Origin of the sequence: Pseudoalteromonas sp. THAF3 (assembly GCF_009363775.1) — a bacterium.
GTDB lineage: Bacteria > Pseudomonadota > Gammaproteobacteria > Enterobacterales > Alteromonadaceae > Pseudoalteromonas > Pseudoalteromonas ruthenica.
In genome coordinates this window covers 1,613,564-1,669,917 of record NZ_CP045418.1, presented here as the reverse complement: position 1 = coordinate 1,669,917, position 56,354 = coordinate 1,613,564, and the positions used below count along the sequence as shown (strand labels likewise).

Annotated in this window: 62 protein-coding genes and 1 pseudogene (2 of these 63 running past the window's edge); 18 read left to right on the top strand and 45 right to left on the bottom strand. The window is 47.2% G+C overall.

What is annotated here, in order from left to right:
• Positions 1-622: pseudogene (locus FIU82_RS07705) on the bottom strand (IS110 family transposase); it reaches 330 nt to the left of the window's first position.
• Between the two features lie 294 nt (positions 623-916).
• Between FIU82_RS07705 and FIU82_RS07700 the strand changes: the two are divergent.
• From FIU82_RS07700 to FIU82_RS07690, 3 genes are all read left to right on the top strand, one after another.
• Positions 917-1,654 carry a hypothetical protein gene (locus FIU82_RS07700; RefSeq protein WP_022946111.1) on the top strand — a complete coding sequence of 246 codons (738 nt, stop codon included), beginning with the start codon at positions 917-919 and terminating at the stop codon, positions 1,652-1,654.
• 28 nt (positions 1,655-1,682) lie between these two features.
• Positions 1,683-2,141 (top strand): hypothetical protein, encoded by a 459-nt coding sequence (locus FIU82_RS07695; protein ID WP_152440767.1) that lies wholly within the window; start codon positions 1,683-1,685, stop codon positions 2,139-2,141.
• 112 nt (positions 2,142-2,253) lie between these two features.
• Entirely contained in the window at positions 2,254-2,964 is a 711-nt protein-coding gene (locus tag FIU82_RS07690) for a polysaccharide deacetylase family protein (protein ID WP_216651811.1), read from the top strand.
• A gap of 384 nt (positions 2,965-3,348) precedes the next feature.
• On the opposite strand, the gene FIU82_RS07685 is transcribed toward FIU82_RS07690, so the two are convergent.
• The 15 genes from FIU82_RS07685 to FIU82_RS07615 form a co-directional block, all read right to left on the bottom strand.
• Positions 3,349-3,843 (bottom strand): hypothetical protein, encoded by a 495-nt coding sequence (locus FIU82_RS07685; protein WP_152440766.1) that lies wholly within the window; start codon positions 3,841-3,843, stop codon positions 3,349-3,351.
• 403 nt (positions 3,844-4,246) lie between these two features.
• Positions 4,247-4,744: a hypothetical protein gene (locus tag FIU82_RS07680; RefSeq protein ID WP_152440765.1), complete on the bottom strand. Its 498-nt coding sequence runs from the start codon at positions 4,742-4,744 to the stop codon at positions 4,247-4,249.
• A 225-nt stretch (positions 4,745-4,969) separates the two neighbouring features.
• Positions 4,970-5,302: a zinc ribbon domain-containing protein gene (locus FIU82_RS07675; RefSeq protein ID WP_138588128.1), complete on the bottom strand. Its 333-nt coding sequence runs from the start codon at positions 5,300-5,302 to the stop codon at positions 4,970-4,972.
• 276 nt (positions 5,303-5,578) lie between these two features.
• On the bottom strand, positions 5,579-6,364 hold the full coding sequence (locus FIU82_RS07670) for a nuclease-related domain-containing protein (RefSeq protein WP_152440764.1): 786 nt from the start codon (positions 6,362-6,364) through the stop codon (positions 5,579-5,581).
• 517 nt (positions 6,365-6,881) lie between these two features.
• On the bottom strand, positions 6,882-7,805 hold the full coding sequence (locus FIU82_RS07665; RefSeq protein WP_152440763.1) for a GyrI-like domain-containing protein: 924 nt from the start codon (positions 7,803-7,805) through the stop codon (positions 6,882-6,884).
• Positions 7,806-7,933: 128 nt separating this feature from the next.
• Complete coding sequence (locus FIU82_RS07660) at positions 7,934-8,269, bottom strand: zinc ribbon domain-containing protein YjdM (protein ID WP_045978814.1); 336 nt, start codon at positions 8,267-8,269, stop codon at positions 7,934-7,936.
• 120 nt (positions 8,270-8,389) lie between these two features.
• Complete coding sequence (locus tag FIU82_RS07655; RefSeq protein ID WP_152440762.1) at positions 8,390-11,179, bottom strand: pitrilysin family protein; 2,790 nt, start codon at positions 11,177-11,179, stop codon at positions 8,390-8,392.
• Between the two features lie 214 nt (positions 11,180-11,393).
• Positions 11,394-12,053: a CoA transferase subunit B gene (locus tag FIU82_RS07650; RefSeq protein ID WP_045978812.1), complete on the bottom strand. Its 660-nt coding sequence runs from the start codon at positions 12,051-12,053 to the stop codon at positions 11,394-11,396.
• A 12-nt stretch (positions 12,054-12,065) separates the two neighbouring features.
• Positions 12,066-12,767, bottom strand: a complete 702-nt coding sequence (locus FIU82_RS07645) for a CoA transferase subunit A (RefSeq protein WP_045978811.1) — start codon at positions 12,765-12,767, stop codon at positions 12,066-12,068.
• A gap of 23 nt (positions 12,768-12,790) precedes the next feature.
• Positions 12,791-13,696, bottom strand: a complete 906-nt coding sequence (locus tag FIU82_RS07640) for a hydroxymethylglutaryl-CoA lyase (RefSeq protein ID WP_138547293.1) — start codon at positions 13,694-13,696, stop codon at positions 12,791-12,793.
• A complete protein-coding gene (locus FIU82_RS07635; RefSeq protein ID WP_152440761.1) occupies positions 13,696-15,648 on the bottom strand; it encodes an acetyl/propionyl/methylcrotonyl-CoA carboxylase subunit alpha in 1,953 nt (650 codons plus the stop codon). Before FIU82_RS07635 ends, FIU82_RS07640 begins: the two co-directional genes overlap by 1 nt.
• Before the next feature lie 3 nt (positions 15,649-15,651).
• On the bottom strand, positions 15,652-16,428 hold the full coding sequence (locus FIU82_RS07630) for an enoyl-CoA hydratase-related protein (protein WP_152440760.1): 777 nt from the start codon (positions 16,426-16,428) through the stop codon (positions 15,652-15,654).
• 9 nt (positions 16,429-16,437) lie between these two features.
• On the bottom strand, positions 16,438-18,045 hold the full coding sequence (locus FIU82_RS07625; RefSeq protein WP_152440759.1) for a carboxyl transferase domain-containing protein: 1,608 nt from the start codon (positions 18,043-18,045) through the stop codon (positions 16,438-16,440).
• 8 nt (positions 18,046-18,053) lie between these two features.
• Positions 18,054-19,229, bottom strand: a complete 1,176-nt coding sequence (locus FIU82_RS07620; RefSeq protein ID WP_022944556.1) for an isovaleryl-CoA dehydrogenase — start codon at positions 19,227-19,229, stop codon at positions 18,054-18,056.
• 5 nt (positions 19,230-19,234) lie between these two features.
• Positions 19,235-19,642: a MerR family DNA-binding transcriptional regulator gene (locus FIU82_RS07615; protein WP_045978805.1), complete on the bottom strand. Its 408-nt coding sequence runs from the start codon at positions 19,640-19,642 to the stop codon at positions 19,235-19,237.
• Positions 19,643-19,935: 293 nt separating this feature from the next.
• Between FIU82_RS07615 and FIU82_RS07610 the strand changes: the two genes are divergently transcribed.
• Genes FIU82_RS07610 through FIU82_RS07580 form a run of 7 tightly spaced genes read left to right on the top strand, consistent with a single transcriptional unit; the run spans position 19,936 to position 27,484 of the window.
• Positions 19,936-21,129, top strand: coding sequence for an acetyl-CoA C-acyltransferase (locus FIU82_RS07610; protein WP_053911616.1), 1,194 nt, complete (start codon positions 19,936-19,938; stop codon positions 21,127-21,129).
• Positions 21,130-21,188: 59 nt separating this feature from the next.
• Positions 21,189-22,679, top strand: coding sequence for a CoA-acylating methylmalonate-semialdehyde dehydrogenase (locus FIU82_RS07605; protein ID WP_022944553.1), 1,491 nt, complete (start codon positions 21,189-21,191; stop codon positions 22,677-22,679).
• A gap of 53 nt (positions 22,680-22,732) precedes the next feature.
• The gene (locus FIU82_RS07600) at positions 22,733-23,890 is read left to right on the top strand and encodes an acyl-CoA dehydrogenase family protein (RefSeq protein WP_022944552.1); all 1,158 of its coding nucleotides are present in this window, start codon (positions 22,733-22,735) and stop codon (positions 23,888-23,890) included.
• Positions 23,891-23,899: 9 nt separating this feature from the next.
• The gene (locus FIU82_RS07595; RefSeq protein WP_022944551.1) at positions 23,900-24,679 is read left to right on the top strand and encodes an enoyl-CoA hydratase; all 780 of its coding nucleotides are present in this window, start codon (positions 23,900-23,902) and stop codon (positions 24,677-24,679) included.
• Entirely contained in the window at positions 24,679-25,812 is a 1,134-nt protein-coding gene (locus FIU82_RS07590) for an enoyl-CoA hydratase/isomerase family protein (protein WP_152440758.1), read from the top strand. Before FIU82_RS07595 ends, FIU82_RS07590 begins: the two co-directional genes overlap by 1 nt.
• Positions 25,813-25,820: 8 nt before the next feature.
• Entirely contained in the window at positions 25,821-26,708 is an 888-nt protein-coding gene (gene mmsB, locus FIU82_RS07585) for a 3-hydroxyisobutyrate dehydrogenase (RefSeq protein WP_152440757.1), read from the top strand.
• Positions 26,709-26,710: 2 nt separating this feature from the next.
• A complete protein-coding gene (locus FIU82_RS07580) occupies positions 26,711-27,484 on the top strand; it encodes an SDR family oxidoreductase (protein WP_022944548.1) in 774 nt (257 codons plus the stop codon).
• 50 nt (positions 27,485-27,534) lie between these two features.
• Here the strand turns inward: FIU82_RS07580 and FIU82_RS07575 are convergent, their stop codons facing one another.
• Entirely contained in the window at positions 27,535-29,268 is a 1,734-nt protein-coding gene (locus FIU82_RS07575) for a hypothetical protein (protein ID WP_152440756.1), read from the bottom strand.
• 160 nt (positions 29,269-29,428) lie between these two features.
• Between FIU82_RS07575 and FIU82_RS07570 the strand changes: the two genes are divergently transcribed.
• Both FIU82_RS07570 and rmf read left to right on the top strand, forming a co-directional pair.
• Positions 29,429-31,246 carry a protein kinase gene (locus FIU82_RS07570; RefSeq protein WP_151172757.1) on the top strand — a complete coding sequence of 606 codons (1,818 nt, stop codon included), beginning with the start codon at positions 29,429-29,431 and terminating at the stop codon, positions 31,244-31,246.
• A 455-nt stretch (positions 31,247-31,701) separates the two neighbouring features.
• Positions 31,702-31,872, top strand: a complete 171-nt coding sequence (gene rmf, locus FIU82_RS07565) for a ribosome modulation factor (RefSeq protein ID WP_026111006.1) — start codon at positions 31,702-31,704, stop codon at positions 31,870-31,872.
• A gap of 61 nt (positions 31,873-31,933) precedes the next feature.
• Here the strand turns inward: rmf and fabA are convergent, their stop codons facing one another.
• Entirely contained in the window at positions 31,934-32,449 is a 516-nt protein-coding gene (gene fabA / locus FIU82_RS07560) for a bifunctional 3-hydroxydecanoyl-ACP dehydratase/trans-2-decenoyl-ACP isomerase (RefSeq protein ID WP_152440755.1), read from the bottom strand.
• A 238-nt stretch (positions 32,450-32,687) separates the two neighbouring features.
• On the opposite strand from fabA, the gene FIU82_RS07555 reads away from it, so the two are divergent.
• From FIU82_RS07555 to FIU82_RS07545, 3 genes are read left to right on the top strand one after another with little or no spacing between them, the layout of a single operon-like run.
• Positions 32,688-33,551: a 6-carboxytetrahydropterin synthase gene (locus FIU82_RS07555; protein ID WP_152440754.1), complete on the top strand. Its 864-nt coding sequence runs from the start codon at positions 32,688-32,690 to the stop codon at positions 33,549-33,551.
• A complete protein-coding gene (locus FIU82_RS07550) occupies positions 33,544-34,404 on the top strand; it encodes a M23 family metallopeptidase (protein ID WP_152440753.1) in 861 nt (286 codons plus the stop codon). Before FIU82_RS07555 ends, FIU82_RS07550 begins: the two co-directional genes overlap by 8 nt.
• Positions 34,394-34,828: an acyl-CoA thioesterase gene (locus tag FIU82_RS07545; protein ID WP_022944214.1), complete on the top strand. Its 435-nt coding sequence runs from the start codon at positions 34,394-34,396 to the stop codon at positions 34,826-34,828. The genes FIU82_RS07550 and FIU82_RS07545 overlap by 11 nt, the downstream gene beginning before the upstream one ends.
• Before the next feature lie 90 nt (positions 34,829-34,918).
• Here the strand turns inward: FIU82_RS07545 and FIU82_RS07540 are convergent, their stop codons facing one another.
• From FIU82_RS07540 to FIU82_RS07515, 6 genes are read right to left on the bottom strand one after another with little or no spacing between them, the layout of a single operon-like run.
• Positions 34,919-36,001 (bottom strand): hypothetical protein, encoded by a 1,083-nt coding sequence (locus FIU82_RS07540; protein ID WP_152440752.1) that lies wholly within the window; start codon positions 35,999-36,001, stop codon positions 34,919-34,921.
• Between the two features lie 44 nt (positions 36,002-36,045).
• Positions 36,046-37,365 carry a Na+/H+ antiporter family protein gene (locus tag FIU82_RS07535; RefSeq protein WP_022944212.1) on the bottom strand — a complete coding sequence of 440 codons (1,320 nt, stop codon included), beginning with the start codon at positions 37,363-37,365 and terminating at the stop codon, positions 36,046-36,048.
• 3 nt (positions 37,366-37,368) lie between these two features.
• Complete coding sequence (locus tag FIU82_RS07530) at positions 37,369-39,309, bottom strand: DUF3488 and transglutaminase-like domain-containing protein (protein WP_152440751.1); 1,941 nt, start codon at positions 39,307-39,309, stop codon at positions 37,369-37,371.
• A complete protein-coding gene (locus FIU82_RS07525) occupies positions 39,306-40,283 on the bottom strand; it encodes a DUF58 domain-containing protein (RefSeq protein WP_172972719.1) in 978 nt (325 codons plus the stop codon). The genes FIU82_RS07530 and FIU82_RS07525 overlap by 4 nt, the downstream gene beginning before the upstream one ends.
• A gap of 1 nt (position 40,284) precedes the next feature.
• Positions 40,285-41,193: a MoxR family ATPase gene (locus tag FIU82_RS07520; RefSeq protein ID WP_253946303.1), complete on the bottom strand. Its 909-nt coding sequence runs from the start codon at positions 41,191-41,193 to the stop codon at positions 40,285-40,287.
• An 11-nt stretch (positions 41,194-41,204) separates the two neighbouring features.
• On the bottom strand, positions 41,205-41,585 hold the full coding sequence (locus FIU82_RS07515) for a response regulator (protein WP_022944208.1): 381 nt from the start codon (positions 41,583-41,585) through the stop codon (positions 41,205-41,207).
• Between the two features lie 474 nt (positions 41,586-42,059).
• Between FIU82_RS07515 and FIU82_RS07510 the strand changes: the two genes are divergently transcribed.
• Entirely contained in the window at positions 42,060-42,536 is a 477-nt protein-coding gene (locus FIU82_RS07510; RefSeq protein WP_053911629.1) for a hypothetical protein, read from the top strand.
• A 141-nt stretch (positions 42,537-42,677) separates the two neighbouring features.
• On the opposite strand, the gene FIU82_RS07505 is transcribed toward FIU82_RS07510, so the two are convergent.
• The 17 genes from FIU82_RS07505 to FIU82_RS07435 form a co-directional block, all read right to left on the bottom strand.
• Complete coding sequence (locus FIU82_RS07505; protein WP_152440749.1) at positions 42,678-43,091, bottom strand: hypothetical protein; 414 nt, start codon at positions 43,089-43,091, stop codon at positions 42,678-42,680.
• Entirely contained in the window at positions 43,088-43,231 is a 144-nt protein-coding gene (locus FIU82_RS18640) for a hypothetical protein (protein ID WP_157576504.1), read from the bottom strand. Before FIU82_RS18640 ends, FIU82_RS07505 begins: the two co-directional genes overlap by 4 nt.
• A gap of 3 nt (positions 43,232-43,234) precedes the next feature.
• A complete protein-coding gene (locus FIU82_RS07500) occupies positions 43,235-43,636 on the bottom strand; it encodes a hypothetical protein (protein WP_152440748.1) in 402 nt (133 codons plus the stop codon).
• Entirely contained in the window at positions 43,629-44,027 is a 399-nt protein-coding gene (locus FIU82_RS07495) for a virion protein (protein ID WP_253946302.1), read from the bottom strand. The genes FIU82_RS07500 and FIU82_RS07495 overlap by 8 nt, the downstream gene beginning before the upstream one ends.
• Before the next feature lie 62 nt (positions 44,028-44,089).
• On the bottom strand, positions 44,090-45,547 hold the full coding sequence (locus FIU82_RS07490) for a hypothetical protein (RefSeq protein WP_152440746.1): 1,458 nt from the start codon (positions 45,545-45,547) through the stop codon (positions 44,090-44,092).
• Complete coding sequence (locus tag FIU82_RS07485) at positions 45,547-46,314, bottom strand: hypothetical protein (protein ID WP_152440745.1); 768 nt, start codon at positions 46,312-46,314, stop codon at positions 45,547-45,549. The genes FIU82_RS07490 and FIU82_RS07485 overlap by 1 nt, the downstream gene beginning before the upstream one ends.
• The gene (locus FIU82_RS07480) at positions 46,314-46,667 is read right to left on the bottom strand and encodes a hypothetical protein (RefSeq protein ID WP_152440744.1); all 354 of its coding nucleotides are present in this window, start codon (positions 46,665-46,667) and stop codon (positions 46,314-46,316) included. The genes FIU82_RS07485 and FIU82_RS07480 overlap by 1 nt, the downstream gene beginning before the upstream one ends.
• The gene (locus FIU82_RS07475) at positions 46,667-46,894 is read right to left on the bottom strand and encodes a hypothetical protein (RefSeq protein WP_152440743.1); all 228 of its coding nucleotides are present in this window, start codon (positions 46,892-46,894) and stop codon (positions 46,667-46,669) included. Before FIU82_RS07475 ends, FIU82_RS07480 begins: the two co-directional genes overlap by 1 nt.
• On the bottom strand, positions 46,894-47,019 hold the full coding sequence (locus tag FIU82_RS18790) for a hypothetical protein (RefSeq protein WP_301539931.1): 126 nt from the start codon (positions 47,017-47,019) through the stop codon (positions 46,894-46,896). The genes FIU82_RS07475 and FIU82_RS18790 overlap by 1 nt, the downstream gene beginning before the upstream one ends.
• A gap of 2 nt (positions 47,020-47,021) precedes the next feature.
• Positions 47,022-47,336 carry a hypothetical protein gene (locus FIU82_RS07470; RefSeq protein WP_152440742.1) on the bottom strand — a complete coding sequence of 105 codons (315 nt, stop codon included), beginning with the start codon at positions 47,334-47,336 and terminating at the stop codon, positions 47,022-47,024.
• 11 nt (positions 47,337-47,347) lie between these two features.
• Positions 47,348-48,157 (bottom strand): major capsid protein P2, encoded by an 810-nt coding sequence (locus FIU82_RS07465; protein ID WP_152440741.1) that lies wholly within the window; start codon positions 48,155-48,157, stop codon positions 47,348-47,350.
• 475 nt (positions 48,158-48,632) lie between these two features.
• Entirely contained in the window at positions 48,633-48,830 is a 198-nt protein-coding gene (locus tag FIU82_RS07460; protein ID WP_152440740.1) for a hypothetical protein, read from the bottom strand.
• Positions 48,831-48,838: 8 nt separating this feature from the next.
• On the bottom strand, positions 48,839-49,498 hold the full coding sequence (locus tag FIU82_RS07455; RefSeq protein WP_152440739.1) for a type IV secretory system conjugative DNA transfer family protein: 660 nt from the start codon (positions 49,496-49,498) through the stop codon (positions 48,839-48,841).
• On the bottom strand, positions 49,455-49,901 hold the full coding sequence (locus FIU82_RS07450; protein ID WP_053911641.1) for a hypothetical protein: 447 nt from the start codon (positions 49,899-49,901) through the stop codon (positions 49,455-49,457). Before FIU82_RS07450 ends, FIU82_RS07455 begins: the two co-directional genes overlap by 44 nt.
• Positions 49,898-50,221 (bottom strand): hypothetical protein, encoded by a 324-nt coding sequence (locus FIU82_RS07445; RefSeq protein ID WP_053911642.1) that lies wholly within the window; start codon positions 50,219-50,221, stop codon positions 49,898-49,900. Before FIU82_RS07445 ends, FIU82_RS07450 begins: the two co-directional genes overlap by 4 nt.
• Entirely contained in the window at positions 50,214-50,435 is a 222-nt protein-coding gene (locus FIU82_RS07440; protein ID WP_152440738.1) for a hypothetical protein, read from the bottom strand. Before FIU82_RS07440 ends, FIU82_RS07445 begins: the two co-directional genes overlap by 8 nt.
• A 930-nt stretch (positions 50,436-51,365) precedes the next feature.
• The gene (locus FIU82_RS07435; RefSeq protein ID WP_152440737.1) at positions 51,366-51,644 is read right to left on the bottom strand and encodes a hypothetical protein; all 279 of its coding nucleotides are present in this window, start codon (positions 51,642-51,644) and stop codon (positions 51,366-51,368) included.
• Between the two features lie 252 nt (positions 51,645-51,896).
• On the opposite strand from FIU82_RS07435, the gene FIU82_RS07430 reads away from it, so the two are divergent.
• On the top strand, positions 51,897-52,175 hold the full coding sequence (locus FIU82_RS07430) for a hypothetical protein (protein ID WP_152440736.1): 279 nt from the start codon (positions 51,897-51,899) through the stop codon (positions 52,173-52,175).
• Between the two features lie 256 nt (positions 52,176-52,431).
• Here FIU82_RS07430 and FIU82_RS07425 read toward each other — a convergent pair whose 3' ends face one another.
• Positions 52,432-52,962 (bottom strand): cold shock domain-containing protein, encoded by a 531-nt coding sequence (locus FIU82_RS07425; protein ID WP_152440735.1) that lies wholly within the window; start codon positions 52,960-52,962, stop codon positions 52,432-52,434.
• A gap of 254 nt (positions 52,963-53,216) precedes the next feature.
• Here FIU82_RS07425 and FIU82_RS07420 point away from each other — a divergent pair, with 254 nt between their 5' ends.
• Entirely contained in the window at positions 53,217-53,450 is a 234-nt protein-coding gene (locus tag FIU82_RS07420) for a hypothetical protein (RefSeq protein WP_152440734.1), read from the top strand.
• A gap of 39 nt (positions 53,451-53,489) precedes the next feature.
• Here FIU82_RS07420 and FIU82_RS07415 read toward each other — a convergent pair whose 3' ends face one another.
• From FIU82_RS07415 to FIU82_RS07405, 3 genes are all read right to left on the bottom strand, one after another.
• Positions 53,490-53,882, bottom strand: coding sequence for an MAPEG family protein (locus FIU82_RS07415; RefSeq protein WP_022944205.1), 393 nt, complete (start codon positions 53,880-53,882; stop codon positions 53,490-53,492).
• Positions 53,883-54,033: 151 nt separating this feature from the next.
• Positions 54,034-54,747 carry an SIMPL domain-containing protein gene (locus FIU82_RS07410; RefSeq protein WP_172972718.1) on the bottom strand — a complete coding sequence of 238 codons (714 nt, stop codon included), beginning with the start codon at positions 54,745-54,747 and terminating at the stop codon, positions 54,034-54,036.
• A 100-nt stretch (positions 54,748-54,847) separates the two neighbouring features.
• Positions 54,848-56,354, bottom strand: the 3' portion of a protein-coding gene (locus tag FIU82_RS07405; RefSeq protein ID WP_045978789.1) for a SulP family inorganic anion transporter. It continues 50 nt past the right edge of the window; 1,507 of the gene's 1,557 nt are visible here — the last part of the coding sequence; its start codon lies beyond the right edge, outside the window — the gene reads right to left on this strand; its stop codon occupies positions 54,848-54,850.

Here is a 56,354-nt window from a genome sequence, read left to right as displayed (position 1 = left end):
CAGCAGCGATTTTACCTATGCCGGGCATGCTCTGTAAAATGTCGCTTTTTGCCTGATAGTCAGGACAGCTTGTGATCAGCGCGGCAATTTTATTTTCTATTTTTTCAATCTGATTTTTAAACGCTGTCAGGATAGGTTTGATGGTCATCGCCAGATATTTAGGCATGATGTTCAGGCGGTTCTTTTCCATCGTTTGCATGGTCAGTAGTTGGTTTCGCCGTGTCACCAAGTCACTCATAGCCTGCATGGTCTCTGGCTTGAGTGCTGACAAATTGGGTTGAATGGCTTCGCCGTAATGGGCAATCAACTTGGCATCGAGCTTATCGGTTTTAGCGCGTTGGCCGATGGCACCGGCAAAGCGTTTTACATGAATCGGGTTGGCGACAACGAAGGGTAAATCAGCCTTCGCGCAGGCAACTATGAAGTTGAACTCAAGTCGTCCTGTGGCCTCAATCACGATACGAACAGGGTTAAATTTCTTCAGTTTGATGATGGCCTCGCGGATCCCTTTACCGTCATTTGAAACGGTAAAATAGATATCCAGCGGGCGAATATAGATGTCGAGTTGGGATTTACCAGTATCGACACCGACGTTTATGTTTTGATCCGTTTTAGTATTCATAATAAGCTAACTCTTGCTTGCACAATGCGGGCTCGAGACCCAGTAGACTATTCGAGTGTGGTGCTTAGAGTCCTATGCGGCATTCGTTCTTGTTATCGGTCTCTCAACTGAGGAGCCAGCGCTTAATCGAACTGCCGCATGGAAAGCTTAAGTTGCAGCTTAAGCCTGGGTCTCACATTACCCTAAACTGGTTTAAAATAATAAAAATATGGAGTTATTATCCATACAAGCTGTTTAAGAGGGGGTCGCAACGCGTGGCATTTTTTCTATGCGTGAAGTTTCATGGAGAGCTCGGTGAATAAAGTCGCTATCGGAATTTCAAGTGCGCTATTGCTAGTTATTGTTGTTGGAATATTTTTTCAAAGATATGCATTAGCTTGTGAATTTTCTCATATGCTAGATTTTCGAGAAATAAACAATCAGTTCCACATTGGAAGCGATATACCACCAGAGCGCATCGAAGATTTGTCTCAGATTGTCTCTTCCGCATTAAAGAGGATTGATGGAGTCTACGGGAAGCCTGAATCAACACCAAAAATATTGTTTACATCAGACTCTGCCACGGCAATTATTTTTGGAGCCAATGAAACGGCCACCATGCATCGAACGCCTTGGCGATCATGTATTATTGTTGGTCCTAAAGGCCAAAATGTGGACGTCATAGCTCATGAATGGTTGCACGCGGAAATCCAGCAACGTGTCGGCTTTTGGCGTTTTATTCAAGAAGTTCCTGTATGGTTTGATGAAGGGGTGGCACTCACGTTAGATCATAGAGAGCCTTTTTTGCCAGAAAACATCGACTTGTCAAACGAACGAGTTGAGGACGTCCGTAATTTAGTAACAGGAAAGGACTTCTTTTCTGGTAATATCATGGAGCATTATAAAGCTGCCAGAATGGCGGTGATACCATTAATACAAGCTGACAGCCTATACCAAAAGCTTGAACAAATTTCTAATGGCGGCAGTTTCGATGCCGTATTTTTGAAAGCTAACAAGTCAATACAACCCACCGCTAACGCGTCGGCTGATTGAGGCGTTACATTGCAATAATATATTAAATATGAAGTATAAATGCCCAAGTTGCGATAAGACTATTTTCAATCGAAGGTTATCGCATTGTGAATTTTGTAGCTTTGAGTTACCACAAGAGCTATTGCTGAGTGATGCCGAAAAAATTAAGCTGGATAAAGAGTATAAGAAAGCTCAATTAAATACATCTAGGCGAAGGTTAAGTAAAGATGTTGGCTATTCGGGGGTGACTGAAGCGAACGAAGTTAGCTTTCTGCTCGGAGTGCCGAGTCTTCGCACTAGAGCACCCAGACAATGTATTAAATGTAGTTTACCTGTTTCAGAGGACTTTGAAGATTGCCCATATTGTTTTGGCAAGAACGAAAGTGAAGTAAACAAAGCAAGGGTAGCTTACCAACAAGAAATGAAATTGGTTCAGGGGCTCGGTAAATACTTTATTATGGCTTTTTTACTAGTCGCTTTGATTATGATTGGTGTATTTGCCGTATAACAAGTTAGTTAAACTGTGGGCGTAAAACAACAGGCGTGCGCTCCTTGGTTGCTTATTTTGCCTGCTATTTTTTGCTTTTTATCAAGCATTATGAAAATAAGGATGGAACCCATTGAAAAGAGTATACCTGACGATATTGATTCTCTCTGTAGTAATGGTCTTGGGAGCTTGGAATATAAGTAAATCAAGAACTTTTCAGGTTTTTGGAGAGGTAGTCGCAAAGGCCGAAACGAATGAAAAGGTTATCGCCTTAACCTTTGATGATGGTCCTTGGGGGGCGAAATATACCACTCAAGTGTTGAATATCCTCGAAGAGCATGATGTGAAGGGTACGTTCTTCCTCAATGGGTCGGGAATTCAACAAAACAAGCAATCGGCTATAGACCTGGTTAACGCAGGTCATCAGATAGGCAATCATTCGTACAGCCATAAAAATATGATGTTAATGGGGCTAGACGAGGTGGGGGAGGAAGTCGACTCCACTACAGCCTTAATTCGCCAGATTGGATTTGAGGGTGAGATATACTTTAGGCCTCCGTATGGTAAAAAGCTTTTTGTTTTGCCCTATTATTTGAATTCGGAAGGAATAAAAACAATCACATGGAACGTTGAGCCTGAAACCTATCCTAAAGTTGCAGGAAGTTCTGCGTCTATCGCAGAGTATGTTGTTAACTCTTCTACTCCAGGTTCAATTATTCTTTTACACGTTTTGGGGTCTAAAAACAAAGAATCGCGAGATGCTATAGGGCCAATAATTAAGGGGCTGAGAGCAAAGGGCTACAAATTTGTTACGGTCTCACAGTTGCTAGGGGAAAGTGCATAACAAATGCAAGCAACCGACTCGCTGCGCTCCCGGCTGTTGCGGGCGTTAGCCACAGGACTTACGCAACTATCTAAGGAAGGATGAAATAATTAATGTCTGAAAACTCGGAAGCGATATAAATAGCGAGGAGAAAAATCAAGGGAAGGTATCCAAATCTTTCCCATGATTTTCGCTCTACCAGCAATAAGTTTATGTTATATCCTAAACTAACGACCAATCATTAGGGAGCCTTTTGGGCGCAATTGGTTTTTCCCCTGGTAGGTGCATTAAGGTTTGGAATTGGTTTCTTTTCTCTTCGCTTCAAATCATGGTCTAGGCGATTAGCAAAGTCCACTAACAGGCTGTCATTCTCTTATCATCGCTTAACCGTGAGTATGACTCTTATTATTTAACGTTAGGCTTAAAAACTTTAATCTCAAAAATTAAGTTATCATCCTCTTCGGGCAAATAAGATATTTTAACTCTATTACCCTCTTTTATTACTTTTGAATCATGCGCTCTGTTGGCGAAGAACATGCCGCTAGTGCCAAAATCATTATAATCAAAACTAACCTTCCCAACTTTAAATCTCTCACTTCGACTGCTAGAGCTACTAATATCTAACTCTTTTATTATACCTTCAACATAAACCAATTCCCCAGATTCGATTCTTTCGATTCTTTCAATTCTTTTATAATAAGCATAAATATTAATAGCCAAATAAAACAAAACTAACGAAAATAGTAATCTAAAATCCATTAAATTAGAAAGTTTTAGCTTATCCTCGTATAACCTCTTGAGAAAGAAAAAAGAGAAGATTAAAGATAAGGTAATCGCGATCGTGATATAGAAGTCCCAGCCTATAGTTGGAATTTTAGATTGATAATAAATCTCAAACATTATTGCTCTCTATCTAATCTTGGTTGTACATGCATATGAACCATGTTCGCTCCGTTTCCCTTACCTATATCAATCCAGAAATTGCACACCACGAACTATGCGGCTTGTTTTTACTCGATTACTAAATTTTTATAAGGACATTACAAAAAGCATTGTTGCTATGTGAGATAGGGATGACCTTTCCCCTGATTTTCGCTCTATCAGCAATAAGTTTATGTTATTCCTAAACGAACGACCAATCATTGGAGAGTCTTTTGGATGCAATTAGCTTTTCCCCTGGTAGGTGCATTAACGTTTGGAATTGGTTTCTTTGCTCTTCGCTTCAAATCATGGTCTAGGCGATTAACAAAGTCCACTAACAGGCTGTCATTCTCTTATCATCGTTTAACCGTGAGTGTGACTCTTATTGCTTAACGTTAGGCTTAAAAACTTTAATCTCAAAAATTAAGTTATCATCCTCTTTGGGCAAATAAGATATTTTAACTCTATTCCCCTCTTTTATTACTTTTGAATCATGCGCTCTGTTGGCGAAAAACAGGCCACTAGTGACAACATCATTATAATCAAAACTAACCTTTCCAACTTTAAAGCTCTCACTTCGACTGCTATAGCTACTAATATCTAACTCTTTTATTATACCTTCAACAGAAACCAACTCTCCAGACTCAATTCTTTCTATCGTTTCAAACAATTCATAATAGCTATAAATTTCAGTAAGAAAATACAAAAAAACTAACGAAAACAGTAATCTAAAATCCATTAAATTAGAAAGTTTTAGCTTATCCTCATATAACCTCTTGAGAAAGAAAAAAAAGAAGGCTAAAGAGAAGGTAATCGCGATCGTGATATAGAAGTCCCAGCCTATAGTTGGAATTTTAGATTGATAATAAATCTCAAACATTATTGCTCTCTATCTAATCTTGGTTGTACATGCATATGAACCATGTTCGCTCCGTTTCCCTTACCTATATCAATCCAGAAACTGCACACCACGAACTATGCGGCTTGTATTTAATCGGTTACTAAATTTTGATAAGGACATTACAAAAAGCATTTCAGCTATGTGAGATAGGGATGACGTACATATATGTTATTCATATGGCTGTTTACTCACCTAGCCTTAAGACTAGGTGGTGAAAAAGTCCACAAGCGGAGCACTTACCGTACTATTGCGTTTATATAACTCAGTGAAACCACAATCCAGGCAGCTAATGGTTACATATTTACCGGTTTCATAATCCAGAATACTTTCTAAGCGATCAGCCGCAGCATAGAGTTGACCAGCTTCATAACCTTTGCACTTACACTTGGGGCATTGGTAATCACCACCTTGTTTTTCAGCGATAATTTTTTTAATTAAATTAAACCTTTCCGGGAAGCTGTCCTTATCGATAGAAGAGTAGGCGTCAAATAGTTCATCTAAGGAATATGAACTGTAATTTGGTTCATTGTCAAACATCAATCTTTCTCCAACAGTGGGTAGAATACTTATTAGCGAGAATTGTCAGGGCACGCCACTTCGTTAAACACAAGCCTAAACAAATACAAACCTCTGAGTAAGGCGCAAAGAGCTGTCGCAATTTATTAGGTAAATTTAGAACTACCTCAGACAGTGTGAGTGGAGTGGGCAACATTCTCACCGACATTGGAAAACTGGGTAACTTCGTGTCCATTTACAGTATTTGATTTCTCTAAAGTTGCAACAAGTGGCTTGGGTGTTTTTAGGTAAAGTGTGTTATGCGTCGCTTTCGCTGAGTGCTTCCACTGAGCGGCACTTCGGAAACGTTGAACATCCCCAAAACTGAGCACCTTTATTGGCGCCGCGTTTGGTTTTACGAATAACCATCGCGGAGCCGCAGCGCGAACACGTTTTTGCGTTGGCTTTGTTCGTTAGCAAGTCTTTTACATGACGACGATGGTTAAAATTAGTAACCACGCCTTTTTTAAGCTTTAACTCGTTAATGGATGCAATAATGTCATGGCACTCGGCGATTGAAAACACTGGCTGAGTAAATTGCTTAATATAAGCCACGCATCCTCGTGCATAAGTAACATTGTCTGGCATCACGGTTTTAAACTTACTATTACCGATAAAAACGACTACTGAATGCAACGTATTTGGTGCAATCGCCAATAGCGACTCGAGAGTTTTAGTATGTTTATAATTTTGATGAAGTGGGTTCTGAAAACGCGTTGAATGACGGTAAATTTTTTGCGTCCATTGCTTTTGTGTTTTAGAGCCAAATATCCAGCCTTTCATATTTTTGGTTTCCACAACGAATAACCCATATACAGAAATAACAAGGTGGTCTATTTGCGTCGTTCCGCTCTCAGTTGGCAGAGTTACGTCTTTCACTAATGTGTAATCCGACGAGGGTAACTGTGATAACAGTCTATTTATAAAAAACTCGCCGGCGCAGCCTTTGAACCAAGGGCTTTTGAATATACTGAGAATAATAATTAGCGGTACGAAGTACCAAACTTCCGCTAACCCCCCGGCTAGCAGTGCTAGTATGTCCACATAACATCCTTATTTAAATCTTACCGCAGTTCAATGCGGCAAATTGGTAATGTACTCCTGAGTACAGCAGCCTCTGGCGCGACGGCACGCGTATGTAAGTATAAATTAGCGAGCCTTGTTTCTGGCGACGTGGCTGCTCAAAATATAGAGGCTGTATATATAGGTTAAGGGCCAGATTAGCATAATGATAATTGCCACGAATAGACGTTTATTTTTAAAACAATGAATCAAAGAACAGGCCCAAAGATAAAATAAAGAAAGCAGTGATAAGGCAAGAAGTAGCACTTCCCATACGTACATCTCCTCACCATCTAGGCTTGAGTCAGCAACACGAGGGTCACCTAAGTTACCCAGTAATATGTAATAACCCCACATTGAAAGGCTAAGAATTAACAGCAAACAGAGAGAGCTAGACTTCAAATAGTATTTCATCATTTTTAATTAGCGGAGCTGCCAGCAGAGACATTGCTTAGCTTGTTGAGCTTTGCAACTTTCTGCCGGCAGCTACTTTGTTTTCCTACAGGTCTTTCAATTTAACGTAGATTTCCATTTCTACGTAGCCATCAACTCTTACATCATTCAGATAACGCTCCAACATTGGAAAGTTGTCGGGTTCAAATCCGCTATTAGGCAGCCAGTCAGAATAAATACCTAGCTGGGCCTGAATCGTCTCCTCTGGAATGCCCTTAAAATAGACGACGGCATACTTACCTTTTGGAATTTCAGATGGCGAAAATGGCGGCTTTATGATCACGTTTTCGCCAACCACAATCGAGGCGCTGTAGCGGCACTTATCCTCGGGAGTGACTGTTGGATTATCAAACGCGAAGGCAAAGCGCTGTTGTTCGTCCGCTTTTATGCCATTATTCGTTGCCCATTCAATTATTTTATCCCATGCGTTATATATAGACTCAGGCTCATAGCCTCGTTGTGAGACTAAAGTACATACGCGCTGGGTATCAAGGTCTTTGATCTCAACATTCATATTTATATCCTTTGATTTAGTTTTAATCATCACTTCATTTGTGATGTGTGCAGGATATAAATCGCGAGGATGGAAATCTTTTCCATATTTGCTAAAGATTTTTCCAATCTTGCTATTTTTAACTTTCTCTGGGTTTCGTATTTGTGATGGCGTGAAGCCAAAGTGAAGCTTAACGGCTTTTGCGAAGTTGGCACTTGATGAAAAACCACAGGCTAAGGCTATTTCGGTGACTGTTAACTGGTCTTTAAAGATTAATAAATTCGCAGCTCGCTCAAGTCTTCGCCGGGCGATGTAATCGTTGACGGTTTCACCGATAACCCCGGTAAAAATACGATGAAAGTGATAAGGCGAGAAATGGCTAACTTTTGCCACATCAGCAAGGGAAATTTTTTCCGTCAAATGAGTTTCAATGTATTGGATTACTCTCTCAATGCGCTTTTTATATTCTCTGTCCATAGAAACCTGATTTAAAATATGGCTACTGTGATATTTTCTGCCACAGTATTAAAGGCGAAGCGGGGGAGTGAGCTTACCACCTGCTAGTGGCTTAGCACAGCAGGCAGCAAGGCGGGTATAAAGCGCGGTTAGGCTTTTTTCACAAACTTAGCGGTGACCATCATTTCACCTACGCCATCGACCTTACAGTCGAGCTCATGGTCTTTACTGTCTTGGATGCGGCGGATCACGGCTTTGGTGCCGATTTTCATTACCATTGAGCTGCCTTTTACTTTCAAGTCTTTGGCAAGGGTCACCTTGTCGCCTTCATTTAACTCCGTGCCGTTGGCGTCTTTGGCTGTGATCGCTTCTTCTTCTTCGATTTGATTGGGGTCCCATTCATAGGCGCATTCAGGGCAAATCAATTGGTTTTGGTCTTGATACACGTATTGTGAATCACATTTTGGGCAAGGAGGAAGAGACATACTATTTAACTACTGAGATTGACAATAGCGCCAATGATAAAGGCTGGGACGGGATTTTGCGAGTGCCTTCGCACACAAAAAAGCCCCAAACAAGTTGGGGCTTAGTATATTACCTTAGCTTTAGTCTAAGTAAGTGACTTCACCTAGGTTCAAGCTTTCGATTTGCTCTTTGATTTTAGCAACATCGCCAACAATTACCCATGTAAGCTGCTTGGGCTTAATAACTGACTGTGCCTGCTTAGCGATAGCCTGCGTATCTGGCTGTTGCACTAGCTGCGGGTATTTTTCTAAATAGCTTACGTCGCGGCCATTGTCGTAGGCATCAGCCAAGGCATTAAGCAGAGAACGTTTCTTCTCATAGCGACCTGGCAGTTTCGCGATTTTATTGGCAACCACTTTGTCCAGCTCTTCTTGAGTAGCTGGTTGCTCGCCAATATAGCCGTTAAGCTCTTTCAGAATTTCCTGCATTGACTCTTTGGTCTTATCGGTTTGCACTGGGGCAAACACGAAGAACGTACTTTGTGCGTCGGTATCCATTAAAATAGTCCGAGCACCGTAAGACCACCCCTTGTCTTCACGTAAATTCATATTCATACGTGAGGTGAAACTGCCGCCGATGATGGTGTTCATCATATCCAAGGTCACTTCTTGCTGGGCGTCAGTGTCGTTGGCATCGGGCCCCAGCAACCCAGAAATAATCAATGACTGCGGCGAGTCTGGTTTATCAAGTACAAAGACCCGCGCTTGCTCGGCGTTGTCCACCGTCGGAATATCTAAACTAGGCGCCGCTTGCTGTGGTGCCTGCCAGCTTGCTAAGGCTTGTTCAAGGCTCTGCTTCAATTGCGCTTGGTCAATATCGCCAACAACCACTAAGCGCGCAAGATCAGGGCGCATCCATTTCTCGGTGTAGGCGAGCATATCATCACGGCTAATTGCCGCTACTGATTCTTCGTTACCAGTACCGGTCAGCGGTTTACCGTAAGGGTGGCTGGCACCGTAGAGCAGGGGCGGTAATACACGTAGGGCATTGCTCATAGGCCGTGCCTTTTCTTGCTTGATTTGCTGCAAGATGAGTGTGCGCACGCGCTCAATGTCGCTGTCATTAAAGCTGGGGTTTTGCAGTACCTCAGAAAACAGCGCTAAGCTTTGTTGCCAGTTAATAGCCATGGCCGACATCGACAGCGAGGTCTTATCAAGGCTTGCACTGGTGTCGATAGATGCGCCAAGTTTTTCGAGCTCTTCAGCAAGAGCCAAGGCCGATAACTCACCGGCGCCTTCATCAAGCATATTGGCGGTGAAATTGGCCACGCCTGGCTTGTTATTATCGTCACTGGCGGTACCGGCAGATATATCTAAGCGCATATTAATCACCGGTGTATCGCTGCGCTGAGATAACACCACTTCAAGGCCATTACTTAGGGTAAAGGTATTCACCTCGGGCAAGTCAAGACTCGGGACGTCACCTGCACCCGGTACTCCAGTGGAACGATCAACGCCTTGTTCGTTGGCGCTAAGCTCGGCAAATGGGTGCACGGTCAACACAAAGTCGCCACTGCTTAGCCAGCGCTCGGCCGCGCCTTGTACATCGCTGGTTGTGGCGTTGCTGGTAATTTCAAACGCGCGTTTATAGTAGCCTGGGTCGTTGTGATACACGGCACCGGAGGCAAGTACATCAGATTTACCGCCAAAGCCGCCCACGCCTTCTACTTGTTTTACCCACTCAGCGGCGTTAGAGAACTTAATACGGTTAAGTTCATCAGTGGTGGGGCCCTTAGCAATGATGTTAGCAATTTCTTCATCGATGATGGCTTCGATTTTTTCAATAATTGACTTATCAAGGGCATCAACACCAATGATCAGCTGACCCGCTAAGGTGCGCAGGTAGTTAAAGCTAAATACGTTAGATGCTAATTGCTCATCGTACACCAAGCGTTGATACAAACGCGAATTCTTACCACCGGCTAACACGTCACTTAGCAGGTTTAAATACTCGCCATCGGTGGTGCCTTTTTCTGCGGTGTTCCACACCTTCACTATACGCGAAGCAGGTACCCGGTCTTTGATCACCATGCGCGATTGCTCATCACGCTTGGCTATCCACTTTTCCAGTTTGGCTACCGGTTTACCCGGTTTAATATCGCCAAAGTATTTGTTAGCCTTTTTCTTCGCAGTCTCAACGTCAATATCACCGGCTAGCACTAACACTGCGTTATTGGGGCCGTAATAGTCTTTGAACCACTGATGCACATCGTCTAACGATGCCGCATTTAAGTCTTCCATCGAGCCGATGACTGACCATGAATAAGGGTGGCCTTGTGGGAAAGTGTATTTCCACACGTTATTCCACATGGTGCCATAAGGCTGAGCTTCACCTTGGCGTTTTTCATTTTGTACTACGCCGCGTTGCTCATCGAGCTTGTCTTGAGTGATAGCGCCAAGCAAGTGGCCCATACGGTCAGACTCCATCCACAATGCCATATCGAGGGCAGGGGTCGGGACGTTTTGGAAATAATTGGTTCTATCTGAGTTAGTGGTACCATTTTGCTCGGTGGCACCCGCGCGCTCGAATGGTCCGAAATACTCGTCGTCGTAGTTTTCGGTGCCATTAAACATTAAATGCTCAAATAAGTGCGCAAAACCGGTTTTACCCACCTGTTCGTTCTTAGCGCCTACGTCATACCACACGTTCACCGCCACAATTGGCGCTTTACGGTCGGTGTGCACGACCACGGTTAGACCATTGTCCAGGGTGAACGTTTGATAATCGATATTAACGAATGGCAGCGCTGGCGCTGCAGTTTGTTCCGCCTGTTGGGTTGCGGAGGTATTCGTTTGCGACGCAGTGCTTGCGCAGCCGCTGAGGGATAACATCACGGCGACGCTAATCGCGCTTAAAGACATCTTATTCATGGTAGTCCTTGTTATTCTATTTATGAGTCCAGTAGTAACTTAGCATGATTTTGTAACCAGCGGCATCATCGATGCGAGCACAGGAGAGTTACAAATGTAAGAAAATATGTTTAGTTATTTAAAGCATAAAAAAAACCCCTCAAATGAGGGGTTTTGGGTAACACAGTGCCAACTAGCACTGGGAATGAGGATGGTACATTAACGGGGTGTCCCGTTAGTCAAAGCGCATCTCGGGAACATCGCCTTCAACGATGAGTTTCCCTGCGGTTTTGCTGATTATTTCATCAACACTAACACCGGGTGCACGCTCTAGCAAATGGAACGCGCCGTCTTTGACTTCTAGCACTGCGAGGTCAGTCACTATCTTTTTAACGCAATTCACGCCGGTTAGTGGCAGTGTACATTGCTCTAGCAACTTCGAATCACCGTGCTTACTTGCATGGGTCATGGTGACGATAATGTTTTTCGCCCCCGCCACGAGATCCATGGCGCCGCCCATGCCTTTGATTAATTTCTTGGGGATCATCCACGAGGCGATATTGCCTTGCTGATCCACTTCAAATGCACCGAGTACCGTCAAGTCTACATGACCACCACGGATCATGGCAAAGCTATCGGCGCTATTAAATATGGCTGCACCTGTGGCTGCTGTAACGGTTTCTTTACCCGCATTGATCATATCAGCATCGAGCTCATCTTCGCTTGGGTAGGGACCCATCCCCAATAGCCCGTTTTCTGATTGCAACATGACCTCAATGCCGTGCGGTACATAGTTGGCCACCAGCGTGGGAATACCAATACCTAGGTTAACGTAATATCCGTCTTCGAGCTCTTGCGCCACGCGTTGGGCGATTTGTTCGCGGTTTAATGACATGCTCAGTACTCCTTAGGCAGTGCGTGTGGTAACACGTTCAATACGTTTTTCAAAATCGCCTTTGATAACGCGATTGACGTAAATCCCTGGGGTATGGATTTGGCTGGGCTCCAACTCGCCCGGCTCGACAATCTCTTCCACCTCAGCAACGGTAATTTTACCCGCTGTCGCGGCCATGGGGTTGAAGTTCATGGCCGTATGGCGAAATACCAGGTTACCGTAGCGGTCGGCTTTCCACGCCTTAACAATGGCAAACTCACCGGTGACTGATTCTTCGAGAATATAGGGGCGGCCATTAAACTCTTTTACTTCTTTGCCTTCGGCGACCGGTGTGCCGTAGCCAGTGGCGGTGTAAAAGGCTGGAATACCGGCACCGCCGGCGCGCATCTTCTCAGCCAAGGTGCCTTGTGGGGTGAGCTCAACTTCTAATTCGCCATCCAGCATTTGTCTTTCGAAAAGGGCGTTTTCACCGACGTAAGACGCCATGATTTTTTTAATTTGTTTATCTTCGAGTAGCACACCAAGGCCGAAGTCATCCACGCCACAGTTATTAGAAACCACGGTGAGGTCTTTCACCCCTAGGCGTTTAATTTCACTAATGAGGCCTTCTGGGATCCCGCACAGGCCAAAGCCGCCTGCGATCACGGTGTCACCGTCTTTAATTCCCGCCATTGCATCGGCGTAACTGGTGACTACTTTGTCAAAACCGGACATGTCTACGCACTCCTTCGTTGTTGTTATTGGTCACAGTGGGCAAGAACGGCGTTTGCGACCTTGCTTTGTGGTTGTTTATCAAGGGCGCGGCATATTGCTGCGCCTGTCTGTGCCAATCTTTGTAAATCAATACCTGGGTTGATGCCAAGCTTTTGTAATAGATAAACCACATCTTCGGTGGCAACATTTCCTGACGCGCCTTTGGCGTAGGGGCAACCACCGAGTCCCGCCACGGCACTGTCAATGGTAGCAATCCCCATTTTGAGCGCCGTGTAGATGTTACTGATGGCTTGGCCGTAGGTATCATGAAAGTGTACCGCTAGCTTGTCAGCGCTAATATCTTGCAATAGCACGCTCAGCAGGCTTTCTACTTGGTTGGCAGTGCCCACACCAATGGTGTCGCCAAGGCTGACTTCGTAACAGCCTAAATCGAGCAGCTGCTGGCTGACCTCGAGCACTTTTTGGGCGCTGACTTCGCCTTGATACGGGCACCCCAGCACACAGCTTACATAGCCGCGCACCTTGATGCCGTTAGCCTGAGCTAAAGCCACCACTGGGCGAAAGCGCTCAATGCTCTCATCAATGCTGCAATTAATGTTTTTGTTGGTGAAGGCTTCACTGGCCGCAGTAAAAATCGCAAATTCGCCCACCCCGGCTTGCAGTGCAAGCTCAGCTCCTTTTAGGTTGGGGGTCAGGGCGCTGAATAATACTTCATCGGGGCGCTCAATAGCGGCAAATACCGCGCTGGAGTCGGCCATTTGTGGCACCCACTTCGGTGAAACAAAGGCGCCGCCCTCAATATGTTTAAGCCCAGCGTCACACAAACCATTTATCAGCGCGACCTTGGCAGCCAAGGGCACACTGGTTTCGTTTTGCAGGCCGTCGCGGGCCCCAACTTCGACGATGCGCACTTGATTAGGCATGGCCATTAGCTGTGCTCCTCGACCACGGCAAGTAACGCGCCATGACTAACGAGCTCACCCTCGCCATAGCAGTAACTGCTTAACACGCCATCATGAGGGGCATTAAGCGTATACTCCATTTTCATGGCTTCCATGACCACGATGGCATCGCCTTGAGAGACCTCAGCGCCAAGCGCCTGCAGGTGTTTGACCACTGTGCCATTCATTGGCGCGGCAAGGGCGTCGTTGGCACTTTGCTCAGCGCCAATGTAGTGCTTTGATGCCAGCTCAAACTGGAATTGTTGGGCGTCACGCATGACACACAAGTGCTCGCTATCAACGGTGGCTTCGGCGCTAAAGCGCTGGCCATCGACCACCACCACATAGTGGTTGCCATGGCGTTCGCCATTAATGTTATAGCGCTGACCATCAATATCCACCGACATCCCGGTGGTGGCCACATGCATAACCACATCGTGACCAATAAGCGGCACGGCAACTTCATTGACTGAGTTGAGCTTAAAGCCCGCTAAACGTTGCCACGGTGAGGCGCTCGATTGCTGGGTATTTAATTGGCAGAAATACACCCAAGCGGCCATCGCCAATGTATGAGCATCGGCTTGGGGCTCAACGGTCAATGCATCGCTGTGACTGTCAATAAAATGGGTATCCATGGTGCCTTGTTGCAACGGCTCGGCTTGAGTCAGCGCCAATAAAAAGCCAATATTCGCTTTTACCCCGGCAATATGAGTTTGTTTTAGGGCATCAGCCAAAAGCGCTAAGGCCTGCTCACGGTTATCGCCGGTAACAATAAGTTTGGCTACCATGGGGTCGTAAAATGGGCTTATTTCATCGCCACTGGTCACCCCGGTATCAATACGTATCTGTGCGCTGGCCGGTGGAAATTGCACATGGGTAAGGGTGCCGCTACTGGGCATAAATTGCTGCGCCGGGTCTTCGGCGTAAATGCGTGCTTCAAAGCTGTGCCCGCTAATGCGTACCTGCTCTTGCGTTAATGGCAAAGGCTGCCCTGAAGCAATGGCAATTTGCCATTTCACTAAATCAACACCGGTGACCATCTCCGTGACCGGGTGCTCAACCTGTAGTCGGGTGTTCATCTCCATGAAGAAGAACTCTTCACCACAGAGTAAAAACTCCACCGTACCGGCGCCGACATAATCAATGGCCTGCGCACAGCGCACAGCGGCTTCGCCCATAGCGGTGCGTAAGGCATCACTGAGTCCGGGGGCGGGGGCCTCTTCAATTACTTTTTGGTGACGGCGCTGCAAAGAGCAGTCGCGATCGCCAAGGTAGATGCAATTTCCCGACTTATCGGCAAACACTTGCACTTCAACGTGACGTGGGGTGTCCACATAGCGTTCAATGAGCACCAGATCATTGCCAAAACTACTGGCTGCCTCGCGTTTTGCGCCCTCAAGGTGCTCGACGAAGTCGGCCTTGTCGCGCACTACGCGCATGCCTTTACCGCCGCCGCCATAGGCCGCCTTAATAAGTACGGGGTAACCGATTTTATCCGCCTCTTGGCGTAAAAACTCGGTGTCTTGTTGGTCGCCATAATAACCGGGAACCAGTGGTACATTAGCCGCTGCCATAATTTCTTTGGCGCGGGTTTTAGAGCCCATGGCTTCAATGCTTTTGGCACTGGGGCCAATAAACGTCAGGCCTTCGCGCTCGCAGCGCTCGGCAAAGGCTTCGTTTTCAGATAGGAAGCCGTAACCGGGGTGAATGCAGTCGGCCGCCGCCTGCTTGGCAACGCGAAACAAGGTCTCAATATCTAAATAGGATGATTTGCTTGGTGCCGGACCAATATGAAAGGCACTATCGGCTAATTTAACGTGTTGGGCATTGGCATCGGCGTCGGAATAGACGGCGATGGTGTGCAGCCCCATGGCCTTAGCACTGCGGATAATGCGGCAGGCGATTTCACCGCGATTGGCGATTAAAATTCGTTTTAACATAGCTTATCCTTGTTGTTGCCAGGCTGGAGCTTGCTTTTCAAAAAACGCCGTAAGCCCAATTTGGCCCTCGTCGCTGACGCGGATCGCGGCGATACGCTCGGCGGTCAGTTGGCGTAAAGAATCATCGATGGGCTGATGAGCCACCTCGGCAATTAGGCGCTTCGCTGCTTTGACTGCTTGCGGGCCATTATCGGCTAATTTACTGAGCAGTTGCTCGGCGCTGGCGTCCAGATCGTCACTGAGTTCGTGGATCAGCCCGAGCGTTTGTGCTTGCTCGGCGTTAAATACCTCTGCGGTGAGGAAATAACGTCGCGCATTGCGCTCGCCCATGGCGTTGATCACGTAAGGACTGATCACGGCAGGAATAAGCCCCAGTTTGACTTCTGACAGGCAGAACTTGGCGCTGCTATCGGCGAGGGCAATGTCGCAACAGGCAATGAGCCCCAGCGCGCCGCCAAAAGCGGCTCCTTGCACTAAACACACCGTGGGCAGGGGACACTCATACAACACCTGCATCAAGCGTGCGAGCTCCATGGAGTCAGCTACGTTATCCTCGAAGCTATTGTCCTTCATGGATTTCATCCAGTTTAAATCGGCCCCAGCGGAGAAGTGCTTGCCTTCACTTTTGAGTACCAAAGCGCGTACATCTAAGGTGCTGGCATGCTCGATACAGCGGATCATTTCGTTGATAAGCACATCGTCAAAGGCGTTGTGTTTTTCAACACGGGCCAAGGTTAAGATGGCGATGCGACTTTTAGTTATTGTTAATGTGACAGACATAGCGCCTCCTTACATCCTAAATATGCCAAACTCGGATTCTTTCGCTGGCGCGTTGGTGGTGGCCTCAAGTGCCAAACCGAGTACCGAGCGGGTGTCGGCAGGGTCTATGATGCCGTCGTCCCAAAGCCTTGCACTGGCGTAGTAGGGGTGCCCTTGGCGCTCATACTGCTCAATGATGGGCTTTTTAAATTCATTTAGCTGTTCATCGCTCATGGACTCGCCTTTGCGCGCTAGGCCATCTTGCTTCACTTGTGCTAATACCCCTGCGGCCTGTTCACCGCCCATCACAGAAATACGAGCGTTGGGCCACATCCACATCATGGTCGGCTCATAGGCGCGGCCACACATGCCGTAGTTACCGGCGCCATACGAGCCACCAATAAGAATGGTAAACTTAGGCACCTCGGCACAGCTTACGGCGGTCACCATTTTCGCGCCGTGCTTGGCGATGCCCTCGGCCTCGTATTTCTGCCCGACCATAAAGCCGGTGATATTCTGCAAAAACACCAGTGGGATATTACGTTTGGCACACAGCTGAATAAAATGCGCGCCTTTTTGCGCCGACTCGCTAAACAACACGCCGTTGTTAGCAACAATGCCCACTGGGTGGCCGTAAATCTCAGCAAAGCCGGTCACTAGGGTCTCGCCAAAGTAGCGCTTAAATTCATCAAAAGAAGAGTCATCGACGACGCGTGCAATCACCTCGCGCACATCAAAGCTCTTTTTCAAGTCGGTGCCGACAATGCCGTAGAGCTCGTGGATATCGTAGCGTGGTGCCTTAATCTCTTTTAATACCGGCGCGACTGGGCGTACATGATTGGTGCGGGCAATACATTGGCGCGCAATCGACAGGGCGTGCTCGTCATTGTCAGCATAATGGTCAGCTACACCGGAGGTTTTACAATGCACATCGGCACCGCCTAAGTCTTCGGCGCTCACTTCTTCCCCGGTAGCCGCTTTAACCAAAGGTGGGCCGGCAAGGAAAATAGTGCCTTGCTCTTTGACAATAATACTTTCATCAGCCATCGCGGGAACATAGGCGCCGCCAGCGGTACACAGCCCCATGACCACGGCGATTTGTGGGATCCCTTTTGCCGACATGCGCGCCTGATTGTAGAATATACGGCCAAAGTGCAGTTTATCGGGAAACACTTCGTCTTGCTCTGGCAGGTTAGCGCCGCCGGAGTCGACCAGATAAATACAAGGTAGGTGGCAACGCTCGGCAATTTCTTGAGCGCGCAGGTGCTTTTTCACCGTCAGCGGGAAGTAGGTGCCGCCTTTAACGGTGGCATCGTTACCGACAATCATGCACTCCACGCCTTGCACTCGACCAATCCCGGCAACCACACCGGCGCAGGGAATGTCTTGCTCATACACGCCGTGGGCGGCGAACTGGCCGATTTCCAAAAACGGCGAGCCCTCATCGAGCAAATGTTCAATACGGTCACGAACAAATAATTTGCCTCGACTTTGGTGGCGCTCCACGTATTTTGGACCACCGCCACCACGAATAGTAGCAGCGCGCTCATGAAGGTCTTGAACCAATGAGCGCATCGACTCGTCGTTATTGAGAAACTGCGGGTCTTTAGGATTAATAGCAGAAGATAAAATCGTCATAACGCACCTTAGCGGCTTTCGGTGAATAGCTCGCGGCCAATCAGCATACGGCGAATTTCTGAGGTGCCAGCACCAATTTCATACAGCTTGGCATCACGCAGCAGGCGCCCAGTGGGGTATTCGTTTATGTAGCCATTGCCGCCCAGAATCTGAATTGCATCTAAGGCCATTTTTGTTGCTAGTTCAGCCGCGTATAAGATAACGCCGGCCGCATCTTTACGGGTGGTTTCGCCTCTGTCGCACGCTTGGGCAACGGTGTAAACATAGGAGCGTGCGGCATTCATTTGCGTATACATATCGGCAATTTTGCCCTGAATAAGTTGGAAGTTACCAATAGGGCTGTCGAACTGTTTACGCTCATGAATATAAGGAACGACCACGTCCATACACGCTTGCATAATACCCAGCGGTCCGCCAGCGAGTACTACGCGCTCATAATCGAGGCCACTCATAAGTACTTTGACACCCTCATTAAGGTTGCCAAGAATGTTCTCTTCGGGCACGGCGCAATCCTCAAACACTAGTTCACAGGTGTTTGAGCCACGCATCCCCAATTTATCGAGCTTTTGCGCTTGGCTGAATCCAGGAGTGTCACGCTCGACGATAAACGCGGTGATCCCTTTCGGGCCGGCGCTGGCATCGGTTTTGGCATAAATTACAAAGGTGTGAGCGTCAGGACCATTAGTGATCCACATCTTGTTGCCGTTTAGAATGTAGTGGTCGCCTTTTTTCTCCGCTTTTAAGCGCATAGACACCACGTCTGAACCGGCACCAGGTTCACTCATCGCCAATGCACCGATGTGCTCGCCACTGACCAGTTTAGGCAGATATTTTTCTTTTTGTTGCTCGTTACCGTTACGGAAGATTTGGTTAACGCAAAGGTTAGAGTGTGCGCCATAGCTTAAGCCAATTGAGGCGCTGGCACGGCTTACTTCTTCCATCGCAATAACATGTTCGAGATAACCTAAGCCGGCACCACCATATTGCTCATCTACCGTCATGCCTAGTAGCCCCATCTCACCAAATTTAGGCCACAGCTCATTGGGGAACATGTTTTTCTCATCAGTTTGTTCAGCAAGCGGCGCAATCTCGGCGCTGGCGAATGAGTTTACGTGGGAGCGGATCATATCGGCTGTTTCCCCGAGGCCGAAGTTGAGTTCTTTATAAAGCGAAATTGTACTCATGGTGATTAATCCTGTTGTAAATGTGAGAGGGTTTCACGGCAGCGTTTCTCAGCCGTAACGAGTTCCATTAGCACGACTTTAATGTCGTCCATTTGCTGATTGAGGTGTGCTTTCTTTTCTTCGATAAGATCGAGCATAGTGACAAGCTGCTTGGCACTGGATTTGTCCGCGTCATAAAGTTCGAACAATCGACCCGTTTCTGCTAGGGTGAAACCTAAGCGTTTACCGCGAAGGATCAGCTTCAAGCGCACTTTATCGCGTTTAGAATAGATTCTGGTTTGGCCATTTCGTCTCGGAGTAATAAGCCCTTGGTCTTCGTAAAAACGAATACTGCGGGTGGTTATATCAAACTCCTTGGCAAGCTCACTGATAGAGAACGTTTGCTCGCTGGCCGTTGGGCTTTGCTCTGTCATTGTCTTTTAGTCTTATCTACTACAAATTTTTAACACCAATATAAGTGAAGTTTACGTAAAGGTAAAGCTGCATTTGGTGCTCACTTTTATTCTACTATTTTCTTTTCCATAAGCCCTGAAGCTAACTGTTTATAAGGCTTAGCTTAGAATGGCGTTGATTTTATAGGCGTAACTAGGCGGTGGCTGCTAAAGTTTACAGCGATTGAAATTTCATCATCTCACTTATCTAATTGACGTTGGCGTAAACGTAAATTTTATGTATGCTCAAGTGAAATTGATATGGAGAACACAGTATGAGTACACCATTGCAGGATAACGATATTGTTATTGTTAGTGCCCAGCGTACCGCCATGGGTGGTTTTATGGGTGCACTAAGCGGTGCCAGCGCCACCGAATTAGGCGCAAGCGCAATCAAAGGCGCCTTAGCGAGCGTTAATCTAGATGCCGGCGAAATTGACGAAGTCATTATGGGGTGTGTTTTGCCCGCTGCTTTGGGTCAAGCGCCTGCGCGTCAAGCGATGTTGAAAGCAGGTATGGAAAAGCACACTGGTGCAACAACCATTAATAAGGTGTGTGGCTCAGGTCTAAAAGCGGTAATGCTTGCTCATGACCTAATCAAAGCTGGCAGTGTTAATAGTGTTATCGCTGGTGGCATGGAAAGCATGTCAAATGCTCCTTATATGTTACCGAAGGCGCGCTCAGGCATGCGCATGGGCCACGGCGAAGTAAAAGACCATATGATGATGGATGGCTTAGAGGACGCTTACGATAATCTCGCAATGGGGTGTTTTGCACAAAGCACAGCCGATCAATACGACATGACTCGTGAGCAAATGGACGAATTTGCACTTAACTCACTTGCTAAAGCCAACAAAGCAATTGAAAGCGGGGCCTTTAAAACGGAAATCACCGCGCACACTATCAGCAGTCGTAAAGGAGACGTGACAGTGGAGGTGGATGAGCAGCCAGGGAACGCCCGTCCAGATAAAATTCCGTCATTGCGCCCAGCGTTTAAAAAAGACGGCACCATCACCGCAGCAAACTCTTCGTCAATCTCTGATGGCGCTGCGGCACTTGTGGTAATGAGCTACGGCGAAGCGCAAAAGCAAGGCATGACCCCCATTGCCCGGATCAGCGGGCACAGCACCCACTCACGTTTACCGGCTGAATTTACCATCGCCCCGGTTGGCGCTATGGAGAAGCTACTGAAAAAGCTTGATTGGCAAGTAGACGACGTTGATTTATGGGAAATCAATGAAGCCTTTGCCATGGTCACGATGCTGGCTATTAATGAAATGAAACTTGATGCTGACAAAGTTAATGTCCACGGCGGCGCGTGTGCACTTGGCCATCCAATTGGAGCCAGTGGCGCACGAATTTTGACCACGCTAATTCATGCGTTGCGTAATCAAGGCAAACAGCGCGGTGTCGCGTCACTGTGTATCGGTGGCGGCGAAGCCGTTGCCTTGGCTATCGAAACACTTTAATTTTTTCGCGCCCATAATTACTACAACACTGGGCGCTGCTATTTTGGGGAGTATGCATCATGCATCAGGTACCACTTTATATCGGCGGCGAAATGCGCCAATCCACATCATCACAATGGCTGGATGTTCTTAACCCAGCAAACCAGGAAGTCTTGGCGCAAGTGCCACTGGCTACCGAAGACGAAGTCAATGAGGCGATTGCCTCAGCTAAAGAAGCGTTTAAAACGTGGAAAGATGTGCCGGTCACTGAGCGAGCACGCATTATGATGCGTTATGCGCAGTTACTAAAAGAGCATCATGATGAAATAGCTACAATTATCTGCCATGAGTTAGGTAAAACTTTTGAAGATGCCAAAGGCGACGTTTGGCGTGGTATTGAGGTTGTTGAGCAAGCGGCGAACGCCCCATCAAATATGATGGGGGAGACGGTTTCTAACGTCGCCCGCAATATTGATACCTATTCATTAATCCAACCTTTAGGGGTATGTGCGGGGATCACCCCGTTTAACTTCCCGGCGATGATCCCACTGTGGATGTTCCCGCTAGCTATCGTTTGTGGCAATACCTTTGTCCTTAAGCCTTCTGAGCAAGATCCGCTCACGCCGATGCGCCTAGTGGAGTTATTTGAAGAAGCCGGTGCACCTAAAGGGGTGTTGCAGGTGGTACATGGCGCAAAAGACCAGGTTAATCAGATCCTAGAGCATGATGATGTGCGCGCTATCTCGTTTGTCGGCTCCTGTGCAGTAGGTCAATACATTTACGATAAAGGCACCGCTAACCTCAAACGGGTGCAGTGCTGTGTAGGTGCTAAAAACCACCTCGTGGTGATGCCAGATGCCCATAAAGAGAATGTTATTAATAACCTAGTGGGCTCTTCGGTTGGCGCCGCAGGGCAGCGCTGTATGGGTATTTCAGTGGCGGTGTTCGTGGGTCAGTCAAAGCAATGGGTTGATGATTTGAAAACTGCGTTGAGCAAAGTACACCCAGGTACTTGGGATAATCAAGATGCTGCGTATGGCCCGCAGACCACAGCTGCGGCCAAAGAGCGTATTCTGTCTTTGATTGCCAAAGGTAAAGAAGAAGGTGCCGAGTGTTTGCTTGATGGTTCAGATTGCACTGTAGAAGGCTATGAGAAGGGCAACTGGGTGGGGCCAACTTTATTTGCCAATGTGACTCCAGACATGGCTATCTACCGCGAGGAGATTTTTGGCCCGGTACTGTGCTGTGTGTTTGTGGATACCTTGGAAGAGGCCATCGCCTTAATCAACGACAACCCTTATGGCAATGGTACATCGCTATTTACCGCCAGTGGCGCAGCGGCACGTAAATTCCAGCATCATATTGAAGTGGGTCAGGTGGGTATCAATGTGCCAATTCCTGTGCCGTTACCGTTTTTCTCCTTTACTGGCTGGAAGGGCTCGTTTTATGGCGACCAGCATACCTATGGCAAACAAGGTGTGCGTTTTTACACCGAGACCAAAACCATCACCGCACGTTGGTTTGAAGACGACGCAGTCAGCGGTCCCAATATGAGCATCAACCTAAAATAACTGGTTCGGCCGGCTAAATCCGGCCGCTATGTAAGTAGTAAAGAGAGTGCATTATGGATTTTAACCTTACAGAAGACCAACAAGCCTTTGCCGATATGGCTGAGCGTTTTGCTGCCCAAGAGTTGGCCCCGTTTGCAGCTAAATGGGACCAAGAACATATTTTTCCAATAGAGACCCTACAAAAAGCCGGTGAGCTGGGCTTTTGTGGCCTCTATACTCCGGAAGAAGTCGGTGGTCTAGGGCTGTCACGTCTTGACTCAAGCATCATTTTCGAGCAGCTAGCTAAGGGCTGTACCGCCACAACCGCCATGCTTACTATCCACAATATGGCGACGTGGATGGTCGCAAGCTTTGGTACTGATAGCGCCAAGGAGCGTTATTGCCCTGAGCTTGTCACCGGTGAAAAACTGGCTTCGTATTGTCTAACCGAGCCAGGCAGTGGCTCCGATGCGGCGTCGCTAAAAACAAAAGCGGTTCGCGACGGGGATGATTATCTGATCAGCGGCTCAAAAATGTTTATTTCCGGCGCTGGCAGTACCCAGGTGTTAGTGGTGATGGCTCGCACCGGTGAAGCAGGGCCCAAGGGCATTAGCGCTTTTGTTGTGCCTGCTGATGCCGAAGGGATCAGCTATGGTAAAGCCGAAGAAAAAATGGGCTGGAACGCGCAACCAACCCGTTTGGTCACGTTTGAAAATGTACGCATTCCTCAAGACCATTTGTTAGGTCAAGAGGGCGAGGGCTTCAAGTTTGCCATGCAAGGGCTTGATGGTGGCCGCATTAATATTGCGACCTGCTCATTAGGTACGGCGCAGCAGGCATTGAACACGGCGAAAGAATACCTTAAAGAGCGTGAACAGTTTGGTAAGCCATTAGCGGCGTTTCAAGCACTGCAGTTTAAGCTTGCAGATATGAACACCGAACTGGTGGCGGCCCGACAAATGATCCGCTTAGCGGCGTTTAAGCTCGACAGCAATGACAGTGAAAAAACCACTTACTGCGCCATGGCTAAACGTTTTGCCACCGATGTGGGCGTAAAGGTCTGCGATGACGCACTGCAAATTCATGGCGGTTATGGCTATATCAAAGAATACCCATTGGAGCGCCACCTTCGTGATGTGCGCGTACATCAAATTTTAGAAGGCACTAACGAAATCATGCGAGTGATCATTGCGCGCCGTATTTTGGCCGATCACGTCAGCGAAATTCTATAAGGAGTCATTATGTCGTCAGCACAAATAAAGTTGGAAAAACGTGGCCACACTGCCATTTTAACAATGAGCAACCCACCGGCTAATACGTGGACGAAAGAGACACTGACAGCACTTAAAGAGCAGGTTGAAGCCCTAAACGCCGACAAGGACATTTTTGCCTTGGTGCTTACCGGTGAAGGAGAGAAATTTTTCTCTGCTGGGGCCGATTTAAATGTGTTTGCCAGTGGCGATAAAGGGGTTGCTGCACAAATGTCACAAGTATTTGGCGCCGCCTTTGAAACCTTAAGCGATTTTCGTGGTGTGTCTATTGCTGCCATCAATGGTTTTGCTATGGGCGGAGGCTTGGAAGTGGCCTTAGCCTGTGATATTCGCATCGCCGAAGAGCAAGCGCAGATGGCCTTACCTGAGGCAAAAGTGGGTCTGCTTCCGTGTGCTGGTGGCACTCAAAATTTGGCGCTCTTAGTTGGTGAAGGTTGGGCTAAGCGCATGATTTTGTGTGGTGAGCGTATTAAAGCGGACAAAGCGCATAGCATAGGCTTAATTGAAGAGGTCGTTGGCAGCGGTGAAAGCTTAGATAAAGCTCTTGCCCTCGCTGAGCAGGTAGGTGAGCAAAGCCCAGTCGCGGTCAGCTATTGTAAAACTCTTATTCAACAGGGCCGTCATGGCGATATTCGCAGCGCTTTGCCACTTGAACGCGAGTTATTCGTGAAGCTATTCGACACCCAGGACCAAACCGAGGGCGTTAACGCGTTCCTTGAAAAGCGTAAAGCGAAGTGGGTGAATGGCTAATGGACGAACTTATCCCGTTAAATAATCAAGACGCCGAAGTTGTCTTTGAACTGGCTCAGTGTAGCAACGGTTCTAAAATTGGATTGGCAACGCTCAATGTCCCTAAGGCTCTCAACGCGCTGAACTTGAACATGATTCGCTTGCTTGATAAGCAATTGAAGCATTGGACCGATGACGATGAATTAGCCTTTGTAGTTCTTAAAGGGATGGGTGATAAAGCGTTTTGTGCTGGTGGTGATGTCGTCAGCTTGCACAGCGCTATGGCTACAGGGGAGCCTGCAGACTATGGGCAAACCTTTTTCAGTGAGGAATACCGTCTTGATTATGCCATCCACTGTTACAACAAACCGATTGTTGTGTGGGGTGATGGTATTATCATGGGCGGCGGTATGGGCCTAATGGCTGGCGCCAGTCATCGGGTGGTCACTGAGCGCTCAAAGCTTGCGATGCCGGAGATCACCATTGGCTTGTACCCTGACGTAGGCGCGAGCTACTTTTTGCAAAAAGCACCGGACAACATTGGCTTGTTCTTAGGCCTGACCGGGGCATTGATGAATGCCGATGATGCGCGCTTCGCTGCCCTTGCCGATCACAGTATCGATAGCAATAAGTTTACCGCCTTACTGGCAACCTTGTGCGAGCAGAGTTGGGGCAAAGTGGCTGCACTCAATCATGATAAGCTCACTCAACTTTTGAAGAAGTTTGATGGTGAGTCAAAAACCATGGAAAAAGGTGGCCTACGCACTCATTTGAACACCATAAATCGTATGAGCGAATACAGCGATTTAGCAGGTAAGGTAAACTACCTTACGGGAATAGAAAGTGATGATAAATGGTTAGCTAAAGCCGTAAAAACGCTGAAGCATGGATGTCCGCTAAGTGCTCACTTGGTATTTGAACAACTTAAGCGTGCTCAAGGGCTGTCACTCAAAGCCTGCTTCAAAATGGAGCTGGGTATGTCGGTGACGTGTTGTGAAGTGGGTGAGTTTCAAGAAGGGGTGCGCGCATTGCTGATAGACAAAGACATGAGTCCGCAGTGGCAATACCCAAGTTTGCAAGAGGTACCTGAGTCGGTAATTGAGCGCTTTTTTAATCGCCAGTGGCGTGAACATCCACTTGAAACCCTAGTCTAGGAGGCAGCATGGCAAAAATAGGATTTATTGGTTTAGGTAATATGGGTGCGCCTATGGCGCGTAACCTAATTAAGGCCGGCCACTCGGTTAGTGTCTTTGATTTAAACAAGCAGGTGGTCAACGAGCTTGCCGATGAAGGCGCGCATGCAGGTACAACCGCTGATGAGGTCACTCACGGCGCACAGTTTGTGATCTCCATGTTGCCAGCTGCAAAGCATGTTAAGTCGTTATACTTGGCAGACGATGGTTTAATCCATCATTTAGCCAGTGACACTGTAGTGATTGACTGTTCAACCATTGATGCGGCCAGTGCCACTGAAGTCGGACAAGCCTTAGCCGATAAGGGCATTGCCTTTGTCGATGCGCCCGTCTCGGGCGGGGTCGCTGGAGCTAGTGCTGGTACCTTGACCTTTATTGTTGGTGGCGCTAAGACTCACTTTAATGCCGTGCAACCGGTCCTGGAAGATATGGGGAAAAATATCTTCCATGCTGGCGATATTGGCGCCGGTCAGGTGGCAAAAATCTGCAATAACATGCTGCTGAGTATTTTAATGGCCGGGACCAGTGAAGCTTTGCAAATGGGCATTAATCACGGCTTAGACCCCAAAGTGCTGTCGGACATCATGGTCAATAGCTCGGGGCGGAACTGGACGTTAGAATTGTACAATCCTTGCCCTGGGGTACTGGAAAACGTGCCATCAAGCAATAACTATCAGCCCGGTTTTATGGTCGATTTAATGGCCAAAGATTTGGGCTTAGCACTGGAAGCCGCTCAGAATTCTGGCTCGGCTACCCCTTTAGGGGCGCTTAGCAAAAACTTGTACACCCTGCTACAAAACCAAGGGGCAGGGGCGCAAGACTTCAGTGCTATATTCAATTTATTCGAGAAGAAGTAACTATGGAATTAAACAACAAAGTAGTCGTCGTCACCGGTGGTGCCCAAGGTTTGGGATTATCGATGGCCGCTATGGCGGCGAAAGCCGGTGCACATTTGGCGCTGATTGATATGGACAGCGCTTTATTAGACGAGGCGATAGCACAGCTAAAAACTCACAGCACGCTCGCCGATGCCAAAATCCAAGGCTATATCTGCAATGTCAGCGTTGAACAAGAAGTTGAGCAGACATTCGCTGCTATTGCGAAAGACTTTGGTGCTATCCACGGCTTGATAAACAATGCCGGCATCTTGCGTGATGGCTTATTTATCAAGGCGAAAGAGGGCAAGGTAGTCGATAAAATGTCACTAAGCCAATTTCAATCGGTCATTGATGTCAACCTGACCGGGGTGTTCTTGTGCGGGCGCGAAGCCGCCGTGCACATGGTGGAGCACGCCGAGGGCGGGGTGATTATTAATATGTCCAGCGTGGCTCGTTCCGGAAACATGGGGCAAACTAACTACTCAGCAGCTAAAGCGGGTGTAGTGGCCATGACCACAAGCTGGGCTAAAGAGCTTGGTCGTTATGGTATTCGTGTGGGTGCCATTGCACCTGGCGTGATCCGCACTAAAATGACCGATGCAATGAAGCCTGAAGCGAAAGAGCGTCTTGTTAAAATGAAGCCGGTGGGCCGTTTAGGTGAAGCAGAAGAAATCGCGCATACGGCGAAGTACATCTTCGAAAATGATTTCTTTACCGGTCGCGTGGTCGAGATAGACGGCGGTATTCGCCTGTAAAATTGGCAAGCTAATATAACAAAGGGCGCTGTTAGCGCCCTTTTTAGTGGTTATTCACTTTTGCTGATATTGGTTTCAGATTTCATCTCAATGCCGTTGTCGGTGATATCTGTTGTCAATGATAGCTTCATGTTTTGCTTAGCCAACGAGTGGATTTCAGGTGGCAATTCTTCACCTTTACTGGCGGCGGCTTCAAGAACAATGTCCATCATCGGTGCAAATTGCAGGCTCATACCTAATACACCGTTGGCATCCACTGCTTGTGAACTCATGTCAGCAGCGAGCGCTGTTGATTTTTCACCATTGTACACGGTGATGTGTTGACCGTTTATAGCCAGTTGAGCATCCACATTACCGCTGGCAGGCACAGGCATAATTTCATTCATCGAAATAGGCGTGCCATCACTAGGGATTTCAATTTGTGCTAGCTGCGGCACTAACCCTTTTGCGGTGTTTATGAGTGTTGTTGGATCATCGGCGCTAAGCGTGACTAACGCATCAATATCACTTACTTGTGGGGTATAGCCACTGAAATCCATCACCACATTTTGTACGCTAACGCTGATCCCTTTTACTCCGGCAGCCATGCCGGTGGCCATCGCCATAGCCATTGGGTTTGATTGTTTCGCTTGCTGTTGTGCCATCATTAGCGGCTCACAGGTAAACTCAGCCTGCGTAAATGCGCTCCAAACGGTATTAGCAAGTGGTGCAAGTTTACCCACATCGATACCGTAACCGACACTAAATAAGCCGTCGTCTTTATTGGTCACGTGACTTGGAATAAAGCCGCGAACAGTTTGTAATGCGCCCAAAATATCTTTGTCCGTGCTTTCAATCACAATATCCGCATCAAAGTCGGCGCTGCTGTCACTGACTTTGACATTTGACGTGCCAGAGACGATAGCGGGCCATTTCGCTGCAATAGCTGGAATGTCTGCTTTACAACCAGCGGTGCGCAAAGCTTGCATTGCTTGTGCTTGACCCATTTTCGTAAGGATGGCATCAAGCATACTGCTTAAACGTGAAGGTTTGTCAGCGACTGCTGCTGAGGCTAATGCTTCAAAGTTAACGTAGCTAATCGAGCTGCCGTCCCACTGATACTTATTGATGTAGTCATTAACACGATTGGAGCTGTTTAAACTTGTTTGCGCTTTTTCAGTGGCAAGGGCTAAGGCAAGGTCATCTTGATTGTTGAATTCACTATCTAGGGTCACTGTTAGCCAGTTATCTTTAATCGCAGCGATAATCGCCACGGAGCTGCTGTCATCAAGTGCAAGGGTAAAGCGGGTGTAAGACTGCGAATTCAATGATTCATCAGCGTAGCTTACGCCTGCGTTGTCGGCTGCTTTTTTCAGCGTATTGATAAAGTTTTGCGGTTGTTCGAGCTCAGCGCGCATTACCGGCATTAAACCAATAGCGTACCCTAGGTAGCGTAGGTCATTACCAATGCCCCACGTTTGCGTATAACTGCCATCGCGTACGCTACTCTCGTACTGGTTTAGTAGTTCGAAGAAGAATACGGCGTTAACGTTTCCTTGAGCCTTTGCACGTTCGATAGCTTGGGTGAGCTCTTCGTCGGTGCCGCTGGACATCATGTCAGAGGGTAACAACTGTGCGTATTGCTTATATGGAAACGGCTTTAACTGTGAAGCAAAAAAGACAGTATCAGCAGGCACATAATCTAGCTCAGCCATACTCGCGCCGCCGCCAGCACCTTGGTTTGAATAATAAAGGCCTGCCGCCACAGCAGCGGCAACAGCACCGCCGATTAGTACTTTTTTCATGGGAATTCCCTTTCGTTGTCGTTCAAAGCGTAAAAGAATACGTTATTGCCGTTTTTAGGACAAGCATTTTAGGCGCGCAAAGTGGTGCTTTATGTTGTCGAATATGTAACAAAAAGCGTAAACTTAGCAATTAGTTAGCAGATAACACCCAGAGGCAAGCTTGGCGCAGCGGGCAATCACCAATTTTTATATTAATGAAGAGCAATCTATTTATTTGCTCTCCCATCGCGATGCTAAAAAGCATAAGCAATGGCTGAATATATGCATTAAACAGCTCACCATGCTGGGCTATAAAAATGTTGAGTTAATTGGCTCCGGCGCATTTGGTTTTGTGTTCGCAGGTATTGATGATAGGCAACAACACTGGGTGTTTAAATTCTCTCGTATTACCTTAGCGCAATCAGTACGCGATAGGCTCGAAGACGAAGCCTATATGCTTTCACGTTTTGATCATCCGATGATCCCGCAATTTTATGCCTTTGAGCGGGTAAAAAAGCAAGGCATATTGATGATGGCGCGAGCCGAGGGAGAAGACTTAGAACAATTGTCTATTCGCCAAGGCAAGTTTACTGCCAAGCAACTTCTCGATTTAGCGCTGCAGCTCCACCAGTTATTACATGTATTACGAAACTACCGAGGTGGGATCACTCCTATGCCCGTTGTTCATGGGGATATTAAGCCTTCCAATTTGGTCTGGGATGAGCGCAGCAAAACCTTGTCACTGGTTGATTGGGGGAGCTCTGTTTATGCGCAGCTGGATGCCAGTGGGCAGCCCATTGCCGCAAATGTGATGGACTTAATGTCTGCGGATGTAACCAATACCAACGCGCGCATGGGGGATGTCTACTTTATTGGTGATGAGCAAATGTCTGGGGCGCAATCGTCTCCGCGTTTTGACGAGCAGGGGGTGGCGTCAACGTTGTACGCGCTGGCGTCAGCGCAGTCGTGCCGTTTTGGTGCGCAAGTGATACCTGCTGCATCACTGGGGTTGCCCAAAGAATTTGCCCGGGTGATTGATGCCATGCTCAGCAAAGACAAGGCAACGCGCGACGCCGGCGGCGACTATTTTATGCGTAATATGCCGACCATGGCCCGCGCCTATGTTCCTGATAATCCGTTGGTTCGAGATAAAGCATTGATCCCAGTTTGGAAGGCGCAGGTAGCCACTTTGCCCGATACCGTAGTGTACAGCTCGCGTAAGCAGTTTTTGCGTCAGGCAGACAGTCAACAGCGGTTGGTTGATGTTAATGATGCGCAATTGGAGCGCTATTACCGAGAATTTTTATTTGATACCGGTGATACTGAAAAAGCGTTTTTGGCAGCGATCAGCCGCTTGGCCAAGTACCCCGTTGTGGGCGGTTTGAGCTTTCACTGGAAGCAGTCATCACTGTTTGTTGAATCAAGCTTAATCTTGTATGACGAGTCATTAGAGCCTTCATTCCAAGATGCGGTAGATAACACCGTGAAGTTGGCGCAAGGGATCACCCAAAAAGGGTTGTTTAAATGTTGTCTATTCGATGCCCGACAAACAATTCAACTTGAGCGTGATGCCACCGGTGCCTTTAAGTTCGAGCAACTGCCACAATTGCATTATGACGTTATTAATATACCCGGTACTGAGATGCTGAGGCCGCATTCTTATTTTGAAGATGGTAAAGACCCGGATGAGCAGCTACAGCTTCCCAAGAAAATCATTCAATGCGTATTTGAGCTTAATAAAATCCACCACACCGGATGCATCATTTTTGAATCTTTGCCCCAACGTTTGAAGATACACCATTATTATCGGTTATTGGATGCCAGCCAAGAAGTACGATTTAGCCAACTACTTGACGAGATTATGCAATACGCGATGGCCATTGACGGCATAGGTGTTGCGGGCTTTATGAAACTCCCTTACAAAAACACGCGAGAGTTCGAACTGTGCGCCGTGCAGAGTGAAGACTTCCTGGCAAAAAATCCTAAAAAACATAATTGAGCCAGTAATCACGTGCACAGTGCATGACTAAGCACATAACAAAGCCAGCGTGGTGTTGAACTTAGAGTTAATGTTATTCATGGACATAAATTATGGCAAATTTGTGTCACATTAAGGGTTGAATTTAAGGTCAATAGACGGCAGATTAGAACTAAGGGCAGGAACTTTTTTAGCGAAACCACTGTCTTTATTTATAAGCGTTAGGCGCGTGTTTGATCATTTAAGCGCGCGCAAAAATCCACGTAAAAATAGTCCAATAAAAAGGTCGGCGAACGCGAGGTACGACCACTGAAATTTTTCAAAACTAAATTTAATCCGCGCTCAGCCAGTTAGGGTTTGTCAATAGGCAAAGGTTAAATTTGTTGATTGCAAGTGACAGTTTTATTAACTATCCATTAAATGTAGATGACCGATTCACTACAACGTATCAAAACTATAATGGTGAGGACTTACCTATGAAGAGACAAAAGCGTGATCGTCTAGAACGTGCACATTCTCAAGGTTATAAAGCAGGCATGGCAGGCCGTTCAAAAGAACATTGCCCCTACCAACAAATAGATCCACGATCACAATGGCTCGGAGGGTGGCGTGAAGCCGTCGAAGACCGCTCTATGTATAAAGTATAAAGAGCAAACGAATAAAAGAACGCCGCAATTACGCGGCGTTTTTCGTCTCTAGCGTCTACATTTAAAAAGCGCTGGTATCTTGGAATAAACCCACTTTTAGATCTTTAGCTTCATAAATAACGCGACCGTCTACTTCCACTGTGCCATCGGCCATACCCATGAATAATTTACGCTTAATCACGCGTTTCATCTGGACACGGTAAGTTACTTTTTTAGCAGTAGGCAAAATTTGTCCGGTGAATTTTACTTCACCTACACCCAGGGCACGCCCTAAGCCAGGGCCGCCAGACCAACCAAGGAAAAAGCCAACGATCTGCCACATTGCATCGAGGCCAAGGCAGCCGGGCATCACCGGATCGCCTTTAAAGTGACAATCAAAAAACCATAGGTTGGGGTTAATATCGAGTTCAGCGACAATTTCGCCTTTACCGTATTGGCCACCGTCATCAGTGATTGAGGTGATACGGTCCATCATCAACATGTTATCGATAGGCAAGCGGCAGTTACCTTCGCCGAACATTTCGCCTTGGCCACATGAAACCAAGTCTTCTTTGGAGTAGCTATTTTTTTGTTCCATAACACACTTTATTGTCGAAAATTTGCCAGCTACTTTAGCGTACACTTGTACGCTAAACAACTCTGAACAGTGCTTTAGGATGTTATTTTTACGCCATTTTTGTGTCTGTAGTGTGACTGCTTCGTTATTGCCACGTAGCAATGTTGGATTTATCACCAAGGATTCAAATTCAGGCAGCATTTTTACTTCATCCCTTGTATAATTGCGACATCTTCTCAACTGCATGCAAGGACAGTGTATGACGCTCTTCGTCAACGACTTAACCGTGATTGATTTCTCCTTTTTTTGCCCCCAGCGCGGCCCGGTTGGTGAGAGTTGGATTGTTGACTTGACTTTAGACGGTGATTTGAACGATGAATCCATGTTGCTTGACTTTGGTTTAGTGAAAAAACAAATCAAGGGCATTATTGATAACAGTGTTGACCACACCCTGGCGGTACCCACTAAAGCCAATATCGATATCCTTCAGGGCGATGACAAAGTGACGCTGAAAAGTAACTTTGGCGATAACAACGAACACCATTTCGCTATGAGCGGCCCAAAGCAAGCGGTTTGCTTGATTGACGCACCGAGTATTAATGAGCAAGTAGTGACCGAGTATCTAGTCGCTGAAATCACTCCTCAGCTGCCAGAGAACGTCAAGGGTATTACTTTGTCGTTGCGTGCTGAGCAGCATCAGAGCTTTTATTATCACTATTCTCATGGCCTAAAAAAACACGACGGCAACTGCCAGCGAATTGTTCATGGCCACCGCTCAACGTTAGGCGTTTGGCTAGATGGTATGGCCATGCCCAGTGTGCAAAAGCAGTGGGCTAAGCGTTGGGCTGATATTTACTTGGTCAGCGAAGAGGATGTGGTGGAGGCTGCACACTTACAAGATATAAGCGCAGCACCAGGAGACATCTGTAGCCGTTACCATGCTAATCAAGGTGAGTTTGAATTGGCAATCAGTGCAAAGCGTACTGAGGTACTGCCTTGTGATACCACAGTCGAATGTATCGCCGATTATATGGCCAAGCAAATTAAGCAAGCTTACCCGGATAAGCAAGTAGAGGTTCGCGCCTATGAAGGTGTAGGCAAAGGGGCGATTGGTTATGCTTAAACGTATGGCAATCACCGCCTTGCTCCTTGGGGCATCATTGTGTGCGCCCATTAAGAGCGAAGCCCAAGAGCTGCCGACCCCATTGATTAAAGGTCAGTTGACCCAAGGTGGTATGGTTATAGGACAGCTACAAGATGCTAAAAAGGTCGTTTTTGCTGAGCGCGAGCTTAAACTTAGCAAAGATGGCTATTTTGTTTTTGGCTTCGGCCGTGATGCACAAACTGATCAGCAATTAAAGTGGCAAAGCCAAGATGAGCAATGGCATCAACTTGATTTCAGCATTGCGGAGCGCGAGTATCAGATAGATAAAATAGAAGGTGTGGCAAGTAAATATGTCGCCCCGCCTGAAAAGGTTTTAGAGCGCATCCGTAACGATGCAAAACTGGTTCGCCAAGCACGTGCTAACAACAGTGAACGCACGGCGTTCCTTGAGCCGGTATATCGTCCTGCAGTGGGTCGAATTTCTGGTGTGTATGGCAGCCAGCGTTACTTTAACGGTACCCCTAAACGGCCACACTTTGGTCTCGACATCGCTAACAAGACAGGTACACCTATCTACGCACCAATCAGTGGTGAAGTCGTGATGGCGCATCCTGAGCTTTATTATTCCGGTGGCACCGTCATTTTAGACCATGGTTATGGTATTACTTCCACTTATATTCACATGCACAAGGTGTTGGTTGATGTGGGCGATACCGTGAAAACCGGCGATGTGATAGGGCAAATAGGGGCTACTGGCCGGGTAACTGGCCCCCATTTAGATTGGCGTTTCAATTGGTTTAATGAACGATTGGATCCACAATTACTTATGATTGATACATTAGCGAGTGAAGTTAATACGAATGAGCAGTAAGTTAGATAAAGAAGCCGTTGTTGCACAGCGCATAGAAGATTCGGAAACATCGGTGACTAAAACCGTGTTTCCTGGGCGTACCAACCATCATAATACCTTATTTGGTGGCGATGCACTGGCATGGATGGATGAAGCGGCATTTATTGCAGCCACCCGTTTTTGTCGCAAACCATTAGTGACTATTTCGTCCGACCGTGTTGATTTTAAAGAAGCAATACCGGCGGGCACATTTGCTGAGTTGGTTTCTCGCGTAGTCCATGTGGGCAATACCAGCTTAAAAGTGGATGTGGAGATATTTCTTGAAACCATGCACCGCGATGACAAACATTTAGCGATTCGTGGCAGCTTTACCTTTGTTGCTGTGGATGACAACCACAGGCCAACGCCTGTCGTGTGCGAACGCATGCTCAACGGGTTTAAATAAATTCTTATTTGTTAGGCCGCAGCATCGCGGCCTTTATTTCACCAATAAGTGAACACATCATACAATGTATAGTTTTTACATTACGCAGCGTCAGTGTGTGGGGTAGTAATATTGGGCTTTGACAACGCCGCCCATGTCTAACCCCAATAGCAATGAAACGGACTGCTCATCGCTGCTCAGTAGCAATAGGCTTAATACGCCGCCATGATAGTCAGCGTTTTTATCATACTGAAAGCGCTGCCATTGCTCGCCACCATTATCACTTACGTCGACATAAAGAGGCTGGGGAGCACGTTTTTGACTCTTGTTCCACCCAGCACTAATTAGCGTGTGAGTATTTTCTGTATAGATAAAATCAAAATAGAAACGATAGGGTACCTGTTCATCTCGGTAGATTTGTGTCCACGTTTCGCCTTGGTCGGCACTTTTCATTAAGCCACCTTCACCACTGATAATAATCTCCCCCTGGGAAGTGGTCTTAATCGCTTTAATTGTGCTCGGGGCAGGAAACAAGTCGTGGTATTCCTGCTGTGCAAGGTTCTCTAAATCTACGCGACGTAATATTGGGTTTTCGATTGCACCTTGGCCACCGTACCACAGCATATTGCCGCTTTTGTGCATAGAGGCCGTCATGCCGGTAGCCGCATACCCATATTCTCCTGCCAGCGCTTGCCAACTTACTCCATCATCATAGGAGGCCGAAAGAACCAAGTTCCCCGTCCCGTATAAGGCTGATTCAGTGCAATAGAGTGCGTAGATGTGTTCACTTTCGCTTGGGGCAAAACGATGCTCAATATGACTTAGCTCTTCGTTCATCGACACTTTCGTCAGTGTCGAGCGTTGGGCTGGGCGAGTGGCATAGAAAAGCTCGGTGCTGTTTGCACACATGGCACTGATAGGGGCTGAGGTCGTGGCTACTTTCTGCCACTGAGTAAACGTGTCATTGCTGGATTTAAATAAGCCGGTATCAGTCCCGGCATAAATCGCATCGTTGAAATGAACCAGGTGATTAATGCGCTCGCCCGACAGTCCCGCATCTGTAAAGGTAATACCTGAAGGTGTTGGCTCAGGTTCAGGGGCTGGCTCTATCGGTGTTGAAGTTGCATTATCGCTGCCGACGCAGCCAGTTAACGTAGCACAAATAACACTGAGTAATGTTAGTTGCTTGAACATCTCACCTCCTTGTGTGGGTATTAATTGGCTAAAATCTGTCCCCTTTATAGCACAAGGGCCGCTAGCCACCCAAACAAAACCAGTGGAATATTAAAATGTAAGAAAGTTGGTACCACGGTATCCCATATGTGGTCATGTTGGCCGTCGACATTCAATCCTGAAGTGGGCCCGAGTGTTGAATCTGACGCCGGTGAACCTGCATCACCCAGGGCACCCGCTGTGCCTACTAATGCAGCCGTGGCCATTGGGGAGAACCCCAGTTGCAAACACAAAGGAACGAAAAGTGCTGCAATAATTGGAACTGTAGAAAATGAGCTGCCGATCCCCATGGTAATGAGTAGTCCTACTAACAGAATAAGCGCCGCCGCTAATGGTTTGTTGCCCTGAATCATATCTGCTGCACTGGCAACGAGTGAGTCAACATGACCGGTGGCTTTCATAACTTCAGCAAATCCTTGCGCTGAAATCATAATGAAGCCGATCATCGCCATCATCGCCACTCCTTTGGAGAACACATCTTGATTTTCATGCCATTTAACAATGCCAAACACAGTAAACACAATCACCCCAACAAGACCACCGAGAATCATCGATTGACTCAGAAATTGAGCTGCGAGTGACAGCACGATTGCCACAGAGCCTATGGCTAAGACCTTTGATGGGTGGGCTATTGCATTCTCAGTCTCTTCTGTGGCGAGCGATATATTGTTATAGCTGCGGCTTTTGCGATAACTGATAAAAAGCGCAACACATAAGCCGAAAACCATGCCCAGTGCCGGGATCACCATAGCTAGAGGAACGCTGGTTTTGTCGATTGATAAGCCATTCTCGACCAAATTTAAATGCAAAATGTTGTATAAATAAATGCCCCCAAAGCCATAAGGCAACACCATATAAGCCGTAGCTAAGCCGAAGGTGAGTGTGCAGGCGAGGGCGCGGCGGTCTAACTTTAAGCCATTCGTGATACCTAACAGCGGTGGAATGAGTATAGGAATAAAAGCGATATGAACAGGAATGAGATTTTGTGATGCCAAAGAGCAAAAGAGAATCACTGAAAGCACCGCAAAAGATAAAAACCGCGAAGAAATATGCTCTTGCCCCATCATTTTCAATAGTCGACGAGCGAGTAAAGTGGTGAGGCCCGATTTCGAGATAGCCACTGCAAAGGCGCCGAGCATAGCATAACTGAGAGCAATTTCAGCGCCGCCTGAGAGGCCATTATTGAACGCTTCCACCGTAGTTTTTAAAGGTAGTCCAGCGATTAATCCGCTGGTTACAGCTGCGACAGTCATTGCCACGATTACGTTCACTCGTAACAGGGTGAGTGCAAGCATCAAAATGACGCCAATTAATACCGAATTCATATTCTAGCCTATTATTTTTATTGCTTTTTTGACCTGTTTTACAAGGTCTTTTTTCTGTGCTTTGGTAAGCGGGCGTTGCTTATAAGCGGCCAATGTATAAAGCTGCTCTATACGTGCAAGTGGCGTTGCCGCGCCGGGGCAGTGTGTTGCTAATTGTGCCAGCTTTTGCTTGGGTGTGCTATTTTGCGTGCTAAGCAGTGCCTGTTTATCTGCATATAAAAACAGCCTATTCAGCCATTTAGCGCTGAAGCTCATTGACTGCTGTTGTTTGCGACTACCCAATAACAATAACCCAAGTAGAACAAGTGCAACCACGCAAAGGGCCAACACCATGCTGTACTGTGCTATTTGGTTACCGAGTAAATCTTTAAGCACGCTTTTTTGTTTTTGTTGATCAAAACCAAGCACCCACTTTGTCCAGCTGTAATCGAGCTCTTCCAATGTTAATCGCAACCAGTTCAATGCCTCTATATGGCTCAACTGTAATAAGCCGACATCAAGGTTATCCATAAACTCTTGTTGCAATTCTTGAACCTGAGAGAGCGAGCCATTTAATCGCTCTGGCGCGACCACACTGGTTGCATCAAAACGCTGCCATTGATTGCCATCATAGTACTCAACCCAGGCGTGGGCATCATACTGATATACACGCAGGTAATTACCCTGTTCACTTTGCTCTCCTCCCAAATACCCTGATACCACACGTGCAGGGATCCCGGCAGCACGCATTATAAATGCACTTGTACTGGCATAATGGCCACAAAAGCCACGCTTAGTTTGGGTTAGAAATACGTCAAGGGAGTTGTCATCGGTGATCGGTGTTGGAGTCAACGTGTAGCTAAAGCCTTGTTGTTCATAAAAGCCCATCAGCCGGCTAGCAAACTGGTTTGCCGTGTTTGTACTTTGACTCAACTGCCGGGCTAAGGCTCTTGCCTGCGGATTCCCATCCGTTGGCAGTAGGCGGTTAAGACGTGATTGGTAATTAGTCAGGACACTTGCTTGCACCGGTCGGTAAAGCAATGGGTATTGAAAGCTCGATGCTGCTGACTCTTTGCGCTTAAGTAAACCGCCTCGTAAATTCTCTACTTTTTGACTCGGGCTAACACTGTCTTGCAATGCATATAGCCAGCGGTTTGCGGAGCTTTCTAAGTACAGAGTGGCCTGAGCGCTATAGCTCTGCCAGTCTATATCTGTACGAGGGCGAGGAGGGCGCTGCGCTTTTATCCATGCTTTGCCGTCGAATTCTTCATGATTAAGCGCTCGCCAATAATAGGGGGGCGCAGGAAGTTGCCCTGGAAACTCAGCACGAAACACCAAGTCATCGGACTTCGCCAGATTGGCAATATTGAACGGGTCTATACGCTCATTAAGGCCTGTTTTAGCACCGCCAGCGCCAGGAAGTTTCCAAAATGCAGGCACTTTGGGAATAAATAACAACAATAACGCAGCGATGGGGATTGCCATAGCGAACGAGCCAAGTGCTTGAAAGTAGGCTCGTTTGGGCGTGCGAGCACCATGTAAGGCGGCTAAAGATGCCAACAAACAAACGTAAAATATGGCCACTAATATTGAGCTATATAAAGACTGTTGATAAAGGAACACAGTCGATAATGAAAAGAAGGTAAGCACAATGACAGTCGATAGCTGCTTGGACGTTTTCGCTTGTAAGAGCTTTAATATTGCTGCCTGTAACAGCATTGACACGAACAGTAGGACACTTTCATCATAGCTGACCGACACAAACAGCACACCTAAACAAGCCGCAGCCAATAAGTTAGTAGCCAGTGCACCTGGGCGAGTCAATGACTTGTTTGCCAGCAATAAATTCCAAAGACACAGTAACAATAACAGGCTCAGCATTAAGGAGGGGAGTTCTGCGCCTATTAACGTGAAAATACCGATGTAGATGACACTGAGCACCGTGCTAACAAAAGACAGCATCATTTCTCTCCATTTTTAAATAAAGCCAGTGCACGCAATGCATTAGTATAATGGGAGGGGCTGTTATCAGCATCAAACTGAGTATTGCCAATACGCAGCGCAAGCTTTGTTTGGGTGCTTTTCGCCTGCTCAATGGAATAGGCCATTGCACTCAGACGTTGCTCAACACTGCCTTGTAGTGATGCGTAGTCGAGCATATATTGCGCATCCTGATAAGATACAAACTCTTTCACTAACAACTGCTCACGCTTGGCAAAGTGTTTCCAAGAAATGCGGCGGTAGTCAGCACCTTGTTTATATTCATTCAAGGCATAAAACTCTTCATTTCCTGACTGTGGCTTAAGCGCGTTCACTTCACCTTGGTTTTCACTGGCCTCATAGGTCAGTGCAGTATTGTGCGCTTGTGCAGATGGATAAACAAAGTAATGGGCATGTGGCTCTAAATAGCTCCATACTTTAGCGAGGCCAAATGGGAACCCCGTTGAAATCTGAAGTCGTGTTGCTGGATACTTACCACGGGAACATTTACGGCCACTTACAAGCACGACCTGGGCATCTTGGCTAACGCGTTCCACTTCCTTACATTGACCTTGCCACGTTAGTTTAACGCCATAGCTGGTACGCGAGTTATTGCATACAGTAATATTCAATACAGGTGTTTGGTTCGCAAAAACATCACTAATATTATTAAATTTGACCTCGAGGCCCTTTAAGTTGGTATAGGCCTGAATTAACGACATCAATACCAACACCAACATCAAATAAGAGACAACTTGCACTAGGTTATTCTGATAATTGGCGGCCAAGATAAAGTTCAACACGGCAATAAGTAAAAAGCCCAAGCCCAGCTTAGATGGCAGCACATATAACGTACTGTGACCCAGTGTCAGGTGCTTTTTTTTGTGTTTATCACGCAGCAGTAGGGATTCTATTCGCGTTCGTATGGACGACCATCCCTGTTGCATTGTTGCAAGCATACTAAAGCGGAACCTTGACGCGAGCGAGAATATCACTGCATACAGAGCCTTGACTGTAAACGTCATGCGGATTAATACGATGCTCACAAATACTAGCGAACACAGCTTGCACATCTTCTGGCATAACAAAGTCACGGCCTTCCATAAATGCCCAAGCCCGTGCACCCTGGGCGAGCGCGATGCTGGCACGAGGAGATAAAGGATGACTGATATCTTTATCATGACGGGTGTGAGTTACGAGTGACAAGATATAATCAACAACGGTATTGGCTATAGTGACCTTATCAACATTGGCCTGCATGGCTTGTAATTGCTCGGCACTGATAATGGCATCAATCGCTTTATCACGCTGAGGAATATGGCCACGAATGAGTTGTTTTTCCGCATCGGCTGGGGGGAATCCTAAGCTTAAGCGCATAAAGAACCGGTCTAGCTGTGACTCTGGCAATAGAAAGGTGCCGGATTGATGCTGTGGGTTTTGCGTTGCAACCACAAAAAATGGAGTAGGGAGCGTATATCGTTCAGAGTCGATACTGACACAGCCTTCTTCCATGGCCTCTAGCAACGCACTCTGTGTTTTAGGGCCCGCGCGGTTTATTTCGTCGGCGAGTACCACTTGGCTAAATACCGGGCCTTTATGAAACGAGAAGCGCTGCTCTTGAGTGTTAAAAATGCTCGCCCCCAGAATATCTGCTGGCAACAAGTCACTGGTAAATTGAATACGTTGATAACTCATCCCCAGGGCTTGTGCCAAGCCATGCGACAGGGTTGTTTTACCCATACCTGGAAGATCTTCTAATAATAAATGGCCGCGCGCTAACATTGCACACAGAGCTAACTTTATTTGCTGTTCTTTGCCATAAATAACATCAGCTAGGCCTAGGGTCAGCTGTTTTAATTGTTCTTGCATAAGGGGGCTTATTAATTTAGTTCTAAACGCTTCATAACCATATCAACCTTATTCGCGTTGAATGGTTTGCTAATGTATTCTTGCGCACCGAATTCCCAGCTATGTTCTACGTTTTCCTGGGAGTTATGATCAGCGCAAAGGATAATTCGACTGTGGGGATGTAAATCTTTTAGGTAACTGACGACGTCGCAACCATCAGTGTCTGGGAGCGCTATATCCACAAATATCACCTCTGGCTCCAGTTGTGATAACAGCGGTTTGGCCTCTGCGACATCTGTAGCAACCGCGACTTGGTCGTAACCCAGCTCGGTGAGGATGGTGGTCAAAGAACTTCGCATGGACTGATCATCATCAATGATCAGAATCGGCTCCAAAGGGCGAACAAACTCCATAATACGTCTTTTTATTCGTGGTTTGGTTACTAATACTATGCGATAAGCGCATATTGCTCAATACAACCATAGACTAAAGCGCAGTAACTAACTAGGAAATTGTATAAATTGGTAAATGAACAACACTTGTCACAACATACTATACTAAAAGCCGTAATGACTCTAAAATGTCCGATACCGTCTAGTATTGGACTTTTAGTGTCGGTTTCTATGATAGTTATTTGGTTATTATAGTAACCTCCTATAAATTAGATTATGTTAAATAGCCTCAAAATGACTACTCGCAGCACCATTCTATAGTTCAGCCAAAATGACAGCCCTAAGCCTTGTTTTCATAACTTTTCTATTTTGGGTATTTTTGGCGAAAATTTTTTTAAATTTTTTTTCTTGTCGCCCTGTTTTGTGCCGATAAGTACCGGACTTTTTTCGTAAGTATGACTGGTTCGGATAAATCGACACATTAAAGGAGTGAAAATGATCGATTTTAAACGACTACTGCGCAATGCAGGTTTTATTACCGACCAGGGCTTAATTGACCGTAAAGGCGCGATGGCCGCTTTGGGAGTCAGTGAAAGCACGTTAGATAGATGGATGCGCACGAACAAGCCCACACCAAGTGCGACGACGTTGCTTGAGTCCATGGCCGCTGGCGGTATTCCCCAACAAGGCGATTGGGTTGGTTTTATGATTGGCCGTGATGGCCGCTTACATACCCCGCACGGTGCCAGCTATTCTCCCCAGGAACTCGAGCGCGTGTGGTTGTTGATGCAAAGTAATCGCTTCAAAGACCGAACGATTATCAACTTACGACGTGAAATATCTCAACTTCATAACCTGGTGCATACCCGTGATAAGCTGCGTGAAATGGGCACAGAGCTTGTTAACATGGCTGATAACTGGGAGTTTTTAAACGAGCTGGCCGAGGTAGTAACCGACGATACCGGTACGTAATTTATTACGTAATTTTAGTCCTGGTTCGTAATCTGCGAGCCAATTATTACGAACCAGGCTCATTGTTCGTACGAACAAAAAAAGGGCCTGCATACGCAAGGCCCAATCCTTTAGGAGAATTTAACGATAGCAAAGCGCCCTTTACACTGGCTTAACTGCCTTTGCTTTGCGGATATTACCAATTACCGATGGCACGACATTTTTAAGTGACGAAATCCCCCACACACCGCCATTAATGGCTATCCAGGTTTGCACTAGCCACGGTGGGACATTCTCTAGGTTCGCGAATATCTCTTTACCATGAGCCGGACTGACGACGGTGATCACAATTGGCGCCGTGAACATGGCATACGAAAAGTAACGCAGCCCTTTGTCCTTATCCTGCAAATTCGCCATTTCCCATTCATGGTTATAGTCCTTTTCGCTTTGGGCCAATCGCGCCTGGTTCTGGATGACGGCGAGGTTACGTTCATGCTCGGCTTGCTTCTCGGCGGCGCGGTTCTTGAGCCACTGTTTAACGGGGGCAAAGATGCCCCCTAACCATTCCCAACTCATTTTGGATCCCTTAGCGCTTGAATGTCGTCGCGCAGTTGCTGCATTCCTTGCTTTATCCAGGCAATATCCGTTTTATTGATGGCCGTGCATACCAAGACGGTGATCACGTTACTCACTAGGAGCAAGTCGAACTTGTCCATACCCTACCCCTTAAGCGCTGTAACGATGGTTGAGGCGTTCACCTCTTGCCCTATGAGCGGATAGTAGGCTGGCTTTAACTTGAGTTGGGGGTCGAATATCTGCTCGATATAATCGCCGTGGTCCTCATGCGTTAAATACATGGCTTTTAACCAGGTGCGGTCTATCACCTCATAATCAGCGCCCAATTTATCAGGCTTGAGATAAAACCCTGGGTTGGGGTATTTGATATACCCCGAGCCATTAAGGGCAAACTGAATTTCTGCCAGCGCATCGGCCACGGGGCGCGTAACCCCTGCGGCGATGTTATCAGCGGCATCGTAAAAGGTTTTCCCTTTTTTCAGCACGTAGAGGCCAGCGGCAGCAAGCAGCAAATAAGGAAAGTTAACGGTTAAGAACTTACCCATAGAACCCCCATTCAAAGCCCTGGCGAATTTCGTCCAGGCTAAACGGTTGTGAGCCGTTTTCCATATGTATCATTGCCGCGAGCACTTGCGGATAAGTATCACGGTCTAGTGCCTGGTTGCGTGGTAGGCCCGTTTTTGTTGTCACGAATTCAATATAGTTCTGTGTGTCGTTCTCGCTCGGTGGTGCCCAGCGTGACACAATACCTTCGATGTCACGCAGCTGGTGACGGTGTGCATAGGTGCGCAAGATGCGCCCTGCTGCTCGCAAGCCATGCTTCGGCGTTTCGAACACGACAAAGGGGCCATCTGTGCCCGTCATGCCCTGCCACTTATCGCCACTGTACTTGATGTTTAACGGGTTGTTGTTGCGTAAGCCTTTTGCCTGTGCCATGAAATATGCTCCTGAAATTAGAATGAGTGCCCCGACGGCCAATAGAACGTGGTTTCTGTTCACTAGCTAAACCCCTTAAGCACTCTGAGTTGCTGTTTAGCTATAATGCGCTTTTTCTCGGTGCTAACTAATTCAACATCACCGTTTCTCGGGTGGACAACCAAATTGCCGCCTGACCAGCCCATATAGACTGATGCCGAAGAACTCCAAGTGTGAGGCCCTGGGTAACTAACTAATGTTGCTCCATCATCCTCAGATTCGTAGAAATTGCCGTCGACGCCATAAATCAATAAACCGCTGGGGGTAGCAATAGCCGCAGCGCCCCCTGCAACCAGGTTAAGGTTAAGACTGGCTTTATTAATCGTGTAGACGCTAGAGTTAGACCCCTTCGTTGAAAATACGAGTATGCGGTCATTTTCAGTGCACTGGGCCTCATAGTTGATACCTTTGTCTATTTGCCCAATTGGTTGATCAGTTCCCCAGGAGTCAGCGAGCGTTGCAGTTTCAAAGACATAAGTGTCAATCCCCACTACTGCTAAAAACTTGTCGTCAAATGCTCGCAAAACATTCCACTTAGGGCCGCCGACCATTTTCATATCCCACACAGTGTTCATGTTATTGTCGCGACTGACGTACACAAAGCCTGGCTCAGTTCCCAGACCAGCAATAATGAATTTCCCCGCACTTTCAGAGTAGGTCATACAATCACACCGACTCAGATGTACATCTGCGCTTCCTGTTCCTGTCGCAGACAGAAATGGCATCCACTTAACCCCCTGCGCACCAGTGCGTATATTGAAAATGTGGATATGGCCGTAAGAGCCACAAGCCGCAATTTCGTCCTCTGAAATCCGCGTAACATGTTCATACTGCTGAACACCTGATATATGCTCTAGCAGCTGATATTGCCCATCTTTGTAGACAAATAGCCCGGCACTCGTCGCAACGTATAACCCCGTTTCGTGCTCGAGTGTCGCAAACGTGTAGCCACCGTCGAAAGGAACTTGTGTTGATTGCGTCGTTGGTTGGTATTCTGCCCTTTCTTCAATCGCAGCCCAAATCTCGGCTGCGCCCGCAATTTCAACCTCTTGATGTGCAGCAACAGGGATACCGTTTTCTTTGCTCACATTGCTTCCGCCATACCACCAAGGGAGATCAGAAACTATGCGCGCATTTAAGCGGTTTGGTTCGAACGGTAGAACAAGTTCAGAGTCTCCGTAATGATTTGATAGCCCATTTTGCAACGCATTAGCGTTCTGTGCTGGCGCATCATAACCAAGCGGCCAGATATCGGCCCATATTTCAACGCGCTGCTCTTGCTCAGCTTCGATGACGATACGCTCAAACTCTTTTGCAAACGCAATCTCAAACCCCGCGCGCACCTCTGTATCCAAAAGCAATTCAGTCTTAGCGTGAACGCGCAGCCTGAGCGCCGTTTGACACTTGATCAACTTGAAGTGGTGGCCGCGCTTTGAAATTTCGCGCATTTCGCCAGCGCGTATTGTTTGCTTGTACAGCATTAGTTTGTCCCCTTACTTAACGCAACAAGTACGACTGCGCCAGCGGCAGCAATGCCGATGTACATCATTGTTTTGTTGGTGCTGATGGCGAGCTGCTGCCCATCTGAGCGGCTCGCGTCGTTTGCGAACTGTAACGCCTGCTTATGAGCCAATAGCGTTTGATCGCCTGCCTCCTCGTAAGCGTCAGCCGTTTCGGCGATAACATCACGCGCTAAGTTACTGCTGTTATTGGCGGTAAAATACGCCATTTCTGATACCCGTTCACTGCTATTGTCAATCGCAAGAAGTGAGTCTTGCAACGTATCCCGAGCAAAGTCGGTGTTCGTTGCGTGCATGTTCTCTGATAGATAAGCTACGTCGCGGGCCAACTCACTATTAGCATCAATAGATGTTTCAGCCAGGTAGTTTTGCGCCATGATTGAGTCACGCGCTAGGCTCGTGTTTTCGCCGACAACATCAGCACCAAAGCTAAAACCATCGCTAATAAGCCCTGCAAATTGGTCTGTAACCCCTTCGGCGAAATGCAAAGAATCTTGGTTTACGTCCCGCGCCAAGTCATAACCCCCACGCACAGCCGAATCACCAAAGTCGAAGCCCGCACGGGCCATATCAACCGCGCCATCAATTAACCCGCCGTCTGTGCTGGTGATATTGAACGAATTGCCGTTACCATTGGTGATAAAGCCCTGGTTATCACCCGACACACCAATCGTTGTGCTGGTGTTATTGGTTTGCTGGCGGCTGGATGAACTAGATCTGCTACCCATTATATTGCCATCCTGTAAACGTGATGCCCGTTGTTATCGTGCATCAGAAATTTAAACTGATACGCCCGTAATAAGCGCTTAAGCGCGGGGCGTTTGGTGTGAAAGAGAATTGCGCCCGCCTTGAGGCGTTGGCCCAGGCGTACAATTAATGGCGCGATATGATTTAGATTTGCGCCCTGGGCGCAGACAACGACAAGGCCGTCTGCATCCAGGCGTAACACACAATAGCAACCCATGTGCTCAACAAGTAAAGCCCGGCTCGTTGCTATCTCTTGCCGTATTTCGGCGTAATCGTTGGTGCTTCCGGCTGCATCCTTGATGTGCTCAAGCTCGCTAATGTGTGCTATACGCATTACTTTTTACGTGTCATTAGGTACAGGCCAACAACCGCAATGCCGCCTAAAATCAGCAATTGGTTGTTGGTACCGCCACCAAAACTTAAATTACCGCCTTGAAAGCGTTGGTTAAGTGTTTGGTCGCCAGTTTCAGCACTGGCACTTGAACTAATAGGACTGCCCGCCCCGTTCGTCATGCCCCCCATGCCGCCTAACCCTGCGACTGCGCCCATTCCTGGAAACATTACTCACCCTCCGCAGTAGGTGCATCACGCAGCAATTTGCGCACCCCTTCTGCTACAAAGTTTGCAGCCACTGCGATAGCGACCCCGTAAGCGAAATAACGCCAGCCTTTTGGTGAATTGCGCATGGCTATTTCCCCTTAAGTAACAGGGCCACAAGCAGCAAACCGACAGAGCCCATTAATACAGTTTTTTGAGGAACCCCAAAAATCATTGGCTCTTGCGGCTGTTGTGTCGCCGTTTGTTTGGGCGCTTCTACTTGCACAGCTGCACCGTTTTCGTACTCAGGCAAATATGACTGCTCAAGTCGGCCTTGGCCGGATGAATTCTTAGCGGCTTTAATCGCTTCGTACTCACCGTATGCGTTGACCGCTTGTGACAGCAGACCGCCAATAGTGGTGCCCCAGTTTGACACTGGTTGCGCCCCTCCTGTTGGTTGCATCATGGTGCGCCCCCTTAGAAACTAGACTTTGCGTAATCCGCAAAGTAGTACACGACCACCTCAGCTTGGCCCGCCGTGGTCGCATCAATGCGCAAGCGCATATCACGAATGGCTTTATCAAGCTTGAGCGACTCGTACATATCGCCCTCGAGCATGAAATCAATCCAATACTGGTTGCTAATGGCGGTGCGGCCATTTTGCTTATTGATGTGGTTATGCAGTGCTTTGGGGATAGAGTCGCGCCACTTGGTGTTGTCGACTAGGAACTCGACGCCATCGATGCCTGGGGCTTTAATAAGAATACCCGCAATGTGCGCACCGTCAGGCCGTGGCAAGTTGTCGATTTCAGTGCGGCCGTTGATAAGGTTGTACATAAACGAACGGCGCTTAAACACCCAGCCGACAGGCGCGGGGGCGCTCTTTTCTGCAAACGCTTCGATTGCCGGTGCTGTTGCAGCGCTATCGATATCGAACTTCAGTTGCAGCGTGGATAAACCGACCGTGCCCAGGGCGAAGAAACGACGCTCAATTAATGCCGCTTTTTGCGCGCTTTCTAGCTGGTCTTGCACAAAGTGGAATGTGGCATAGTCCGCCAAGGTTTCACGCTGAAAACGGGCGTTTTCATCAAGCAAGTCCTGCAATGAGCGGTACTCGGTGAGCATTCGGCCATTCGTTTCAATACGAATATTTTTAATCTGGTTGGCTGTTACGCCTGTATACGCCAAGTGGATTTTGTCGTAAGTCAGGCCGACAGGTAGGTTTAGAGATACTGTGTTGCCAGCTTCAACACCTGTGAAATTAGGTAACTTTTCAATCGCTCGCATACCGCCCCCTTAATTTACTAGGCGCTTAACTGGGCGCAGAGCGGACACTTTATTGATTGCGGCGAGAACACCGATAGTCATAGCGATAGTGATTAAACGATTTTTGCTAAACATGTTGTGCTGTCTCCAATGGTTGCACTAGGTAAAGAACCCAAAGCGGGTGACAGCATTTAAGCGGGAATAAAAAAGGGCCGTTGTAGCTATAACTAAAGCTATTTCGGCCCCTTAAAATTTTTTGATTTTTAGCTTTAGCTCAATATTTTTTTACTGGCTAAGTGTTCCTCTATTAATTGTTGAAACTCAGTTATCGTTTTAGGCTTTAGCTCCTTACCCTCATCGATGGCGTAAGCATGACAGATTAATAGCCAAGATTGCCTAAGCGCTTTGCGTTTTCGCCTGGCATGGTTGCGCTTGGCCCGTTCTATTTGTAGGTCATGCCATTTTGAAACTTGAGGGATAAACATAACATCAGCACCTATTCCTTTTCGCTTCGTCTTTTTAGCTGGTACTCACATATTTGCTTATCTTGCTTAACAGATTGTAGATTCTCACTGCCAACAATAACCCCAAAAGAAAATACAATTAACATGACAAATAAAACAGATAGAATAAGCCCGACTGGCTCTTTTACAGGCTCTTTTACAGGCTCTTTTATAGCAAAACTCTCTTTCATAGCGCTTCCTAAAATTTAATGGTTTCGAGTGTGGCCGCGTCGGTTCCTTTGCGTATCCAGTATTGGACTTGCTTGCGGTGAATGTTCTCAATGCTTTGCAAATCAGCCACAGATATTCCCATTTCCCCAGCCATATACTTGTAACTCGCCATGGTCTTAAGTGCACCGCACCAGGTATATTCGACCTGGTTCATAATAGTTTTATCGCACTCTTGGGGGCGTTGGGTAATGGCGTAGAGCTTGCCGCCGTACTTTCGTATTTTGCGGCACAGCTGCCCCCAATGCTCGGTGGCTTTTGATACCCGGGTAACATCAGCAATTTCATCGCATATCACCGTCATTGGGGCGGCTTGGTGAAGAATGGCAAACACCAGCTGCGCGTAACGCTCGAAGTTATCCTCGTTGGGTTGAACTGTGAGAGCGCAACGTATTGGCCCAAACCCTGAACGCTTGACCAGGCGTTCAAATGCGGCCATTGATTTAACCCGTGGTAAGCGGTAATCCTCGTCGGGGTCCCAAGCAACAATGCGCGGCTGTTTAAAGTCAATTGTCTGGCGTAAAAATGCTGACTTACCGCTGCCGCTGGCCCCGACAATGAGCACGTTTTCATTCGCAAGGGATGGATCATGGCGCTTTAGTTTCTTCGGCGCTGGCTTGCGCTTGGTCATCTTGGCCCCCTTGTTGTTCCAGTTGTTGTTGCTCAGCTTGGTTAGCAAACTCAATCATGGCCCGAGGGCCAAAGATACCCGCGACGGTTGCAGCCAGCGCCCAGCCAGGTGAAAGGTCTGTTTCTGGCATCACCGCATCAATACGGTCTGATAGCTCCACCAATTCGCCTTGCTGCAAAGCCCAGTGGTCGCCAAAGCGCTTGGCCGCAAAATCAGTGGCGAACTTAATACCGATGCAGATCATTTCGCCGGCATTACTGCCAGCTGCGCCTTCGGTGTTGCTTTGAGCCATCACCGCTTCTGTAATGTCGGCATCGTCATCTAGAATGTCGGTAAAGTCGGGCTGGCCTAGATCAACTTCTTGGCCTAGGTCTGTGGGTTGGTCTTGGTTTGGTAAACTCATTCGTCCTCATCCTCAAACATGCGAGATAGTAAACTTTTCTTGTTTTGCGCCTTAGCTGCGACACGTTCCTGGCGCTCGCGGGCCTGCTCGCTAACTTCGTGAGCCGCTTCGCTGGCTTCTGCTTCGTTCAATGACCGCATGTTATCTTCGATAAACTTTTGCCCGCCTGGTAACGGAATTTGTACCGTGCCGCATGGGCCATTGGGGCCGTCGTAGCATCGGTAATACCATTTCGCGTTGCGGCTAGCTTGCTTGTGCACCGTTGCATCACGACTGCCACAGTGCGGGCAGGTGATTTTGCCGTATATCTCCTTACCCATTGGCCGACTCCGCTTTATCTAAGCGTTTCTCTAGCCCTTCAATCATTTTGTGCTGGCAAACGATTGCCTTGCGCGTTGATTTAGCCAGTTGAAGTGCTTTGTCTTTCACAGCAAGGGGGTTGCTGCCCTTGATTGCTTGCTCGAGCACGTTCATCTGCTCTATGGTGGTGTAAAAAAGTGATTTTAAATCAGTAGCTTGCGTTGAATTACTCATGTAACCGCCTGTTTTTAAACAAAAAAACGAAAATTGTGGATAAGTGGACAAAAGCCGCTGGCGCGTCTTGTTGCCGCACTTACCGCACAACCCAATAAGCCGTGGATATGATGGACAAAGCCCCTAGCGGGCCTGTTGACCACATATCACACCGCCCAATAAAATTTTTTGAATTTTCTCAGGTCGGTTTGCCTCGGTAGCGCCCTTGCGGGCGCGGGAAAGGCTGGCCCTTGCAGGGCCTTGCACCTCGCTTGCGCCTTGAGGTTGCATGAGCAAAAGCAAAATGCCGCTTTCGCTCAAAAAAATGCTGGCCCCTCGCGGGGCTTTTCTCCTGGAGAATGCGCGCGCTATACCGCTGGGGACTCTTTGCCCCCTTGCTACATCCTCGCTGCGCTTCGGATGCAGCAAGCCCCTTACGAACCGCTAAAGAACTAACCGAACTGAATCGGGCCTAAAGCTAATCGCAATGTCGGCGCTGCACCCAAAGCCGCTTGGTAAGCTTTGCTAAAGGCCTAAAGCTAGGCACTTAGCTAAAGCTATGCTTCGGATGGCCGCACGCTTTGGTGAGCGTTACGGCAAGAGTGGCTATTCAAGCGCTTTCAACCTAATGCGCCCCTGGTACCCGTGCCCACTCTCACAGCGTTGGCCGTATTCCTAACGGTGATGTTGCGCAAGGTTGCGAGCCTTGTATTACCCCTGTTGGGCGCTTGTCCTAGCCGTTGCCGCTGTCGCTTCGTACACGTAGGGCTATTGGTACTGTTCCCGTGATAACCCTATGAGGACACTCACCCCCCACGAACTGCGGCACACCTAGACCACTTACTCTATGATCCAATCTAAGTGCTAAAGCCCCACAGCCGCTTATTTAACGAGTGCATTCTTAGCTAAAGCTACTGCGATAGCTTTAGCTAAAAACGCAAAAACCAGCCGTTAAGCTGGTTCTGTGATTCGCTCTAGGCCAAGGGCTTTAGCTTGTTTCTTTAATGTTCCATACTCGCGTACATTTAATTCTATGGAGGCACCAATAAGGGAACAATCATAAAAAGGTGACTTCACATGAGTAAAAACATACTTTGTGCCATCAACGAGTGTGTCACCTGAAAACGAAAGCTCGTTAAAGTAAATAAGATGTCTGGTACACGTAGCACTATCTTTAAGCTCTAAGCTATAGCCAGTGTGGGGGCATTCTTGAATTGATATTGTCTTCATTAGCGCATTTATCCTTTCAGGTCTTAGGTTCCATTCAGGCCAAATTAAAAAGCAAGGGCTAAACTGAGGACTGCTACCCCCTCAGTCGCCCCGCCGACCTGAAATCGCCACCGCAGTTTTTGGATCTAAACGTTGCTGGCGGATCAAATAGTAAACCTACGAGGTAACGTGTCAACCCAGTGGGTAACGTTGCAAAGCCTGAAAAGCACTGTATTCTTTGCAATATAACGCCGACCTGAAAGAAGAAAAGTTATGAAAATAAGCAACTCGATTGAGCTGCTCGACTGGTTTAAAGAGTCCGTGGACATTGACTCTGATTACTCACTCGCAAAGCTGCTAGGCTTTTCAAGACAGTACATTAGTAAGGTTAGGAACGGTAGAGCCGTATTTTCTGACTTTAAAGCGCTTGAGTTAGCCATTCTAGGGAAACACCCTGAACCGCTTAAAGTCGTTGCTGCTATTGAAGCTGAGCGTGAAGAGAGGGCAGGAAACCACGAAAAAGCAAAAATTTGGAGAGAGCAAGCCGCATGAGCTTTTTCACCCCACCCCATTCTAAAGGTTGCAAAACATACAAACCCAGTCATAGCAAGGGCTACAGAGGTGGTCGATACTTGATAGGTCGATTATGTTAAATAGAGTTTAAACCTATTTAACCAACATCAATCGTCTAGTTAATGTATGACACAAACAAGCCTCTTTCGCTTTGAACCCATCAATCTTACCCTCGTACAGAGCAAAGCGTTCATTACGGTTCATCGCTAAAAGCTTGTAGCTAGGCATTTACCTTTTAAAACCTTGAGTCACTCTCACAAGGATTGCCATCGTTATCACCGTCCATTTTTGTATTCGGACAGTTTCGAATGAAAAACACAGCTTCTTCTCGTGATCTCATTTGGCTACAGTACTGGCGCCCATCACACTTAAATGTTTGTCGTGGCGTGGTGTCTACTGCGGTGTCGGGGATTTGTTGAATAGCTCTTGGACTGCCGACTTGCTCGGTAAAATCTAAATAGTTGAATAATAGAACCGACATAACCCCAACCACTAATACAGGCACTAGCTTATTCGCACCGGGCTTGTTGGTGCTTTTTGAGGTTTTGAATTTCTTCGCGGCAACTCCCTCTATACGAGCATTTGTCGCGCGCGTTTTCCCTTCATGCCTTTCAACTTCAAAGTAAATATAGTCGCCTTGTTTTGGCGATCGACTCATGTGCTTAAGCGTTGAAATGTGAATAAAGGTATTTGATGAAAGCTCTGCTGCGCTGATGAAACCGAACCCTTTATCGTCATTCCAATTGACTAGTTTACCGCGATACATGTGCTCGTCCTTGTTAGCAAATAAAGCTGCGATATTACAAATAATTACCAAGAAAATCTATAAATTACTCGTTGAATCAATCCCCTAACAATCATTACAGAAAAGGTTTGGCTACAGTTCCTCAGTCTTTGTCGGCGCTTGTTTTAAATCGTTACACTTTTTGCGTTGCAAACAAGCGCTTTGAATATAAAAATTACCTGAGTTACCGCACGTATACTCAAAATTTTAACAGTGTGGGCATTAAGGAGAAGTCAATGAAGTACGCAATCATCATCTTAACTGCAGTAATGGCTGGCTGCGCATCCCCTGAACAACAGCAATCATTTGAACAAGCTATGCTAGAGCAAGCAAACTGCTCTGGTGAGGTTGAGCAAAGTTATCGTATGACTTTTTATAGCTCAGACAAGCCAGAGAATGTGGGTAAAACCGAGCTGCAAAAAAAATGCAACCCGATCCCTACCCATGGTGATTTTGAGAAAAAGAAATAGCCATTTTCGTTGGGTTAAAATAACAAAATAATCAGGGCTTTATAAATAGAGCCCTAACGTCGCATCGAGCAGTAAGCTAATCGCCAATAAAACGATGACAGAGAATGTCAGCACCATGCTCACCACGCGAATCTTAAGCTGCTCATTGCTTTGGGCGATATTGCTTGCGTGCAGCAACCTCCCTAATACTAAGGCGGCACCAAATAGATGGCAATAATGACTCGCTAAGCCTTGATACTCATTGAGAAAAAGTAAAATCAGTGCAAATGGCACATACTCAATGAAGTTTCCGTGTGCACGAATCGCGCGTATTAAGCCTTCATCTTCGCCTGTACCTATGGACTTTTGAGCTTTGCGCCGTGCTTTAACAACATACATACTCAACTGCACATAAACCAGCGCTAAAATTGCAGCGTAAATTGAGACTATCACCCTAACCCCTTAACAAATCATAATTTGAGTAAGAACTTACAGGGCTTGGAGTAAAAAGAAAAGTGCCGACGGTAAACAAAATGCGTTTAGCCGCCGGCAGTTGGAGAGGTCGTTTCGATATCATGACTGCATCATGATAATTTCTATACTCTTAGTCCTCGAGCAAAAACACCGCGTTCACCTTCGCAATGATTTTGATTTCACCGATGTTATAAGCATCTTCCACTTTCGCGCTACCAGCGCTATCAGCCCGTACCATCATGGCCTCGACCTGGGGCATTGGACGCGCGTAATCTTGTTGGGCACTGATACTATAGACCTTTTCAATGCGGGCGTTGAAACCTTCTGCGTAGGTGTTAGCTTTGGCGTTTGCATCTTTGAATGCTTTTTGCTGCGCTTGGCTAAAAAGCTCATCATGATTGGTTAAGCCAAATTGCGACTGCCCTACTTGATTAGCCCCTTGCTGAATAAGGCCTTGCAGAGTTTGCGCATAGCTATCAATATTGCGCAAAATAATGCTGAGGTTACGACTGACTTCATAACCGTCAAATTCGTTGGTTTGAGTATCGCGGTTATAACGCGTTTTGCTGCGCACATTTAGTTGGCTAGCGTGAATATCTTTGCTGGCAACTCCCTGCTCTTTTAACGCCAGAATCATGGCCGCAAGTTTGTCATCAGCCGCTTTCTTTGCCGCAACAACATCCTTGCTGTGTTCATTGACACTGACATTCAACGTGACCTTATCGGGAGTGGCCCACACCTCCCCTACACCAGTAACTTGAACGTGAGGTTCATCAGGGATACTGGCGGCATGAGCGCCGAATGCGATGCCTGATGTAAGTATTAGAGAAATAAGCTTTTTCATGTTTTTACCCATTAGCAAATAATGCTATCCAGTTTAGGGTGAAAACGTTAATTGTGCCTGAATAAAAAAGGCCAGCATGACGCTGGCCTGTTATTAAATGTTATCCGAGTTTATCGGAAGCAACGCGGTATTTGGGGTCTTCGATAACATTGATCTCGACTAAATCGCGCGCTTTATGCAGTAGTTGCTTACAGTCAGGGCTAACATGACGTAGGTGTAAGGTTTTACCTTGCTTGGTGTATTTCTCAGCGAGGTTATCTATAGCTTCAATGGCACTGTGATCGGCAACTCGGCTATGCTTGAACTCTACAATGACATCTTTAGGGTCATTCTTAACATCAAATAACTCAATAAAGTTTTTCACTGAGCCAAAGAACAAAGGTCCATGTAACTCATATACTTTTGACCCTTCTTCATCAATGTAGCTTTCGGTGTAAATATGTTTGGCATGCTGCCAAGCAAACACTAGCGCAGAGACAATAATACCCACGCAGACCGCAATGGCTAAGTCTGTGGCCACAGTTACGGCACTGACCAAAAAGATAACGAAGGCGTCAGATTTAGGTACTTTGCGCATAATGCGGAAACTTGACCATTCAAAAGTGCCTATAACCACCATAAACATAACGCCAACCAGTGCCGCCAAAGGCACCATCTCAATATAGCTTGCGGCAAACAAAATGAAGGCCAGTAGCATCAGAGCAGCTGTCACACCCGATAAACGACTGCGGCCACCTGAGTTGATATTAATCATTGATTGGCCAATCATGGCACAGCCACCCATCGCGCCAAAGAAACCACAAGTCAAGTTAGCTGCGCCCTGGCCCATGCATTCTTTATTACTTTGACCACGGGTGTCTGTGATTTCGTCAATTAGCGTAAGCGTTAGTAACGATTCGATTAGACCAATGGCGGCAAGAATCACGGCGTATGGCAGGATGATTTGGAATGTTTCCCAGTTGAGCGGCACTTGAGGGATATGGAATTCAGGTAAACCACCGGCGATTGTGGCGCTGGCATCACCGGTCATATCTTTAACAAAGTCGATAACCGTGCGGGCTTCTAAATCTAACCCTAAAACTAAACCCGTCACCACGACAATCGCTGCCAAACTTGAAGGAATAGCAGTGGTTAGTTTAGGTAAAAAGTGAATGATAGCCATGGTCAAAGCAACCAGGCCCAGCATGGTAGCCATCATTTCGCCTTGCATCCACTGCATTTGGCCATCGTCGCCAAGTACTTTAAATTGGCCAAGTTGAGCGAGAAAGATAACAATGGCCAAGCCGTTTACAAACCCCAACATCACAGGGTGCGGCACCATACGAATAAACTTACCAAGTTTAAAGACCCCAGCGAGAATTTGCAGTATGCCCATCAACACCACCGTGGCAAACAGGTACTCTACCCCATGGGTCACGACGAGGGAGGTCATGACAACAGCAAGGGCACCGGTGGCGCCAGATATCATGCCCGGGCGACCGCCTAATAAAGAAGTTATTAGGCCAACAATAAAGGCCGCGTATAAACCAACCAGAGGGTCTACTTGGGCTACAAAAGCAAAGGCAACGGCTTCGGGGACCAGCGCTAGGGCCACCGTCAATCCAGAC

Excerpts from the sequence above, each read along its gene's own strand:
- FIU82_RS07515 (WP_022944208.1), bottom strand. The coding sequence starts at position 41,585 with ATGGAGTTTGTTCGCCCTTTGGAGCCGATTCTGATCATTGATGATGAT.
- FIU82_RS07685 (WP_152440766.1), bottom strand. The coding sequence starts at position 3,843 with ATGTTTGAGATTTATTATCAATCTAAAATTCCAACTATAGGCTGGGAC.
- FIU82_RS07580 (WP_022944548.1), top strand. The coding sequence starts at position 26,711 with ATGGAATTAAACAACAAAGTAGTCGTCGTCACCGGTGGTGCCCAAGGT.
- FIU82_RS07680 (WP_152440765.1), bottom strand. The coding sequence starts at position 4,744 with ATGTTTGAGATTTATTATCAATCTAAAATTCCAACTATAGGCTGGGAC.
- FIU82_RS07525 (WP_172972719.1), bottom strand. The coding sequence starts at position 40,283 with ATGCTTGCAACAATGCAACAGGGATGGTCGTCCATACGAACGCGAATA.
- FIU82_RS07540 (WP_152440752.1), bottom strand. The coding sequence starts at position 36,001 with ATGTTCAAGCAACTAACATTACTCAGTGTTATTTGTGCTACGTTAACT.
- FIU82_RS07470 (WP_152440742.1), bottom strand. The coding sequence starts at position 47,336 with ATGATGCAACCAACAGGAGGGGCGCAACCAGTGTCAAACTGGGGCACC.
- FIU82_RS07650 (WP_045978812.1), bottom strand. The coding sequence starts at position 12,053 with ATGTCATTAAACCGCGAACAAATCGCCCAACGCGTGGCGCAAGAGCTC.
- FIU82_RS07635 (WP_152440761.1), bottom strand. The coding sequence starts at position 15,648 with ATGTTAAAACGAATTTTAATCGCCAATCGCGGTGAAATCGCCTGCCGC.
- FIU82_RS07420 (WP_152440734.1), top strand. The coding sequence starts at position 53,217 with ATGAAGTACGCAATCATCATCTTAACTGCAGTAATGGCTGGCTGCGCA.
- FIU82_RS07545 (WP_022944214.1), top strand. The coding sequence starts at position 34,394 with ATGAGCAGTAAGTTAGATAAAGAAGCCGTTGTTGCACAGCGCATAGAA.
- FIU82_RS07575 (WP_152440756.1), bottom strand. The coding sequence starts at position 29,268 with ATGAAAAAAGTACTAATCGGCGGTGCTGTTGCCGCTGCTGTGGCGGCA.
- FIU82_RS07475 (WP_152440743.1), bottom strand. The coding sequence starts at position 46,894 with ATGTTTCCAGGAATGGGCGCAGTCGCAGGGTTAGGCGGCATGGGGGGC.
- FIU82_RS07460 (WP_152440740.1), bottom strand. The coding sequence starts at position 48,830 with ATGAAAGAGAGTTTTGCTATAAAAGAGCCTGTAAAAGAGCCTGTAAAA.
- FIU82_RS07445 (WP_053911642.1), bottom strand. The coding sequence starts at position 50,221 with ATGGGTAAGGAGATATACGGCAAAATCACCTGCCCGCACTGTGGCAGT.
- FIU82_RS07615 (WP_045978805.1), bottom strand. The coding sequence starts at position 19,642 with ATGACAGAGCAAAGCCCAACGGCCAGCGAGCAAACGTTCTCTATCAGT.
- fabA (WP_152440755.1), bottom strand. The coding sequence starts at position 32,449 with ATGGAACAAAAAAATAGCTACTCCAAAGAAGACTTGGTTTCATGTGGC.
- FIU82_RS07465 (WP_152440741.1), bottom strand. The coding sequence starts at position 48,157 with ATGCGAGCGATTGAAAAGTTACCTAATTTCACAGGTGTTGAAGCTGGC.
- FIU82_RS07630 (WP_152440760.1), bottom strand. The coding sequence starts at position 16,428 with ATGTCTGTCACATTAACAATAACTAAAAGTCGCATCGCCATCTTAACC.
- FIU82_RS07665 (WP_152440763.1), bottom strand. The coding sequence starts at position 7,805 with ATGGACAGAGAATATAAAAAGCGCATTGAGAGAGTAATCCAATACATT.
- FIU82_RS07440 (WP_152440738.1), bottom strand. The coding sequence starts at position 50,435 with ATGAGTAATTCAACGCAAGCTACTGATTTAAAATCACTTTTTTACACC.
- FIU82_RS07600 (WP_022944552.1), top strand. The coding sequence starts at position 22,733 with ATGGATTTTAACCTTACAGAAGACCAACAAGCCTTTGCCGATATGGCT.
- FIU82_RS07655 (WP_152440762.1), bottom strand. The coding sequence starts at position 11,179 with ATGAATAAGATGTCTTTAAGCGCGATTAGCGTCGCCGTGATGTTATCC.
- FIU82_RS07590 (WP_152440758.1), top strand. The coding sequence starts at position 24,679 with ATGGACGAACTTATCCCGTTAAATAATCAAGACGCCGAAGTTGTCTTT.
- FIU82_RS07430 (WP_152440736.1), top strand. The coding sequence starts at position 51,897 with ATGAAAATAAGCAACTCGATTGAGCTGCTCGACTGGTTTAAAGAGTCC.
- FIU82_RS07410 (WP_172972718.1), bottom strand. The coding sequence starts at position 54,747 with ATGAAAAAGCTTATTTCTCTAATACTTACATCAGGCATCGCATTCGGC.
- FIU82_RS07495 (WP_253946302.1), bottom strand. The coding sequence starts at position 44,027 with ATGGCACAGGCAAAAGGCTTACGCAACAACAACCCGTTAAACATCAAG.
- FIU82_RS07490 (WP_152440746.1), bottom strand. The coding sequence starts at position 45,547 with ATGCTGTACAAGCAAACAATACGCGCTGGCGAAATGCGCGAAATTTCA.
- FIU82_RS07595 (WP_022944551.1), top strand. The coding sequence starts at position 23,900 with ATGTCGTCAGCACAAATAAAGTTGGAAAAACGTGGCCACACTGCCATT.
- FIU82_RS07610 (WP_053911616.1), top strand. The coding sequence starts at position 19,936 with ATGAGTACACCATTGCAGGATAACGATATTGTTATTGTTAGTGCCCAG.
- FIU82_RS07605 (WP_022944553.1), top strand. The coding sequence starts at position 21,189 with ATGCATCAGGTACCACTTTATATCGGCGGCGAAATGCGCCAATCCACA.
- FIU82_RS07625 (WP_152440759.1), bottom strand. The coding sequence starts at position 18,045 with ATGACGATTTTATCTTCTGCTATTAATCCTAAAGACCCGCAGTTTCTC.
- FIU82_RS07620 (WP_022944556.1), bottom strand. The coding sequence starts at position 19,229 with ATGAGTACAATTTCGCTTTATAAAGAACTCAACTTCGGCCTCGGGGAA.
- FIU82_RS07535 (WP_022944212.1), bottom strand. The coding sequence starts at position 37,365 with ATGAATTCGGTATTAATTGGCGTCATTTTGATGCTTGCACTCACCCTG.
- FIU82_RS07450 (WP_053911641.1), bottom strand. The coding sequence starts at position 49,901 with ATGAGTTTACCAAACCAAGACCAACCCACAGACCTAGGCCAAGAAGTT.
- FIU82_RS07455 (WP_152440739.1), bottom strand. The coding sequence starts at position 49,498 with ATGACCAAGCGCAAGCCAGCGCCGAAGAAACTAAAGCGCCATGATCCA.
- FIU82_RS07550 (WP_152440753.1), top strand. The coding sequence starts at position 33,544 with ATGCTTAAACGTATGGCAATCACCGCCTTGCTCCTTGGGGCATCATTG.
- FIU82_RS07555 (WP_152440754.1), top strand. The coding sequence starts at position 32,688 with ATGACGCTCTTCGTCAACGACTTAACCGTGATTGATTTCTCCTTTTTT.
- FIU82_RS07480 (WP_152440744.1), bottom strand. The coding sequence starts at position 46,667 with ATGCGTATAGCACACATTAGCGAGCTTGAGCACATCAAGGATGCAGCC.
- FIU82_RS07640 (WP_138547293.1), bottom strand. The coding sequence starts at position 13,696 with ATGGCCATGCCTAATCAAGTGCGCATCGTCGAAGTTGGGGCCCGCGAC.
- FIU82_RS07520 (WP_253946303.1), bottom strand. The coding sequence starts at position 41,193 with ATGCAAGAACAATTAAAACAGCTGACCCTAGGCCTAGCTGATGTTATT.
- FIU82_RS07485 (WP_152440745.1), bottom strand. The coding sequence starts at position 46,314 with ATGGGTAGCAGATCTAGTTCATCCAGCCGCCAGCAAACCAATAACACC.
- FIU82_RS07660 (WP_045978814.1), bottom strand. The coding sequence starts at position 8,269 with ATGTCTCTTCCTCCTTGCCCAAAATGTGATTCACAATACGTGTATCAA.
- FIU82_RS07510 (WP_053911629.1), top strand. The coding sequence starts at position 42,060 with ATGATCGATTTTAAACGACTACTGCGCAATGCAGGTTTTATTACCGAC.
- mmsB (WP_152440757.1), top strand. The coding sequence starts at position 25,821 with ATGGCAAAAATAGGATTTATTGGTTTAGGTAATATGGGTGCGCCTATG.
- rmf (WP_026111006.1), top strand. The coding sequence starts at position 31,702 with ATGAAGAGACAAAAGCGTGATCGTCTAGAACGTGCACATTCTCAAGGT.
- FIU82_RS07505 (WP_152440749.1), bottom strand. The coding sequence starts at position 43,091 with ATGAGTTGGGAATGGTTAGGGGGCATCTTTGCCCCCGTTAAACAGTGG.
- FIU82_RS07675 (WP_138588128.1), bottom strand. The coding sequence starts at position 5,302 with ATGTTTGACAATGAACCAAATTACAGTTCATATTCCTTAGATGAACTA.
- FIU82_RS07695 (WP_152440767.1), top strand. The coding sequence starts at position 1,683 with ATGAAGTATAAATGCCCAAGTTGCGATAAGACTATTTTCAATCGAAGG.
- FIU82_RS18790 (WP_301539931.1), bottom strand. The coding sequence starts at position 47,019 with ATGCGCAATTCACCAAAAGGCTGGCGTTATTTCGCTTACGGGGTCGCT.
- FIU82_RS07435 (WP_152440737.1), bottom strand. The coding sequence starts at position 51,644 with ATGAAGACAATATCAATTCAAGAATGCCCCCACACTGGCTATAGCTTA.
- FIU82_RS07425 (WP_152440735.1), bottom strand. The coding sequence starts at position 52,962 with ATGTATCGCGGTAAACTAGTCAATTGGAATGACGATAAAGGGTTCGGT.
- FIU82_RS07500 (WP_152440748.1), bottom strand. The coding sequence starts at position 43,636 with ATGGGTAAGTTCTTAACCGTTAACTTTCCTTATTTGCTGCTTGCTGCC.
- FIU82_RS18640 (WP_157576504.1), bottom strand. The coding sequence starts at position 43,231 with ATGGACAAGTTCGACTTGCTCCTAGTGAGTAACGTGATCACCGTCTTG.
- FIU82_RS07530 (WP_152440751.1), bottom strand. The coding sequence starts at position 39,309 with ATGATGCTGTCTTTTGTTAGCACGGTGCTCAGTGTCATCTACATCGGT.
- FIU82_RS07645 (WP_045978811.1), bottom strand. The coding sequence starts at position 12,767 with ATGTCCGGTTTTGACAAAGTAGTCACCAGTTACGCCGATGCAATGGCG.